This is a genomic window from Brevundimonas nasdae (assembly GCF_016654005.1).
Lineage (GTDB): Bacteria > Pseudomonadota > Alphaproteobacteria > Caulobacterales > Caulobacteraceae > Brevundimonas > Brevundimonas nasdae.
In genome coordinates this window covers 1-56,178 of sequence record NZ_JAEPWN010000001.1, presented here as the reverse complement: position 1 = coordinate 56,178, position 56,178 = coordinate 1, and the positions used below count along the sequence as shown (strand labels likewise).

General features: G+C 62.9%; 56 protein-coding genes, 1 tRNA gene and 2 pseudogenes (1 of these 59 only partly in view). 15 read left to right on the top strand and 44 right to left on the bottom strand.

Annotation, left to right across the window (positions count from 1 at the left end; translation table 11 throughout):
• Positions 1-313: the 3' end of a TonB-dependent receptor plug domain-containing protein gene (locus JKF87_RS00285; RefSeq protein ID WP_201096327.1), read on the top strand. It extends 1,754 nt beyond the left edge of the window; the window shows 313 of its 2,067 coding nt (coding positions 1,755-2,067); its start codon lies beyond the left edge, outside the window; the stop codon is at positions 311-313.
• A gap of 83 nt (positions 314-396) precedes the next feature.
• Here the strand turns inward: JKF87_RS00285 and JKF87_RS00280 are convergent, their stop codons facing one another.
• Positions 397-2,328, bottom strand: coding sequence for a peptide MFS transporter (locus tag JKF87_RS00280; RefSeq protein ID WP_201096326.1), 1,932 nt, complete (start codon positions 2,326-2,328; stop codon positions 397-399).
• A 250-nt stretch (positions 2,329-2,578) separates the two neighbouring features.
• Between JKF87_RS00280 and JKF87_RS00275 the strand changes: the two genes are divergently transcribed.
• A complete protein-coding gene (locus JKF87_RS00275; protein WP_201096325.1) occupies positions 2,579-3,727 on the top strand; it encodes an N-acetyltransferase in 1,149 nt (382 codons plus the stop codon).
• Between the two features lie 31 nt (positions 3,728-3,758).
• Here the strand turns inward: JKF87_RS00275 and mscL are convergent, their stop codons facing one another.
• The 6 genes from mscL to aroA form a co-directional block, all read right to left on the bottom strand.
• A complete protein-coding gene (mscL, locus tag JKF87_RS00270) occupies positions 3,759-4,169 on the bottom strand; it encodes a large-conductance mechanosensitive channel protein MscL (RefSeq protein WP_236260992.1) in 411 nt (136 codons plus the stop codon).
• 45 nt (positions 4,170-4,214) lie between these two features.
• Positions 4,215-4,505 (bottom strand): integration host factor subunit beta, encoded by a 291-nt coding sequence (locus JKF87_RS00265; protein ID WP_201096324.1) that lies wholly within the window; start codon positions 4,503-4,505, stop codon positions 4,215-4,217.
• 219 nt (positions 4,506-4,724) lie between these two features.
• Positions 4,725-6,428 carry a 30S ribosomal protein S1 gene (gene rpsA / locus JKF87_RS00260; protein WP_201096323.1) on the bottom strand — a complete coding sequence of 568 codons (1,704 nt, stop codon included), beginning with the start codon at positions 6,426-6,428 and terminating at the stop codon, positions 4,725-4,727.
• Between the two features lie 199 nt (positions 6,429-6,627).
• Positions 6,628-7,272, bottom strand: a complete 645-nt coding sequence (cmk, locus tag JKF87_RS00255; protein WP_201096322.1) for a (d)CMP kinase — start codon at positions 7,270-7,272, stop codon at positions 6,628-6,630.
• 110 nt (positions 7,273-7,382) lie between these two features.
• Positions 7,383-7,679, bottom strand: a complete 297-nt coding sequence (locus tag JKF87_RS00250) for a hypothetical protein (RefSeq protein WP_201096321.1) — start codon at positions 7,677-7,679, stop codon at positions 7,383-7,385.
• Positions 7,679-8,986: a 3-phosphoshikimate 1-carboxyvinyltransferase gene (gene aroA / locus JKF87_RS00245; protein WP_201096320.1), complete on the bottom strand. Its 1,308-nt coding sequence runs from the start codon at positions 8,984-8,986 to the stop codon at positions 7,679-7,681. Before aroA ends, JKF87_RS00250 begins: the two co-directional genes overlap by 1 nt.
• 125 nt (positions 8,987-9,111) lie before the next feature.
• Here aroA and JKF87_RS00240 point away from each other — a divergent pair, with 125 nt between their 5' ends.
• Both JKF87_RS00240 and JKF87_RS00235 read left to right on the top strand, forming a co-directional pair.
• On the top strand, positions 9,112-9,573 hold the full coding sequence (locus JKF87_RS00240; protein WP_201096319.1) for a TIGR02300 family protein: 462 nt from the start codon (positions 9,112-9,114) through the stop codon (positions 9,571-9,573).
• A 294-nt stretch (positions 9,574-9,867) separates the two neighbouring features.
• Positions 9,868-9,943 (top strand) — tRNA-Ala (locus JKF87_RS00235).
• 268 nt (positions 9,944-10,211) lie between these two features.
• On the opposite strand, the gene JKF87_RS00230 is transcribed toward JKF87_RS00235, so the two are convergent.
• From JKF87_RS00230 to JKF87_RS00210, 5 genes are all read right to left on the bottom strand, one after another.
• Positions 10,212-11,822, bottom strand: a complete 1,611-nt coding sequence (locus tag JKF87_RS00230) for a recombinase family protein (RefSeq protein WP_201096318.1) — start codon at positions 11,820-11,822, stop codon at positions 10,212-10,214.
• Positions 11,819-12,280, bottom strand: a complete 462-nt coding sequence (locus JKF87_RS00225) for a DUF2924 domain-containing protein (protein ID WP_201096317.1) — start codon at positions 12,278-12,280, stop codon at positions 11,819-11,821. The genes JKF87_RS00230 and JKF87_RS00225 overlap by 4 nt, the downstream gene beginning before the upstream one ends.
• The gene (locus tag JKF87_RS00220) at positions 12,247-12,498 is read right to left on the bottom strand and encodes a DUF3489 domain-containing protein (RefSeq protein WP_201096316.1); all 252 of its coding nucleotides are present in this window, start codon (positions 12,496-12,498) and stop codon (positions 12,247-12,249) included. Before JKF87_RS00220 ends, JKF87_RS00225 begins: the two co-directional genes overlap by 34 nt.
• Positions 12,499-12,579: 81 nt before the next feature.
• Entirely contained in the window at positions 12,580-12,798 is a 219-nt protein-coding gene (locus JKF87_RS00215) for a hypothetical protein (RefSeq protein ID WP_201096315.1), read from the bottom strand.
• Between the two features lie 147 nt (positions 12,799-12,945).
• Positions 12,946-14,094, bottom strand: a complete 1,149-nt coding sequence (locus JKF87_RS00210; RefSeq protein ID WP_201096313.1) for a DUF3800 domain-containing protein — start codon at positions 14,092-14,094, stop codon at positions 12,946-12,948.
• A 351-nt stretch (positions 14,095-14,445) separates the two neighbouring features.
• Between JKF87_RS00210 and JKF87_RS18700 the strand changes: the two are divergent.
• Positions 14,446-14,598: pseudogene (locus JKF87_RS18700) on the top strand (transposase); the annotation flags it as partial.
• Positions 14,565-15,632, top strand: coding sequence for an IS3 family transposase (locus JKF87_RS00205; RefSeq protein WP_250132254.1), 1,068 nt, complete (start codon positions 14,565-14,567; stop codon positions 15,630-15,632). The pseudogene JKF87_RS18700 and the gene JKF87_RS00205, both read left to right, overlap by 34 nt.
• On the opposite strand, the gene JKF87_RS00200 is transcribed toward JKF87_RS00205, so the two are convergent.
• Positions 15,578-16,888 (bottom strand): HEPN domain-containing protein, encoded by a 1,311-nt coding sequence (locus JKF87_RS00200; protein WP_201096312.1) that lies wholly within the window; start codon positions 16,886-16,888, stop codon positions 15,578-15,580. The two genes, JKF87_RS00205 and JKF87_RS00200, sit on opposite strands and share 55 nt — an antisense overlap.
• A 175-nt stretch (positions 16,889-17,063) precedes the next feature.
• Between JKF87_RS00200 and JKF87_RS00195 the strand changes: the two genes are divergently transcribed.
• A complete protein-coding gene (locus JKF87_RS00195) occupies positions 17,064-18,095 on the top strand; it encodes a hypothetical protein (protein WP_201096311.1) in 1,032 nt (343 codons plus the stop codon).
• Positions 18,096-18,514: 419 nt separating this feature from the next.
• On the opposite strand, the gene JKF87_RS00190 is transcribed toward JKF87_RS00195, so the two are convergent.
• From JKF87_RS00190 to JKF87_RS00160, 7 genes are all read right to left on the bottom strand, one after another.
• Complete coding sequence (locus tag JKF87_RS00190) at positions 18,515-19,633, bottom strand: restriction endonuclease (protein WP_201096310.1); 1,119 nt, start codon at positions 19,631-19,633, stop codon at positions 18,515-18,517.
• A 4-nt stretch (positions 19,634-19,637) separates the two neighbouring features.
• Positions 19,638-21,119, bottom strand: a complete 1,482-nt coding sequence (locus JKF87_RS00185) for a hypothetical protein (protein ID WP_201096309.1) — start codon at positions 21,117-21,119, stop codon at positions 19,638-19,640.
• Positions 21,109-22,638, bottom strand: a complete 1,530-nt coding sequence (locus JKF87_RS00180; protein ID WP_201096308.1) for a hypothetical protein — start codon at positions 22,636-22,638, stop codon at positions 21,109-21,111. The genes JKF87_RS00185 and JKF87_RS00180 overlap by 11 nt, the downstream gene beginning before the upstream one ends.
• 75 nt (positions 22,639-22,713) lie before the next feature.
• Complete coding sequence (locus JKF87_RS00175) at positions 22,714-23,613, bottom strand: hypothetical protein (RefSeq protein ID WP_201096307.1); 900 nt, start codon at positions 23,611-23,613, stop codon at positions 22,714-22,716.
• A 955-nt stretch (positions 23,614-24,568) separates the two neighbouring features.
• The gene (locus JKF87_RS00170; RefSeq protein ID WP_201096305.1) at positions 24,569-26,362 is read right to left on the bottom strand and encodes an ABC-three component system protein; all 1,794 of its coding nucleotides are present in this window, start codon (positions 26,360-26,362) and stop codon (positions 24,569-24,571) included.
• A complete protein-coding gene (locus JKF87_RS00165; protein ID WP_201096303.1) occupies positions 26,359-26,607 on the bottom strand; it encodes an ABC-three component system middle component 6 in 249 nt (82 codons plus the stop codon). Before JKF87_RS00165 ends, JKF87_RS00170 begins: the two co-directional genes overlap by 4 nt.
• Positions 26,604-27,548, bottom strand: coding sequence for an ABC-three component system protein (locus JKF87_RS00160; protein ID WP_201096302.1), 945 nt, complete (start codon positions 27,546-27,548; stop codon positions 26,604-26,606). Before JKF87_RS00160 ends, JKF87_RS00165 begins: the two co-directional genes overlap by 4 nt.
• Before the next feature lie 576 nt (positions 27,549-28,124).
• Between JKF87_RS00160 and JKF87_RS00155 the strand changes: the two genes are divergently transcribed.
• From JKF87_RS00155 to JKF87_RS00140, 4 genes are all read left to right on the top strand, one after another.
• A complete protein-coding gene (locus JKF87_RS00155) occupies positions 28,125-28,544 on the top strand; it encodes a very short patch repair endonuclease (RefSeq protein ID WP_307417107.1) in 420 nt (139 codons plus the stop codon).
• Positions 28,541-29,752, top strand: a complete 1,212-nt coding sequence (locus JKF87_RS00150; RefSeq protein ID WP_201096301.1) for a DNA cytosine methyltransferase — start codon at positions 28,541-28,543, stop codon at positions 29,750-29,752. Before JKF87_RS00155 ends, JKF87_RS00150 begins: the two co-directional genes overlap by 4 nt.
• Positions 29,721-30,323 carry an Eco29kI family restriction endonuclease gene (locus tag JKF87_RS00145; protein ID WP_201096300.1) on the top strand — a complete coding sequence of 201 codons (603 nt, stop codon included), beginning with the start codon at positions 29,721-29,723 and terminating at the stop codon, positions 30,321-30,323. Before JKF87_RS00150 ends, JKF87_RS00145 begins: the two co-directional genes overlap by 32 nt.
• A gap of 145 nt (positions 30,324-30,468) precedes the next feature.
• Positions 30,469-31,608 (top strand): HNH endonuclease, encoded by a 1,140-nt coding sequence (locus JKF87_RS00140; protein ID WP_201096299.1) that lies wholly within the window; start codon positions 30,469-30,471, stop codon positions 31,606-31,608.
• A gap of 160 nt (positions 31,609-31,768) precedes the next feature.
• Here JKF87_RS00140 and JKF87_RS00135 read toward each other — a convergent pair whose 3' ends face one another.
• The 4 genes from JKF87_RS00135 to JKF87_RS00120 form a co-directional block, all read right to left on the bottom strand.
• Entirely contained in the window at positions 31,769-32,203 is a 435-nt protein-coding gene (locus JKF87_RS00135; RefSeq protein WP_201096298.1) for a hypothetical protein, read from the bottom strand.
• Between the two features lie 72 nt (positions 32,204-32,275).
• Positions 32,276-33,073 (bottom strand): DUF429 domain-containing protein, encoded by a 798-nt coding sequence (locus JKF87_RS00130; protein ID WP_201096296.1) that lies wholly within the window; start codon positions 33,071-33,073, stop codon positions 32,276-32,278.
• The gene (locus JKF87_RS00125) at positions 33,054-33,992 is read right to left on the bottom strand and encodes a hypothetical protein (protein WP_201096293.1); all 939 of its coding nucleotides are present in this window, start codon (positions 33,990-33,992) and stop codon (positions 33,054-33,056) included. The genes JKF87_RS00130 and JKF87_RS00125 overlap by 20 nt, the downstream gene beginning before the upstream one ends.
• Before the next feature lie 104 nt (positions 33,993-34,096).
• Complete coding sequence (locus tag JKF87_RS00120) at positions 34,097-34,351, bottom strand: hypothetical protein (protein ID WP_201096292.1); 255 nt, start codon at positions 34,349-34,351, stop codon at positions 34,097-34,099.
• A 178-nt stretch (positions 34,352-34,529) separates the two neighbouring features.
• Between JKF87_RS00120 and JKF87_RS00115 the strand changes: the two genes are divergently transcribed.
• Positions 34,530-34,757 (top strand): helix-turn-helix domain-containing protein, encoded by a 228-nt coding sequence (locus JKF87_RS00115; protein WP_307417320.1) that lies wholly within the window; start codon positions 34,530-34,532, stop codon positions 34,755-34,757.
• Between the two features lie 9 nt (positions 34,758-34,766).
• On the opposite strand, the gene JKF87_RS00110 is transcribed toward JKF87_RS00115, so the two are convergent.
• The 7 genes from JKF87_RS00110 to JKF87_RS00080 form a co-directional block, all read right to left on the bottom strand.
• Positions 34,767-35,066, bottom strand: coding sequence for a hypothetical protein (locus JKF87_RS00110; protein WP_201096288.1), 300 nt, complete (start codon positions 35,064-35,066; stop codon positions 34,767-34,769).
• A gap of 36 nt (positions 35,067-35,102) precedes the next feature.
• Entirely contained in the window at positions 35,103-36,530 is a 1,428-nt protein-coding gene (terL, locus tag JKF87_RS00105) for a phage terminase large subunit (protein WP_201096286.1), read from the bottom strand.
• Positions 36,530-36,976: a DUF5681 domain-containing protein gene (locus tag JKF87_RS00100; RefSeq protein ID WP_201096283.1), complete on the bottom strand. Its 447-nt coding sequence runs from the start codon at positions 36,974-36,976 to the stop codon at positions 36,530-36,532. Before JKF87_RS00100 ends, terL begins: the two co-directional genes overlap by 1 nt.
• Entirely contained in the window at positions 36,976-38,385 is a 1,410-nt protein-coding gene (locus tag JKF87_RS00095) for a DNA modification methylase (RefSeq protein ID WP_201096282.1), read from the bottom strand. The genes JKF87_RS00100 and JKF87_RS00095 overlap by 1 nt, the downstream gene beginning before the upstream one ends.
• 384 nt (positions 38,386-38,769) lie before the next feature.
• Positions 38,770-39,627 carry a plasmid partitioning protein RepB C-terminal domain-containing protein gene (locus tag JKF87_RS00090; RefSeq protein ID WP_201096280.1) on the bottom strand — a complete coding sequence of 286 codons (858 nt, stop codon included), beginning with the start codon at positions 39,625-39,627 and terminating at the stop codon, positions 38,770-38,772.
• A gap of 56 nt (positions 39,628-39,683) precedes the next feature.
• Positions 39,684-40,592, bottom strand: coding sequence for a plasmid partitioning protein RepB C-terminal domain-containing protein (locus JKF87_RS00085; protein ID WP_201096279.1), 909 nt, complete (start codon positions 40,590-40,592; stop codon positions 39,684-39,686).
• A complete protein-coding gene (locus JKF87_RS00080; protein ID WP_236260988.1) occupies positions 40,592-42,166 on the bottom strand; it encodes a recombinase family protein in 1,575 nt (524 codons plus the stop codon). The genes JKF87_RS00085 and JKF87_RS00080 overlap by 1 nt, the downstream gene beginning before the upstream one ends.
• Before the next feature lie 93 nt (positions 42,167-42,259).
• Here JKF87_RS00080 and JKF87_RS00075 point away from each other — a divergent pair, with 93 nt between their 5' ends.
• A complete protein-coding gene (locus JKF87_RS00075) occupies positions 42,260-42,646 on the top strand; it encodes a hypothetical protein (RefSeq protein ID WP_201096277.1) in 387 nt (128 codons plus the stop codon).
• A gap of 37 nt (positions 42,647-42,683) precedes the next feature.
• On the opposite strand, the gene JKF87_RS00070 is transcribed toward JKF87_RS00075, so the two are convergent.
• The 7 genes from JKF87_RS00070 to JKF87_RS00040 all read right to left on the bottom strand — a co-directional run bounded on the left by JKF87_RS00070 (position 42,684) and on the right by JKF87_RS00040 (position 51,305).
• On the bottom strand, positions 42,684-43,373 hold the full coding sequence (locus JKF87_RS00070; RefSeq protein WP_201096275.1) for a winged helix-turn-helix domain-containing protein: 690 nt from the start codon (positions 43,371-43,373) through the stop codon (positions 42,684-42,686).
• A 9-nt stretch (positions 43,374-43,382) separates the two neighbouring features.
• Complete coding sequence (locus tag JKF87_RS00065) at positions 43,383-45,992, bottom strand: DUF4118 domain-containing protein (protein ID WP_201097155.1); 2,610 nt, start codon at positions 45,990-45,992, stop codon at positions 43,383-43,385.
• A 77-nt stretch (positions 45,993-46,069) separates the two neighbouring features.
• On the bottom strand, positions 46,070-46,654 hold the full coding sequence (gene kdpC, locus JKF87_RS00060; protein ID WP_201096273.1) for a potassium-transporting ATPase subunit KdpC: 585 nt from the start codon (positions 46,652-46,654) through the stop codon (positions 46,070-46,072).
• Positions 46,654-47,376, bottom strand: a complete 723-nt coding sequence (locus JKF87_RS00055) for a TorF family putative porin (RefSeq protein WP_201096270.1) — start codon at positions 47,374-47,376, stop codon at positions 46,654-46,656. The genes kdpC and JKF87_RS00055 overlap by 1 nt, the downstream gene beginning before the upstream one ends.
• Positions 47,377-47,408: 32 nt before the next feature.
• Positions 47,409-49,472 carry a potassium-transporting ATPase subunit KdpB gene (kdpB, locus tag JKF87_RS00050; protein ID WP_201096267.1) on the bottom strand — a complete coding sequence of 688 codons (2,064 nt, stop codon included), beginning with the start codon at positions 49,470-49,472 and terminating at the stop codon, positions 47,409-47,411.
• A gap of 19 nt (positions 49,473-49,491) precedes the next feature.
• Positions 49,492-51,204, bottom strand: coding sequence for a potassium-transporting ATPase subunit KdpA (kdpA, locus tag JKF87_RS00045; RefSeq protein WP_201096266.1), 1,713 nt, complete (start codon positions 51,202-51,204; stop codon positions 49,492-49,494).
• Between the two features lie 14 nt (positions 51,205-51,218).
• Positions 51,219-51,305: a potassium-transporting ATPase subunit F gene (locus tag JKF87_RS00040; protein ID WP_236261045.1), complete on the bottom strand. Its 87-nt coding sequence runs from the start codon at positions 51,303-51,305 to the stop codon at positions 51,219-51,221.
• A 274-nt stretch (positions 51,306-51,579) separates the two neighbouring features.
• Between JKF87_RS00040 and JKF87_RS18455 the strand changes: the two genes are divergently transcribed.
• A complete protein-coding gene (locus JKF87_RS18455) occupies positions 51,580-51,714 on the top strand; it encodes a hypothetical protein (protein WP_275945207.1) in 135 nt (44 codons plus the stop codon).
• Positions 51,711-51,899, top strand: a complete 189-nt coding sequence (locus tag JKF87_RS00035) for a hypothetical protein (RefSeq protein ID WP_201096263.1) — start codon at positions 51,711-51,713, stop codon at positions 51,897-51,899. The genes JKF87_RS18455 and JKF87_RS00035 overlap by 4 nt, the downstream gene beginning before the upstream one ends.
• Positions 51,900-52,745: 846 nt before the next feature.
• Here the strand turns inward: JKF87_RS00035 and JKF87_RS00030 are convergent.
• The 6 genes and pseudogenes from JKF87_RS00030 to JKF87_RS00005 all read right to left on the bottom strand — a co-directional run.
• On the bottom strand, positions 52,746-54,356 hold the full coding sequence (locus tag JKF87_RS00030; RefSeq protein ID WP_201096261.1) for a recombinase family protein: 1,611 nt from the start codon (positions 54,354-54,356) through the stop codon (positions 52,746-52,748).
• A complete protein-coding gene (locus JKF87_RS00025; protein ID WP_275945206.1) occupies positions 54,353-54,766 on the bottom strand; it encodes a DUF2924 domain-containing protein in 414 nt (137 codons plus the stop codon). Before JKF87_RS00025 ends, JKF87_RS00030 begins: the two co-directional genes overlap by 4 nt.
• Positions 54,766-55,017, bottom strand: a complete 252-nt coding sequence (locus tag JKF87_RS00020) for a DUF3489 domain-containing protein (protein ID WP_201096256.1) — start codon at positions 55,015-55,017, stop codon at positions 54,766-54,768. The genes JKF87_RS00025 and JKF87_RS00020 overlap by 1 nt, the downstream gene beginning before the upstream one ends.
• Positions 55,018-55,104: 87 nt before the next feature.
• The gene (locus JKF87_RS00015; RefSeq protein WP_201096254.1) at positions 55,105-55,257 is read right to left on the bottom strand and encodes a hypothetical protein; all 153 of its coding nucleotides are present in this window, start codon (positions 55,255-55,257) and stop codon (positions 55,105-55,107) included.
• Positions 55,258-55,413: 156 nt separating this feature from the next.
• Positions 55,414-55,818, bottom strand: coding sequence for a TrbI/VirB10 family protein (locus tag JKF87_RS00010; RefSeq protein ID WP_201096252.1), 405 nt, complete (start codon positions 55,816-55,818; stop codon positions 55,414-55,416).
• 277 nt (positions 55,819-56,095) lie between these two features.
• Positions 56,096-56,178: pseudogene (locus JKF87_RS00005) on the bottom strand (IS5/IS1182 family transposase); the annotation flags it as partial.

Genomic DNA, 56,178 nt, shown 5'->3' with positions numbered 1-56,178 from the left:
CAATGTCGGCTTCCAGCAGGACATCGCCCGCTACAAGACCCAGTGGGGCGTCAACTGGCTGCCCCGCCTGGGCCAGCCCACCTATGACCCGGATCAGACCAACATCTGGCGGGGTTCAGGCTATGTGGAGGCCTTCGCCGAGTACAAGCCGACCGCAAGCCTGGCCATCCGCGCCCAGATCAATCTGTGGGACGACTTCACCATCCAGCGCACCGTCTATGCGTCGCGCGATCCCCGCACCGTCGACTATGTCGAGGATCGCGACATCGACCCGCGCACCTTCGTGTCGCTGCGCGTGCGCAAGACCTTCTGAAGCCAAGGCCCCACTCCACGGCCACAGAAAAAGGGCGGCGTCCGCGAGGACGCCGCCCTTATCTTTTGCCTGTTCCTTGAGGATCAGCCCGAGGTCGAAGTCCGGGGGGCGGCGATGTTGCCGTCCTCGTGTCCGCCTTCGGTCAGGACGGGACCGGGATGGTTGTCGCCGTTCGCGCCGTTCGCCCAGCCCTTGATGAAGAAGCTGACGATGATGAACAGCACGCCTGCGGCCAGACCGGCCCAGCCCAGCTTCTCGAACACTTCAAGCGAGGTCTGCAGCGCCAGTTGCGGGTTCAGCACCTGACCGCCGACCGTCTCCGTGCCGGCCAGACCGGCGATCCAGCCGCCGACATACTGGGCGATGGAGGAGGCCAGGAACCAGACGGCCATCATGAAGCTGACCACCTGGGGCATCGACAGTTTGGTGATCTGCGACAGGCCCACCGGCGACAGGAACAGCTCACCCGTCGTATGGAACATGTACAGCAGCGCCAGCAGCACGATCGGCATCTGGAAGGCCGAGTTGGTCAGGCCAGCGCCCCACACCACGACCATGAAGCCCAGACCGACCTGCAGCAGGCCCAGACCGAACTTGAAGGTCGGGTCCGGGTCACGCTTGGCGCGGCCCAGCTTGACCCACAGGGCCGCAAAGATCGGCGCGAAGATCAGGATGAAGCCGGCGTTGAACGACTGGGTCTGGGACGCGGTCATCGTGGTGTCGATGAACATGCCCTGGCCCACCAGACCGGCGGCGGCGATCTGCGCCGGGGTGCCGAAGGTGAAGGGTCCGAACTGCACCGCTGCGGACAGCAGGTTCAGGTCGACGTTACGGTCCGCAAACAGGTTCAGCGAGGTGCCGGCCTGTTCGAACAGGGTGAAGAAGATGACCGATCCGAAGATCAGCACCACGGCCAGCATCATGCGCTGACGCTCCGCCCAGGTCTTGCAGACCCTCATCATCACATAGCCGATGAAGGCCAACGACAGGATGGTCGCAATGCCCAGCACCGTGCCGACCAGGGCGTTGCGCTGAACCATGAACCAAACCGGGATCACGCCCAGCAGGCCCAAAAGATAGATCGAATATTCGCGGTTGATCGGTCCCAGCAGCTTGGCCTTCAGCTTGCCCTCGACCGGCGGCTCGCCCTTGCCCTGCAGCAGGGGCTTGCCCAGCACGAAGACGATCAGGCCCGCCAGCATGCCCAGCCCGGCCAGGCCGAAGCCCGCCCACCAGCCGACCGTCTGACCCAGAAGTCCGCACAGCACCGCCGCCCAGAACGAACCCAGGTTGATGCCGTAGTAGTACAGGGTGAAGCCTGCATCGCGCCGCGGGTCGCCCTGCGGGTACAACTGTCCGACCAGGGTCGAGATGTTGGGCTTCAGGAAGCCGACGCCCATGATGATCAGGGAGATGGCCAGGAAGAAGACGTTCTCGCCCAGCGGATCACGCTTGGCTTCCAGCGTGTAGGAATCCTTGGCCAGTTCGGCGGGCAGCGGCGAGGCCGCAGGCAGGCCCTCGATGGCCAGGCCGCCGTTCTCACCGGCGTCGAAGTGGTAGGACTTGCCGTCGACGATGATGCCGCGTGTGCCCGTGTCGCCGCGTCCCTCGGTCACGACCTGATAGGTCTGGCCCGCATATGACAGGTTCTGGGTCGTGTCCTTGCCTTCAAAGGCCATCATGCCGTGGCCCGCGACCAGCAGCACGGCGCCGAAGGCGATGGCCTTGCGCGTGCCGATGAAGCGGTCGGCCAGGATGCCGCCCAACAGGGGCACCAGATAGACCAGAGAGGTGTAGGAGCCGTAGATCGAACCCGCCTCGCCGTCCCCGAACAGGAAGTGCTGGGTCAGATAAAAGATCAGAAGGCCGCGCATGCCGTAGTAGGAGAAACGCTCCCACATTTCGGCGAAGAAGCAGATAATCAGCCCGCGCGGGTGGTTCCTGAGAATCTGCAGAAGCACGGGAATCCCCGTGGCGAGGGTGATGACCACCCCCAGAAGAACGACGATGTTCATGCCTACCCTTTGTAATCGGAGCCTTTTCGGCTCTCGGTCGCATTGAGAGAAGACGGACAGGTCCGTCTTCCCGCCCCCGTGGCGAAACGTGGAAAAAACCACCGCGCCCATTCGTTTACAAGCGCTAACCCTGCGTGACCCGTGGTCGCGGGTTTGCGCGCGGCTGATACAACCTATGCGAGCCGTCATGGCCCAATGTCTGCAATGAAGGAAGGGAGAGCCAGAACGGGTTTCAAAATGGGAGACCGCCATGCCAATCCGACCCATTCGACCATCGGATTTCGACGCGCTGAACCGTCTTCACCGCCAGGTGGGATGGCCAGAGCGCTCGCAGGCCGGCTGGCGTTGGCTGGATGAGAACCCCGCGCGCCTGTTCAGCGGCGCCCCGTCCGGCTGGGTGGTCGCCGATGAAGCGGATGCGCCGGTCGCCATGCTGGGCAATTTCGTGCAGCGTTTCCACCACGGCCCGCGCATCCTGCACGGGGCGACCGGCTTTTCGATCATCGTGCCGCCCGAGCAGAAGGGCGCCAGCCGGGGCCTGATCAACACCTTCGTCAAACAGCAGGGCATGTTCGCCCGCTACACCCTGAACGCCAACGCCCGCTCGGCGCCCCTGTATCCCAAGTTCGGCATGACGCCCTTCCCGGTCGAAACCGCCAGCGTGAAACTGTCCTGGATCGTCGACAAACTGGCCTGCGCCAAGGGGCGGATGCTGCGCAAGCTGTTCGGCGGCCTGTCGGCCTCAGCGGCGACGCGTCTGGGCGAACAGCTGATGAACCGCAGGCTGTTCCGCCCCGAACCGCTGAAACTGGCCGCCGACATCGCCCCTCTGCGCGATCTGTCGGATCGGTCCGAATACGCCGACTTCTGGCGCGATCTGGTCGCGGAAGGCCATCTGCTGGCCGACCGCAGCCCGGCCATGATGCGCTGGCGGATGAGCGACCCCGATCAGACCGTGCGTCCGCTGCTGCTGGGCCTGCGCCGCAACGGCCGCATCGTCGGCGTCGCCATGGCGTCGATGGACAAGAACAATCTGATCGAGCCGCCCTGTCTGGACATTCTGGACCTGGCCGCCCTGAAGTCCGCGCCGGAGGCCATCGAGGTCCTGGCCGCCGCCCTGGTCGCCAACGCCCGCGGCATGGGCGCGGCCAAGGTGCGGCTGCAGGTCGTGACGACGGAGCTTCTGGAAAGCCTGGGCGCTCTGGCGGCGACGGCCCGTCGCGAGGGCGGCTGGGGCCACGGCCATGCCGTGATCGACGAGCCGGAACTGGCCTCGGCCTGGGCGCCGACCCCGTTCGACGGCGACTACGCCATCTGCAACCGCCCGACGCCCCTGTCGGCCCGCAAGCGCCGCGCGCAGGTCCAGGCCACGCCGCAGGGTCGTCTGTCGAAGGCTTGAGCGCCGCTCAGGCTTTCTGACGGCCCAGGACTTAGGCCTTGCGCTTCAGTTCGTCGCGGATTTCGACCAGCAGCTGTTCCGTGGCGGTCGGGGCGGCGGGCTCCGCCGGGGCTTCCGCCGTCTGGCGACGCAGCTTGTTGATCAGCTTGACCATCATGAAGATGACGAAGGCCACGATCACAAACTGGATCAGCACATTGATGAAGGCGCCGTATTCGATGACGGCGGGCGCGCCTTCGGGATTGGTCGGATTGACCGGCAGGGTGATCTTGAGGTCCGAGAAGTTGATCCCGCCGATCAGCCAGCCGATGGGCGGCATCACGACCTGATCGACCAGGCTGGTGACGATCTTGCCGAACGCCCCGCCGATGATCACACCGACCGCCAGGTCGACCACATTGCCCTTTACCGCGAACTCGCGGAATTCAGACACCAGACTCATAGTTTCCCCTCGGGTCAGTCGTATTCAGTGCAAGGCCGCAGGCCTTCAGGCGTCACCCGAAGCGTTCAGCCGCTCACGCAGTTCCTTGCCGCTTTTAAAGAAAGGCACGGCCTTGGCCGGCACCTCGACGGTTTCGCCCGTGCGCGGGTTGCGGCCCGAACGCGCCGGACGCGACCGGACGGAAAAGGCGCCGAAACCGCGCAGCTCGACCCGGCCGCCGTCAGACAGCGCCTCGGTCATTTTTCCCAGAATCACATTCACCAGCCGCTCCACCTCCGCATGGGTCAGGTGGGTGTTTTCAGCCGCCAGCTTCTCGATCAGTTCAGACTTGATCATCAAGGCCCCCTGCCGGGTCGCATCGGACGGACCACCGCCGGACAACGATCCACAAGCTGCACCCTAACCTCGCTCAGCGGCGCGAAAAAGCCCTTATCCGCCAATGACACGCGGCTTTAGCAAGAAAATCGCAAGCTTTGCCGCACGACCAGAGGCTGAAAAACAGAAGGGCGGCGGGATTTCTCCCGCCGCCCTCAGCATCTCCCTTGCGGGAAAAGCTTAGTCCTTGGCGCTCGCGCTCTTCAGAGCAGCGCCCAGGATGTCGCCCAGCGAAGCGCCCGAGTCGGACGAGCCGAACTGTTCGATGGCTTCCTGTTCGTCCTTCATTTCCAGCGCCTTGATCGACACCGAGATGCGGCGCGAGGCCTTGTCCACGGCGGTGATCATGGCGTCGACGCGGTCGCCGACGGCGAAGCGTTCCGGACGTTGTTCATTACGGTCGCGCGACAGGTCCGACTTGCGGACGAAGGCCGTGACCGGCGCATCGTCTTCACCGAACTTGACTTCGATGCCGCCCGACTCGATCGACGAGACGGTGACGGTGATCTGCTGGCCGCGGCGATAGGTGTCGCCTTCGCCGATCGGATCGCCGCCCAGCTGCTTGATGCCCAGCGAGACGCGTTCCTTCTCGACGTCGACGTCCAGGACCTTGGCCTTGACCATTTCGCCCTTGCGGTAACGCTGGATGGCTTCTTCACCCGACACCGACCAGTCGAGGTCGGACAGGTGCACCATGCCGTCGATGTCGTTGTCCAGACCGATGAACAGGCCGAACTCGGTGGCGTTCTTGACTTCGCCCTCGACGGTCGAACCGATCGGGTGGTTGGCGACGAAGGCGTCCCACGGATTGTCCTGAGCCTGCTTCAGGCCCAGCGAGATGCGGCGCTTGGAGGCGTCGACATCCAGAACCACGACGTCGACTTCCTGCGAGGTCGAGACGATCTTGCCGGGGTGGACGTTCTTCTTGGTCCAGGACATTTCCGAGACGTGCACCAGGCCCTCGACACCGGCTTCCAGCTCCACGAAGGCGCCGTAGTCGGTGATGTTGGTGATGCGGCCCGTGTACTTGGCGCCGACCGGATACTTGGCTTCCACGCCGTCCCAGGGGTCCGACTGCAGTTGCTTCATGCCCAGCGAGATGCGTTGGGTGTCCGGGTTGATCTTGACGATCTGGACCTTGACGGTGTCGCCGACGGCCAGAACTTGCGACGGATGCGAGACGCGCTTCCACGACATGTCGGTGACGTGCAGCAGGCCGTCGATGCCGCCCAGGTCAACGAACGCACCGTAGTCGGTGATGTTCTTGACGACGCCTTCGCGGATTTCACCCTCTTGCAGCTGGCCGACCAGCTCGGTGCGCTGTTCGGCGCGGGCTTCTTCCAGGATGGCGCGACGCGAGACGACGATGTTGCCGCGCGGACGGTCCATTTTCAGGATGGCGAAGGGCTGTTCCTTGCCCATCAGCGGACCGACGTCGCGGACCGGACGGATGTCGACTTGCGAGCCGGGCAGGAAGGCCGAGGCGCCGCCCAGATCGACGGTGAAGCCGCCCTTGACGCGGCCAACGATGGCGCCGTTGACCGGCTGGCCTTCTGCGAACACGACTTCCAGGCGGGTCCAGGCTTCTTCGCGGCGAGCCTTGTCGCGGCTGATGACGGCTTCGCCCAGGGCGTTCTCGACGCGCTCCAGGTAAACCTCGACGTTGTCGCCGACCTTGGGCAGGGCGCCGTCTTCGCCTTGACCGAACTCGCGCATGGCGATGCGGCCTTCGGTCTTCAGACCGACGTCGATGATGACGATGTCTTTTTCAATGCCGACGACGCGGCCGTGAACGACCTGGCCTTCGCCGAAGTCGCGGCCCGAGAGTTGTTCGTCGAGCAGCGCGGCGAAATCGTCGCGCGAGGGATTGAGGGTGTCAGTCATGGAGCTGAAAAGCATCCTGGGGGCTAAGGGCGCGCGGCCGGAGAGCCTCACGCGAGTGAACGCTTCTCGAACGGCTGAACGCCGCGCGTGAAACGATGGGAAAAGGATTTAGTCAGGTCGTCAGGATGCGAGGCCGTTCAGAAACGATCAGGACGCCCGCGGAAGCCGAGGTTGGAGCGTTGGATTTGCCAAACCCGCCCTAAAGGCCGTGTTTCGCGCGCGCCGCCTCGACGATACGGCGGGCCGCATCGAAGGCGGCTTCTATACCCATGTCGGTCGTATCCAGCAAGACCGCGTCGTCAGCCTGGACCATAGGCGCCGCGCCCCGCCCGGCGTCGCGTTCGTCTCGGCGCTGAATATCGGCCAGCATGTCCTCGAAACTGATGTCCGATCCGCGTGCGGCCAGCTGTTTCCAGCGGCGCGCAGCGCGCACCTCGGGCGTGGCGGTGACGAACAGCTTGGCCGGGGCGTCAGGGGCGATCACCGTGCCGATGTCGCGCCCGTCCAGAACCGCCCCGCCCACCTGGGCGGCAAACGCCTGCTGCAGGTCCAGCAGGGCCGAGCGCACGCCGGTGAAGCTGGCGACCCGACTTGCCGCCTCGCCCGCCTCGCCCGTGGTCAGGCCGGGATCATCGGACAGGCCGGACGCATCCAGCCCCCGCGCCGCCTCGGTCGCAGCGGCCTCGTCGTCCAGCGACAGCCCTTGGGCCAACAGGCGCGCGCCCACGGCCCGGTACAGCAATCCGGTGTCCAGGTGCGGCAGGCCATAGGTCAGGGCCAGACGGGCGGCGATGGTGCCCTTGCCCGAGGCGGCCGGGCCGTCGACGGCGATGATCAGGGTCACACAGGTCTCCGCAGCGCGTGGCGCAGTCAAACTTCATCCCGAACGCACGAGAGGGCGAACCAGATAGCGAGGATTATCACGGCAATCCAGCCGCCCGGACTAAACCCGGGTCAGGCGCGCCGCCCGAACAGGCCGTGCAGGGCGATGGCCGCCAGCAGAACCGCCATGCCCGCACTGACCACGATGGCCGTCGCATAGAAAACGATCAGGGCCCAGAAGATCACCGGCCGCTCGACCAGATGGACGTCCGGCCCCTTGCGGTTGTTCAGCACGCCGATGTCCAGGCCGTGCAGAACCTCGCGCGCGCCGATCACGCAGCCCCAGCCGATCAGCACCGCGATCACCAGGGTCACGAGCGGACTGAGCCAGGCGACGCGCCTGCGCCCGCCCAGGCCGGGGTCCGGCATCAGTCGATCTGTCCGCCCAGGCCGTTGATCATGTCGACGAAGCCGGGGAAGCTGGTGGCGATCATTTCAGGATCCAGCACCGACACCGGCTGTTCGGCGGCCAGACCCAGGATCAGGTGGCTCATGGCGATGCGGTGGTCATGGGCGGTGGCGACGGTGGCGCCGCCCTGCACAGGTCCACCCGTGACCAGGAAGCCTTCCGGCTCTTCCTCGACCTGAACGCCGCAGGCGCGCAAGCCCTCGACCATCAGCGAGATTCGGTCGCTTTCCTTGACCCGCATCTCGCCCACGCCGCGCATGACGGTGACGCCGTCCGCAAAGGCCGCCGTCGCCGCCAGGATCGGATATTCGTCGATCATCGACGCCGCGCGCTCTTCCGGCACAACGACGCCCTTCAGCTGGGAATAGCGGGCGGTGATGTCGCCGACATCCTCGCCACCAGCTTCACGCCGGTTGTTGATGGTCAGGTCGGCGCCCATTTCGACCCAGGTGTCGAACAGGCCGGTGCGCAGGCCATTCAGCATCACGCCCTCGACCGTCACTTCCGAACCCGGAACAATCAGACCGGCCGCCAGCGGGAAGGCCGCAGACGACGGATCGCCCGGCACCGCCACATGGGTCGCCTTCAACGGCTGGCCGCCCTTCAGCGTGATCTTCCAGCCCTCGCCCTGCTCCTCGACCACGACTTCGGCGCCGAAGGCCCGCAGCATCCGCTCGGTGTGGTCGCGGCTCTTTTCCGGCTCGGTCACCGTCGTAACGCCCTCGGCGTTCAGGCCCGCCAGCAGGATGGCCGACTTGATCTGGGCCGAGGCCACGGTCTGCACATAGTCGATGCCCGTCAGGGTTCCGCCGGTCAGTGCCACCGGCACGCGGTCTTCCGCCGCCAGCCAGCCGAAACGCGCGCCCATGTCGGCCAGGGGTCCGGTCACCCGCTTCATCGGCCGTTTGCGCAAGGAGGCGTCGCCGTCAAAGGTCGCCGTCAGCGGATAGCCCGCCGCCGCCCCCATCAGCAGCCGCACCCCGGTTCCGGCGTTGCCGCAGTCGATCACGGACAGGGGCGTCTTGAAGCCGCCCGCCCCCTCGATCCGCCATTCGCCCTCGCCGGTGCGCTCGACCTTGGCGCCGAAAGCCTCGACGGCGCGGGCGCTCGCCAAAACGTCATCGCCCTCCAGCAGGCCCTCGACCGTGGTCACCCCGACGGCCATGCCGCCAAAGATCATCGAACGGTGCGACATGGACTTATCGCCGGGCGCACGGACCTTTCCGGCCAGTGCGGACGAACGGTGGGCGGTCAGTTGGGAAGGCATTTTCACCCGCTTGAGGCTGCAATGTCGGAAGGGCCGCGCGGGCGGCGCGAAAGATGGCTTTTGACAGCGGGTCCGTGGAGTGGCAAGGGACCGCCCCGAATTCAACCCGTTGAAAGTGTCCGCACGTGGCCAATCCCGAACTGGGCGCCAAGCAGGTCTGCCCCAACTGTCAGGCGAAGTTCTACGACCTGAACCGCCGTCCCGCCCACTGCCCCAAGTGCGGCACGGACTTTGATCCCGAAGAAGCGCTGAAGCTGCGCAGCCGTCGCGTCCGTCCGGGCTATCCGGCCGACGACGAGGACACGGAAGATCAGGTCAAGGACAAGGCCGCCGAATCCGATGAGGACGAGGAGGAAGAAGTCCGGGCGCCGGAAATCGACGAGGAAGGCCACGAGCCGATTCTGACCCCGGACGACGACGATGATTCCCCCGCCGATGCTTCGGAAGAAGCCGGCATGGGCGCCACCGACGGCGACGACGACGATCTGCTGGCCGACGACGATGACGACTCCGTCCCCTTCATCGAGGACGAAGACGACGACTCGCTGGAAGACGAAATCACCAAGCCGACCCGCGACGACGACTGATCCCGAGATTCGGGCCTGACGCGCTTCGCGCGTCTTTGAGGCCGGTTTCCACCGGCTCTTTGAGAATGGCCCGGATTTCTTGTTGCACCCGCCGCATTTTTCGCTAGAGAAACGCGGCGGGACAGCAGGGCTTTCGGACCTTTCGGTTTGAAAAACCTGCGTATTTTCACCTCCGGGAACGATGTGAAAATAAATCTCGAAACGGGCTTGATCCTAGAAAAAGCCTGACATAGTTTCCGCCGCCTCGCCGGGGGCCATCGCAAGATGAACCGGGCGATCCAGACCGCAAGGTCCGGGGCTTTAGCTCAGTTGGTAGAGCGCTTGCATGGCATGCAAGAGGTCAGCGGTTCGACTCCGCTAAGCTCCACCAATCAGTCTCCCCCTTTCACCGGCCAGCCGGGGAAGGGGGAGACTGGCCACTCTTTTCAGACAGTTAGACGGTTAACTCGCGCGGCAATCTCTCCGTGGAGAGGATTTCCGCGCTGTTTGGTCGGCTGTGCCCCGCCCCATTCTCCAGGCCCACATTTCCACTTCCGGGTTTGGCCGTGCGTGTTCGCGGAGAAGGGTTAGCCCGAACTGAGCCGCCGCCGGAGGACCGGCGGCGGGCTTGTGTTTCTGGTGGTGCGTAAGGGTCGAGTCTAGCCGACCGCACCGATGGCCATGAACAGCCTGCGCTGCTCGTTCCAATCCATCGGGAAGGGACGGGCGATCAAGGCGCCGAGCGACAGGGCCTGGGGCTGACGCCCCGAGACGATCTGCTCCACCAGATCCGGAGCCATGTAGGCCAGAGGCAGTATCTGGCCGAGATACCGAACACAGAGATTCTCGGCCTTGGCCAGTTGGGTGGTCGATCCATGACGACCCGTCCTGAGGTCGGCCGTCCATCGCCTGGCTATGGCGACGGCCCTGACCAGGGCGCGATCAATCCGATTGGCCGCAGTTGGGGATTGTCCCTCGGCCTCTATCAAGACCGCGTTGTGTCGGTGCTTCAACCGCACCGGCAGGATCCACTCGATCTCGCCGTCGGCTCGCTCCTGTCGTTCGGCGCCCTGGATCGTTCGGTCCCTAGGAATCGCTCCCTTGGCCGTGAGGATACGAACCTGGGTCTCACCGAGCTTGACCTTGGCCACGGCGGTTCTCAACCGCTGGTCGGGGTCGGCGTCCATTTTCCAGGCTTGATCAAGCGCCGGAAGGATCCTGTTGGCGACGAAGGCCTCGATCACCCCGGCGGAGATTCGCGCCACGCTACCGGCCTCGTCCTTCCTTCCATTTTCCAGGGCGACCGAGGAGTAAAAGCGGTAACGCTGGCCAGCCTTCCCTTTGGTATGCACCGGCCGCATCGTATGTCCCCGGTCATCCTTCAGAATGCCGACCAGAAGGCCGCTGGTTCCCTTGGCGCGATCCTCGGTGAGCGATTGGCTGCGCCGTGTCAGGGCCGCGTTGACGGCCTCCCAGGTCTCGGGAGGCACTATCGCCTCGTGTGCCCCCTCGACCAGCTTCTCCTTGTGCCTGAGCGCGCCCTTGTAGACGGGGTTCATCAGGATCAGCCGCAAGGCGCCGGGACTGATCACCGCCCCGCCCCGAACCTTTCCAGCCTTGGTGGTCCTGAGCTTGGATCGGACGCCCTGTCGCTTCAGTTCGGCCTGTAGCTCCAGGACCGAGCGCAGTTCGAGGTATCGCTCGAACATCATCCTGACCGTGGGCGCTTCATCGGTGTTCGGGAGCAGCCTGTGGTCCACGCCATCGTACCCGAGTGGCGGCGGCCCGCCCATCCACATCCCCTTGGCCTTGGACGCGGCGATCTTGTCGCGGATACGCTCCGCCGTGACCTCCCGCTCGAACTGGGCGAAGGACAGCAGGACGTTCAGGGTCAGCCGTCCCATGCTGTTGGTAGTGTTGAAAGCCTGGGTCACCGAGACGAAGCTGACGCCCCTGGCGTCGAAGGCATCCACCATCTTGGCGAAGTCCGGTAGCGATCGGGTCAGCCGATCCACCTTGTAGACCACCACGATGTCGATCTCGCCCTTGGCGATGTCCGCCATGAGCTGCTTCAGCCCCGGCCGCTCCATGCTACCGCCGGAATAGCCACCGTCATCATATTCCCGGGGCAGGGCCTGCCAACCCTCGCCGGCCTGGGACAAGACATAGGCCTCGCAGGCCTCTCGCTGGGCATGCAGGCTGTTGAAGCCCTGCTCCAGCCCTTCCTCGGTGGATTTGCGGGTGTAGATGGCGCAGCGCAGGACCTTCATGGTCGCCCGACCTTTCCATGACCGGCCTTCCTCTGACCGAAGAAGGCCGGTCCGTTCCACTTCGTGCCTGTGATGGCGAAGGCGACCTGGCTGAGGGAGACGAAGTCCCGACCCCGGTAGTTGAAGCCTTCCTCCTTCACCCAGACCTCATGGCGTTCACCTCGCCAGTCCTTCACGAAGCAACTGCCGGCCTTGATCCTCGGAGCCTGGGACGGCTGGTAGGCCTCGTCCTCGGCGAACCGCTCGGCCAGCTTGGCCAGGCGCTGTTCCATGGTCCGGGAAAGGCCGCCCTCACGGGCGACCTGTTCGCGATAGGCGATCTCCCGCGCCATCAGGTCGCGGGATCGGAGCTTGGGCGGGGCGGTCATGAACTTGTCCCGCCATTCCGCCCGCAGGCCCTCCAGGGTCACCATGTCTTCCGCCATCAGGCAGCCGTGATGCGATAGACGGTCAGGCACTCGACCTTCTCGGTCGCCACCGCCAGGCCCAGCTTCTTGCGGATCTGCCCAGCGATAGCGCCGCGCACGCTATGGGCCTGCCAACCGGTCGCCGCCATGATCTGGGCCGCCGTGGCGCCTTCGGGACGGCGCAGCAGTGCGATCACCTGGCTGATCTTGCTGATGTGCTCTGGCTTCAATGCACATTCCCCAGTCGCCTTCACATTGTTCTCGTTCATGATTTCTCTCCATCCGCACCCTTGCGGTGGAGCGACCAACGCTTCCTTCCGCCGCCAAGTCCAATGGAAGAAGGAGAAATCTCAGCTTTCGGATTCTATCCGCCGGAGGAGTTCCAGGGCACGGGTCAGGACGCCCACCTCATCCGCGAACGCCGAAACGCGTGACAGGGCGTCCATCACGTCGGAGGCCGTGGCCAAGTCACCCGCCTGCTCCAGCCGCGTCCAGATCGCCGACAACATGATGTCTTCCAAATGCCGGGGTCGGAGGTTCTCGTCTTCACTCTCAGTCATGGCCTCCATACGGGCTTCCTTCGACCCGGAAGTCGAGGGAGAGCCGTATGGAAGAAGGTACGCGACATCTACATTCCCGACCTGTCTCTCGACGCCATCAAGGTGCGGACGCAGGATTTTCGATGAGGGTTGAGCCCGCGCGCCTCGAGCCTGCTGTCAACGTGGCGCAGACGGTCGCACCGCCGGGTCTCGACTGGGAAGGAGACCGCACCGTAGAACGTCGCGGTTCGACAGCATGAGGTTCATGCCGAACCCGGGCGTTCCATCGCGCGTGTTTGCCAGACGACGGAACACCTTCAGGCTTTCAGGGCTGGGCAGGGTCCCGGCGAGAGCGTCGCGGGTGTACCGCATCGCGAAGCCGGCGATCAGGTCGGCGGCCTGCACGCCCGGCGAGCCGGTCGAAGCCGTGAAGGTCAACTCGCATGTTTCGACGAACCGATAGTCGGCCCTCGCGAGCGCCACCCTCCTGTCGTCTGCGGCCAGGCCTTCGACCGCCTGTTTCGACGACCGGAGGATCTCCGCCACATAGGGCTGGTCGTCATGGACGATCTGCACCTCCGCCAAGCTCCCGCCCCGAAGCTTGTTGATCCGGGCATAGAGATTGGTGAAGGCCGACAGGTGCGGGAGGACCCAGACCTCCTTGCCCGTGTGACCCGAATCGGGAAGCGGCAGGAACTGGCGCTGCACCTCCGGCTTCGACACACCGGCTTTGCGATAGTCTTTCAGACTGTCGAGAGTGAAGAAGCGGATGGCGCCGGCAGGACTGTCGCGTGGCGTCTCGGGCGGCGCCCATTGAAGGACGGCGCGGAAGGCGGCCTTCAGGCTCGCCTCTCCCGGGTTGCGACACGCCTGAATGAAGGCGTCATAGACCTCCACCGGCGCGGTATCATGGAGTTGCTCGGCGAGTTGCGCGCGGAACCAGAGCGCGCTCGGATTGTGATCGTCCGGCGACAGGGGACGCATGACCAGGGTGTTGATCATGGTCGCCCCCAGGGTGAACCGCTTGTCCATCACCTCGAGAAGGATGCCGCCACCTAAGGCGTCTATCGCGTCCAGAAGCTCCGAGACGACGGCCGACGTCGCATGACCTTTGCTCGATTTCAGTTCGGCGGCCTGCGAAAACCGGCACCTACGAATTTGGGCCAACCGGTCGGCGAGGCCCTGCTCGTCATCAACGCCGACGGCCGCCAGAGCGAAGACCGGCTGCTGTTTGAAATCAAGACCGGCCCCAGCCTTGGACAGGTCCCCGGTCGTGCCGCTCTCATCCAGAAAGTAGCGCGACGGCGCATGGTCGGATTGGGTCATTGTGCTCTTCCACCTCTCTCGAGGGCGGCGCCTTCGCATCTTGCGGGATCATAGCGACCGGTTTGCGCCACGACTCCGAGCTCAGTTCTGTTTGAACGCACGCCATGCCCGGCGAACTCGCTCGTCGAGCTTGGGGCGGACAGAGCGCACGTCTCCAAGGAGATCGCCAACGGCGGTCGTGGGCGTCTCGTCGATCTGCGCCAGACGCTCCAAAATGTGCATCAGACAATAGGCATAGGCCTTCCGCGCCAAGGGCAGGTCGAGCTTCGACTTTGTCGAACCCGCATTGACGTGCCCCTGAGAATTTCCTCCACGCGGAGCTAGAGTCCGGCCCTTGAAAGGACGGACGGAATGAAACGAGCGAGATTCACGGAAGAGCAGATCATCGGGATCCTGCGGGAGAACGAGGCCGGCGCCAAAGCGGGCGAGCTGGCGCGCAAGCACGGCGTGTCGGAGGGCACGATCTACGCCTGGAAGGCCAAGTTCGGCGGGATGAGCGTGTCGGACGCCCAGCGCCTCCGGGCCCTGGAAGACGAGAACGGAAAGCTGAAGCGCCTGCTGGCCGACGCCATGCTCGACAAAGCCGCGTTGAACGATCTGCTGTCAAAAAAGTGGTAGGGCCCGCGGCGCTGCGCCAGGCCGTCGCCCATCTGAAGGCGGCGTTCGGCGTCAGCGAGCGACGGGCCTGCTCCATCATCAAGGCGGACCGTAAGTCGGTGCGCTATCGCTCCTGCCGACAGCCGGACACGGCGCTGCGGGAGCGGCTGCGCGCCCTGGCTGTCGAGCGGCGACGGTTCGGCTATCGGCGGCTGTTCGTGCTGCTGCGGCGTGAGGGAGAACCCTCGGGCAAGAACCGGATCTACCGGCTCTATCGCGAGGAAGGCCTGACGGTGCGCAAGCGCCGCTCACGTCGTCGCGCCATGGGCACGCGCGCGCCGATCCTGGTCGAGGCCAGGCCGAACGCCCGCTGGTCGCTGGACTTTGTGCACGACCAGTTCGCCACGGGCCGCCGCTTCCGCATTCTCAACGTGGTCGACGACGTCACCCGCGAGTGCCTGGCGGCGATCCCCGACACCTCGATCTCGGGACGCCGCGTCGCGCGAGAGCTGACAGCGCTGATCGCTCGGCGGGGCCGTCCCGCCATGATCGTCAGCGACAACGGCACGGAGTTCACGTCCACCGCCATCCTGGCCTGGGCGCAGGATCATGGCGTCGACTGGCACTACATCGCGCCGGGCAAGCCGACCCAGAACGGGTTTGTGGAATCCTTCAACGGCCGGATGCGCGACGAACTGCTCAACGAGAGCCTGTTCTTCAGCCTGGATCACGCCCGCCAGAAGGTCGCCGCCTGGGCGCTGGACTACAACACCCGCCGGCCGCACTCGTCGATCGGCTACCTCACCCCGGAGGCTTTTGCCGCCAGTCTGACCGCAACAGGCCGACCCGCTGCGCAGGATGAAAGCTGCGCGGCCCGGCCTGTTGCTCACCCCACGCTGCGAGGCGTAACTAACCCAAGGACTCTGGTCGCCGCTGGATGAAAACTCAGGGGCACGTCAGCATGCACCACGTCGCCCCGCGCACTGAACAGCTTGCGCACGAGATCGATGACGGCTTTAGGCTGGCTTTCCGCCTTCAGGATGTGGGTCGCACGGTCAACGATGCGCGCGGTGACGCCGCCTGAATAGGAGTCGATGAGCAAGGCTTCGAAGGCGACCGCCAGGCTGACGATCGCTTCGTGATCCATCGCACTCCCCGTAAACGATCGGCGGAACCAATAGATGGAGTCGAGAAGCTTCAGGGCGAAACGGGTTCGAGCCGTATCCTGCTGACCGGGGACGACATTGGCCCGATGAAAGGCGCCCAGGCCGTTGATCGTGGCCTCTGATCGGGCGGCCAACTGGGCGCCGGTTGAGGCTTTCAGGGTCTCGAGATGAAGATCGACGTTGAGATCGGAAAGCTGCGCGAGAGCCGTGGAGGAAAGGTTCATTGGGACGCGACGATAGGAGAGCTCGCGTCCGGCGCCCGCATTCTCAAACACAAGATAGTGGCGGATGTCCAAGGTCTCATCACTGGACCGCGAACTGCTGAATCGTTTGGGGTCTGTCGGATCGACCAGTACGGAAAGCAGCATCACCTGCGCCGCTCCTAGACCGAGCTTCCGCATATACTCCGACTGATTTTCATAGGCGCCGACCGCATAGGATCGAACGCGGATCATCATCAGCGGGTTTTCCGATAACCACCGGAATCTACGGTTCGCATGCTCCTGCGACAGAACATGGTTCGGGATCGACGAGTTGATCCCCAAGGCCAAGGCCGCCTCTTTGACGAATTTGATGGTTTGCTGGATCGACTTGGTGGGCGGCACGACCGCCACCCCGAGATCCGAGAAGACGACTTCATCCAGCGAAGGCCTGCCCAAACTGAACGGCTTCATCACACCGTAGCCATGGAGCGGATAGAGGACGAAACCGGGCTCGTGAAACGCCTGCTGGTTCAGCTCCGCCACCGCTTCCGCGAGAGGGTCTTCTGATCCGTCGCGGATGAGCCGGAATAGGAGAGGATCGAGAATCTCAATCCCGACATGGATATCCTCGCCGGCGAGCAGCCGTCGGAGCTCCAGACGCTGAGGCTTGATCACAGCCTCGACCTGTTTGAACGCCTTGGTGTCGCCAGGGAAATGGTGCGCGAACAGATCGAGCGTCTCGGCTCCACGCAACCCCTTGATGAGTTCAGAGGCTGCAGCGACCTGGCGTTTGCGTGCAGCTGAGATCGGGCGTGGGGTCGGTATCATTCGTCACTCGGAAGGCAGGCCATCGGGAAGCTGCGACAGCCGCCCTCCTCAGAGAACCATCAATATCGAGAGAGCTTACTTCCGATCTCGCTTCGCGTAACCAATCATTGTTACTTCGGGCAGCGATGCACGTCGGTCAGCTCACACGGGGTGTCCATGGGAAGGAAGAAAAGCCATGAGCGATGATCAGGTCCCGGAGCTGGATCCGGCCGAAGCGGAGATGTTCACGCGCATGTGGCATCTCGGGTCGGCTTGCCGCGCTGGTGAGAGAATTGACGTCGATGGCGTTCTCTTCGATCTCGCTCACCCAGATCTCGATCGGGCGCAATGGTCGCCCACCTCCATACTTGGGTCCGTCCGCTTCGATCGAAACGCGCCTCGGCTGCTGTTCCCGTGGAGTAGTGAGGATGATCGCCTGATTCAAAATGCTCGAGGAAGCGCCCAGGAGGTCAAGGCGGGAGACACCGTCGTCATCCTCGGCGTGAAGGTTATCTCCGTGCGCGCCGGCCAGGGGCAACTGGACCATCCGCATCATCAAGAAAGCCGGTGGGCGGAATTGGGTCTCAAGTCACCGACGGGTCGCATCACCCCCATCGCGCAGGCCTGGGAGTTCCGTGGCGCCGCCGACGTCATGACGCCCGTGTCGAGGGGCGACTACTTCCAAGCCCAACAGGCTCTGTACGCGAGATTGCAAACCGCATTGGGGTTCGAGGAAGACGTGGAAAGTCTGATGCTGTCCGACGATCGCAGCGACTGGCCGACATTCTCCAGCCTCGCCGATCCGCTCTACCATCAAGCGATCGTCGCACTTTGGTCCGCCGAGAACAGCGCTGACGAAGAGGGCCGCGCCGTGTTCGGCTATCTGATGGCCCGGGCGGAGGCGAACGAACGCCTTCTTCCCCTCGCAGCCCGTCATGCGGATGTAAGAGCCGGCAACCGTCGCAATGCTCAAAAGCCCCGCAAGGGCGGCGAGGAAACAAGAGAGGCGGCTCTGGCGATCATCGTGCAGTCCCCCGACATCTCCCGCAAGCGGTGCGCGGAGCGCGTCGCGGAGATCAGGGAACTGTCCGACCTGAAGTCCATCTACCAGCGCATCGACCAGTATTTCGAGAAGGGCGCCAACGGACGGTTCAGGCCGACTGCCGCAGCGATCCTGAAAGCCCGGTCTAGAAGGGGGGCTAACGGCGTTAAGCTCGGAAATCTTTAGGGGGTTAGCGATGCTCCCCTGCTCCTTCGAGGCGGCAAAGACCCCGGATGATGCTCGAAACTGGAGCCCATCCCATGAAGCCTCGTCTCACGCCCTCTCTGTCGTTCATCATCGAAGTGATCCGCCTCGCCGCTGCCGTACTGACCGTCATCGCCGCAGTTCTACGAACCTAGGGCACGGCGTCTATGCTTTCGACCGTTCAGACATTTTGGATTCTTGCACGAGCGCTGACGCTTTCGGAGAGATGGCCCGTCAACGGTCACACCCTGCAGGTCACCGTCGAGATATCCCAGCACCGCGCGATCGACGTCACCTTTGACACTCGTCGAGCAGTCACCGTCAATTGAAGTTCGTCACCGACTGCACATCGCCCGCCAGAAAAGGGGCGCCTCTGACGACGCCGCGGTTGGGGCTGCAGATCATGTAGAGCGGCCCCGGATTGTAGGTTTCAAGGATCGCGATGACCGGTTCGTCCTCCGGTCCCTTTTCACCAGCGGCAGATCACTCTTGAGCGAGAGAGACCGTCCCGCACCGTCGGCTTTAGGCATCGACGCAAACTCGGTGAACGGGGCGAACCCCTCCAACCACATCACAGCAATCGTGCCGTTCTGGAAGACATCTTCGCGATCAGCCGGCCGAGGCGAATGTTCATGAATGACGGTGCGATCTTCATCCGTCCCCCGCGAGGCGGTCTGCACGACCTTTTTCACGCAGTCCTCCACCGCGAGGACGAAGGCGTAGCGCTCAGCCCGATCGATCTGTATCCTGCTCTGATCGATCCTCAGCCCAACGTCGAACTCGATCCTTGGGAACAGCAGCTTTCCCCCTTCGTGAGGCCGCTCCACAGGGGTGGCCGGTGCGAAGCTGACGTGGAAGCGCGCCCGATGGACGCCCTTGAATTCACCATCGCCGAAATCGATGCGCTGGGCCGCGTAGGCGTTACGGGCGCTCTCCCTCGCCAATCGTTCAAGTAGCTCCTCGACCGTCTTCACATCCAACCCGTCGACGACAACGGGAATCCCTGGCCCTTCAAATCCGAGCCTGATGTCCAGATTGTTGTTCGCCGGCAGGGCGCCAGCCGCCAGGGCGCCGGGAAAGGTCAGTTCCCCGATAGCGATCGAGATGGTCTGAAGCCACAGATCGAGATGGCGACCGGGCAGCCCCCATTCGAGATCCGTCGGCTCCCTGATCTGGTAGAGCGATATATTATCGTGCGCGGCTTGGGTGATGGCGCCGCTCTGAAACCCTCGCGTCGAGAAGATCACGCCGCGGGACGCTCCGACTTCACGGACTGTCGTGGTCAGCGCATCGACGTGAATGCGTTCGACGGGTGAGTTCCGATATTTGCACTCGACGACAATCAGATGCTCGTAGAAGCCCTCCCGATGACGAACCAGGACGTCAATCTGCCGGGGCGCGCCGGAGCGGCCGGTCAGGATCACGTCATGCTCGACGGTGACCGTTCCCGTGTCATGAAGCTCGGCGACGAGGCGTTCGAAACCGCCCCAGTCCTGGACCATGTCTTCAAGCGTCTTCACGCCGTCATCCCCGAGCAAGATCGATTGCCGCGTCCAGTGCCTCCTCGAAATCCTTGAGCCGTCCACGTAAGATGTGATCCTCGCGTTCGAAGATCCCGCGAAGTTCACCGAGATGATCGGATTGCATCATCGGACCACCAGCCAGGACGCTGGCCACGAGGCTCTCCCGGAAACCTCGCTTGTCCCCGTCCCGGGGCAGCTTGGCGATGCACCTGAAGACAATCTCGGAGAGATTCCGCTTGAACCGATCCGAGACCGCATCGGCCAACAGCACCTGCCGCAAGCAGTCGCCCAAGGCGATGATCGCCGACTTGGGGATGTTTCCATTCTGAGTAACGGCTCTGTTTGACTGCAGCACGAGGTGCGGCGAGTCTGCAGGCAAGCGGTCGATGGCCTCGATCCAGTCCGTCAACGCGCCGAAGATGGACGAAAGGAGATAGGCGTTCCGGGTCGGCCACTCGTCGAAGACCTCTTCATCCTTGCGGGGATCGACATAGAGTTCGAGGAGGCTCTTGGTCAGATGGGTCGTGTAGAACAGCCACATGTGCCAATGAACGCCTTGCCGCATCGCCGCGCCCACCATCAGATCAAGATAGCGAATGGCGACGAAGGTGCGGTCACGCCAACGCTCCTCGTTCTGGAACCGGTCAGCCGTACCACTCAGATAGGTCTGGTAAGCACCGTCTTTCGCCTCGGCGAGATACACGAGCGCGGCCTCCATGACCGGCTCCCATGCCCCCAATCGCTCCGCCTGCCGCGCGTCTCCGAAAAGGAAGCTCAGGTAGGTGTTGTGGTCGGGGAAATCGTAACCGACATTGACGGTGTTCTGGTTTTCGTACACCTCGGTGAACAGCGGGCTATCGGTGTTTTCGGCTAAGGTTCGCAGGATCTGTTCAGCGAACTCAAAGACAATTTGGCCCTCAACCGCCATCATCTCCACAGCAGTCTTCGGACGCTCCATCGCAATGAACTGCACAAACCCACGCTGGCGGTAGAGTAGGCGTTCCAGGGCCGTCGCCGCCTGCTTCTGAGCATCCGACGCGGTCAATGCACCAGAGGACACCCCGGCGATCAGGCCCAAGTGCGGCTGGATGACCCGGTTAAGCTCGGAGAATCGCTTCTCCTCCGCAAGCGCTGTCGCCAGGGCGAGAAGGCGCGGTAAATGCCGGGTGCCCAGCGCCTTTCCCTGCAAATTGAGCAGCACGAGCCCCAGCCAGACTAGGACGAGGACGAAGGCGGCCTGTTGCGGGGTGATCCAGGGCTTGTCGCCATCGAGAACCAGAACGCGGCAGACCTCCGCCTCCCACCCGCACTCCGGGGCCCAAACACTGAACAGTTCGAGATAGAGAACTGCTGCGCCGAACACGACGGTCAGCGTCAACGTCACGCCGCGCCGCAGCAGCAGCGCCTTTCGGCGCGAGTCCGTGGCCAGGGCGAAAAGCGCGACGACCAGACCGACGAAGGTCACCAGACCATCAATACTCATTGCATCCCTCCCGCAAGGCAGCCCGATGAGCGGACCGTGAGGCCTCGTCCTCGGCAGAGAACCGCGCGCCCTCGGCCAGCATGAAATCAAGCATTCGCGGGAGTTCCGCGTCCTCGAGATCGTAGCGTTCGACTTTTTCCAGAACGATCCACATCGCGGTCTCGCGGTCGGCGCCGCGATACGTCGTCAGCTCAACGTACCGGTTGAGGATCGCCTGCGCCGTGCCGCGATGGCGCCAGTAGATTTCGGCAGCCTCGGCGTGTTCGAAATTATCATCCGCAAGCGCCAGCGCGGTCTCGAGATCGACCTCGGGCCGCACATGCGGCGCGGCTTCTCCGACCAATGCGCGAAGGTCTTCGATCTTCAAGCAGTCCTCCGAGGGAGCCGTGAGGAGCTTGTTGGTGTCCGTGATGATCAGACGACAGTCCTGGCAGAGATAGACATCTGCGTGCGTTCTGTAGGTCAGGCCGCCTTGGTCCCAGCCGTTACGCCACCGTAAAGCCGCGTCATCCTCTTCATCCTGATAGATGTGCAGCCGGTGAAGACGGCCGGTCATCTTGCCCTTGCCGGAGAGGCGCAGGCACTCGAACCGAGAGCGATCGCAGGTCGGGCATGCCCAGTCCGCATCATGCCAGACCCACGGCGAACGCGGATCTTGGGTCGCAGTGAACGCCTCGAATTCGGCTTTCGAAGGGACACGAACCGGTCGGGCCTTGAGTTTCACCGACGAACGGAAGCCGTCTTTCTGAAGCGAGCGCGCGGATAGCTCGTAGGGCAGTTGGAACAGCTTGTGCGCGGGATAGGCGGGGTTGCGAGACATGTCGCTCAGCAGGGGGCCCAGCGGCGGCTCGGACACCTGTTTGCGACCTTGGCGCTGATGCCGGCCTTCAGCCACCCGCGCGGCGAGCAGGGCGGCAAATGAAATCCGGTCGAGCACGTCGTCCTCCACCGATTTCCAGATCGCTTCGGCCTTCTCCACGTCCACATGGTGCGGGCGGCCTGGCTGGATGGTGATGAAGGTCGAGATCTCGGCGGGAGAGAAGCTGAAGTCGGGGTGGACGATGCCCTTGAGCCTCCGCTTCGCATCGCCGTCCGCCGCATTGCAGTCAACGCAGACGATAGACGGATGAAAGCGCTCGATGAGCTCCTTACAGACCGACACGGCGCCAAACCAGCGGCTGAAGGCCTCGGGCTCGGACGGACGGTTTCCGTCGCGCCGCAAGACCCGCTTGCCATAATCCCGAAGGTGATCGTGATGCCGGTCCAACCGACAGATCAGCACTCCGGCGTCCGACAGCCGAGCGAGCTCAGCCTTGTAGCGACCGCATGGCATGCAGCGCCAAATCGGCGGCACATTCGCCCAGTTGTCGTCCAGGTCGAGCTTTTTGACGCCGTGCTGCGCCAGTAATGCCTTGGTCTGCGCGCTCCATCGGCCATCGAAGGAGCGAAAGAGACTTTCGATTTCCTGATCGCTGGCGCGCGCAAGATCAGGAATGGGGAGTGTCGCGGAGACCTTCATCGGCTCCACACGTCAGCGGCCGAAATCGAGATGGCCACGCGCTCGGCGAGATCTCCGACAAACCAGTCCCATTCCTCACGCCCGACCCTCGCCGCGCAATAGGCGGCAGCCATGCCGCTGAAAGCCGCCAGCACCACCCGCAGATCGGCGACGAACCCGTCCAGCGTCTTGGCCATAAGCGAGATAGATGGCGTCCCGGTAGTTGGCCTTTCCTCGATAGCGGAACGCCTCGTGCAGAAAACACAGGCTGCGGCGATTGAAGGCCTCGTCGCGCAAAGCCCTTGCGGCCTTCGTCTTGAAATCTTTCACCCCGAGGGCGCGGAAGGCGGGGCTGTCCCTGACGGAGATCTGAACGTTCCACTGCTCCCACCCTGCGCTGCCGGACAGATACTCCGCCATACAGCCCCAGGCGTCGTCTACCGTCTCTGGGCGCGTGGTCAGCGAGTGCTTCCCCCGGGCGCGAGGCACCCGCAGCGCCGCTTCCACCTCCGCCTTGCCGAGGCGATCGATGCGGTCGGCAAAAGGTGCCATGACGAGTCCGGGGACTGCGAACTGACGGTCCCATTGCCGCGCGGTTGCCGCATGGGTTTCGGGGAAAGATCCGTCTGCGGCCGCAATCATCGCCGAGGCCGCGCCATAGACGCCATAGTACCACGCCACGATGCCGGTTCGCGCGACGTCGGCTTTGTTGGCGGCCGTCGCCAGCACGTCGAGCGTCGCGAGCTGGTTCAAAGCGAAGAGCAGTTGTTCGTAAATGGAATTCAACTGCCGCTCGGGCAGGGTCTTGCGCTGGACCCGTTGGTAAAAATCGCGCCCGGTCACGAAGCCGACGTCCAACGACGTCACGAGGATCGCCATCGCCCTCATCCAGTGGACGGTTGAAGGCAGGGCGAACACGGCGTCAGGAATATCCTCCTTTGGCTCCGAGAGGGTCCCGTGGGTCCGCATGCGCGCGTAGAGCGAATTGATCGTCATTTCCGCTGTCCTCGCAATGGCAGAGGTGCCAATCCTAACTGCGTTCGTCACAAGAACAATGCGCGAACAGACCATTTTGACGTGACAAGCTCAGGACAACCCTGACTTATCCCCGGCCGAGGCGTGTAGTGCGCTAATTCCTTCCCGGCGAAAGCGATGGGGTGCAGGGAGTTACCGATGCATCCGGGAACGACGATGACCGATTAGCCGCTCGATGCGAGCGCCGCGCCTTTCCGATGGCGCAACTGTTACGCGGATGTGACGACGTGGCGTCACGCACAGACGGCGAGGCTGTTTCCGCCCGATGTCGTCCTCCCGAGCGTGGCGAACCTTCAGCCCAAATCGCTGAACTTGGAAAGGGTGACGATCCTGGCGATGTCTTCTTCAGGCCGATATCGAAGAAGTTCTGAGGGAGACGAAGCTCGCCTACGTCAGGATCTCGATGGTCGGCCTACACGATGATGCCGTGCGCAGGCTGATGACCGTCGCGGTGGAAGGTCGGCGCTTCATCGCGCGGTATGGCGATGACCTCCGTCGATTGCCGCTCGGGAGATCCGAAATAGGTCGCTGCGGCGAGTGCGACCGAGACCAACGCAAGGGGCGCGCGATCATCGCATGCGCCGCCGTTGCGACGTGGCCTGCGTTGTTCATCACGGCGTCGGGCTGTCGGCGCCGGCTACCCTGTGCCAGTTGGACGGGCTCGGTGCCCGCCTTCGCCTGACCGGCGCCGATGCCTCCATCACCGGCAACATCAGGATCGCGACCAAGACGGGAACAGAAACTTACAGCGTCGTAGCCTGGCATCGAGGCACCCCATCGGCGTGCGCCGCCACGCGCGCACATCCGCGCGGCTAGAAGCCTTGCGGCGCACGTAGGGCCAGGCCTCGAGATGGGCACCGTTCTGACACGCTGAATACGAACACCGTCAGGGCGCCCTGCCCAGGCCGACCGTCTCTCAGCTCATATCAAAGCGGAAGCCGAACAGGCCGCCGGTCTCATCGTCGGTCAGCCTCACCGCATTGATCGCGTCTTCCAGAGGGTCGTCGAGGGCGAGTGCGGCCTTCTCGAACTCATCGCTGTTCAGGGCGACGATGTATTGCCCCCCAGCCTTGCGGGAGACCTTGTCGCCATAAGCCAAGGCAAGACCCACCTGCCGGGAATCCACGCCATCAAACATGTGGCTGTCATGAACCACCATGCGGGGGCCCGGTTCGAAGCGTTCGAAAGCGATTTCGAGAAGCGCCATGTCGAAGCAGAACAGCTTCATCATGTCGATCCCGCCCTTGTTGCCGCCGCCTTGAATATCGATCCGGAACTTCGGTCCGGAGCGTGACGCTTCGACGATCAGGTTGCCCGTCCGGTCGTCGTAGAGGGTGTCGATCGCGCGATCCACGAGGACGGTGGCGCGCTTGATCTGGTCTTCGGCTTCGTCGTGATCCTGCTGTAGTTCAAGCTGCAATTCGGCCGCCTCGGCTTTCAGCTGCGTCTTGTCGTTTTCGAGACTCGCGGCGTGCTGCAGTTTCCCCTTCAGCACCTCGACCCGGCCGACGATCTCGCCGAGGGCCTCGCGCAAGCGGATCAGGTCCTCGAATGCCCCCGTCCCGTCCAGAGACCGCAGGATCTTCGTTCGCTCGTCCGAGGCGTCCCGAAGCGCGCGTTCGAGTGCGGTGCGGTGATCGCGCACCTCCTTTATCTGAGCCTCGAGATAGCGACGACGGTTCGACGCAACGGAGGCCTGGAAGGCCTTCACATCCTCGAACCGACGAAGGGCCACCGCCGGAAGTTCAACATTGGCGGCGGCGTAGAGGCGCTCGACGTCGGTGTAGGCGGGCGGTGCCTCTTCTTGGAGGGACCGCGACATGTAGTCGACGGCCGCGTCTGCCTCAGCCAGGCCGAACGTCACGTCGGAGACTTTCTCCTTCAGCTCGGCGGCCCTTGCCGCCAGCTCCCGAAAGCTATCGTGGACGAGGAAGGCGTCGATCTGAGCCCGCAGGCTATCGCGGCGTGCTTCCGCCCGGGCGAGTTCGGGCCGGATTTCGGCCGTTGTCCCAAAGATGGCACCGAGTTCGCCCTCCTTGATCGCCTTGGTCAGGGTTTCGATGGCCCGGCGTCGATCCCGCATGTCCTGGAAGGAGCGCGCAACCTCCCAGTCCAGGCCGATTAGGTACGACAAGGCGACCTGCCAACTGCCCGGTTTCTGATCCGAGGCGGTCTTTTCAATCACGTCCAGGCCGCCGGACGCCCGGCGGCGGGCGAAGTAGCCGACAAGGGAGCGGAAGGTCGGAGCCCATTTGCGTTCGAACGGCGTGTCCTTCCGATCGCGGGGTAGATCGAACCACAGATCGCCAAGCACCGCCCGCCATGTATTCAGATCGACGGAGACCTCGTCCTCGTCGCTCGCGAAGATGTCGATCGGGATGTGCAACCCCAGACCGTTGGCATCACCCGCGATCAGATGAACCATCTGGTCGCTTGAACCTGACCGCCGAACCGTGACCCAGCGGTCGCCCAGCAGCACCTCCATGGAGAAGCTGTGATCGATCAGCTCGGGGTGCTTGAACAACGATTTTTTGGGCGCGTCGGCGCCCAGCAGGAAGTGGATGACCTCGACGAGGCTCGTCTTTCCCGCCGAGTTCCGAGTGTGGCGCCCCGTCGATTCTGCAGCGACATCCGCCAGGAGAATGTTCAATCCCTCGCCGAAGACGACGGTCTTGAACGTGGAAAGCGTGCTGTCGATCGTGCGGATCATCGCGCGGTCGTTTTGATCACGGCGCCGTCGACCTGATCGATCGCGCCCACGGCGTAGAGCAGGGACAGGGCCAGAACGAACCAGTCGAACGGCAGGGGTGACTCACCGTTCTGGTCTGAACGACGCGCGCGGACCTTATCCCAAATTTCGGACACCGTCGCGGCGTCTCCCATGACCGACAGGATCTCGCCGCCGACAGACAGGAGCGCCCGGTCCGGCTTCAGATATTTGCTGGGCAGGATCACGCCGCCGTCACCTCGACCGGCTCATCTTCGAAGATCGTGCAGGTTTCGAAGAAATGCGCCAACAGGCTCCATACGGCCACGTCGAGCGCAGCGGTCATCCGTTCGACGCCAGCGACGAACTCATAGAGCTGAAACAGGATGTCGTCCGGCTCTATGTCCTGGGCCCCCAGGTCCAGATACTTCGCCTTCAATACGGCGGCAATTTCGGCGCCGAGCATGGGATCCTGGTGGTTGTCGAGCATTTGCCCGACCCTGTTCGAGTTCTGCATGCCGTTGATGATACGGCTCTGCGAATGGTCGCTAAGGCCGTTGAAGTGAAGTTTGCGCTCGGGCACCGCCCGAGGCGGGTCTAGGTTAGCGGCATCATGTTGAACAGCCATGAGATCGCTCACGACCTTTAGCAGGACTTCGGGCTGAATCGCACGGAAGTCTTCATCAGACGCCGCCTGGCCGACCAGATCGTCGATCGCATCGACATCCAGACCGAACAGCGCAGCCTCGAACTGCTCCCTGCCGAAGATATCGATCTTCACTCCGGGGTGGGCAGCTCGCAGCTCAAGAATCTTCGCCACGATCTGGGCCGGTGGCTGTTCGACGTAGTTATGAACGAACTTCCAGCCTTTCAGGCCGGGCCAATGCTTCAGCGCCCCAAGAAAGTCCGAGTTGACCTTGGCCACAGCCGTGCTCATCGCGGCCTTTGTCGCATTTGCCCCGGCGTTGACCGGACCGTAGCAGGCAAACACGGTGAGGGGGTCCATGAGAAGGCCGTCGCATTTGAGATCGCCCCGCGAATAGTCCGTGCCGACGCCTTGGAAGGCGTCGCTGTATACGCGGGTCATGAGCTCGGACAGGAACTCCTGGAGCTTCACCCCCTTGGCCCGGCGAAGTTTCAGCTCAAGCGCGGCCTTGATGGCGTTCCGTCGTGAAGGTGAGAAAGACACGCAGCGATTCCGTCGCCGGCCCCTGGTCCCGCCGGTTCGCCCAACATCGGTCGATCCGACCCGCAATGCAATCGCAAGCCATCCGTGCCCCTCGGGCGCTCGCGTAGAGCGAGGGCCATGCCGAAATGTCGAAGGGGTCTGGAATGCCGGTCAGTATCGCCTGCCCACCCGACCGTTCCCGGATCTATGGCTTCAAGCCGCCGTGGTTTCAGCGTTCGGGATAGACGTACTCGAGAAGTCCATCGGTCGAAATTGGTCGGGCGGTGACGGCGTCCGGGCAAGACCCCAGCGTTTGGCAGCAGCGGTCTCTGATGGCTTCGATGGGCGTATCGACGACGATGCGGTCGATCGCCCTCACCTAGATGGCGGACGCTCCCGAGGTCCACTTTGAGGCACGTTGGTCCCGCGCTGGCGGCGATGTCATCCACGCCCGACAGCGGAATTTCCGAGAGGTCTGAGGAGAGCACGTACCAGACTCCCCATCACTGCCCAGGATCGGCGACCTGCGTCACAGTCGGACGCACCGCCAGGCACGCATCCCGGATCCCGCTGGACTTCCACCGCGAATGACGGTCAGTGGCGGGCGTGGACACCCTTTCACCAGCCCAGCGCTCGGAGCGTATGTCGCGAGTGCGATCGCGCGACACCAAGCCGGAACTGCTGGTGCGCAAGCTGGTCCACGGCATGGGCTATCGATATCGACTTCATCGCAATGACCTGCCAGGCAAGCCGGACTTGGTGTTCGGTCCGCGCCGCAAGGTGATCCTGGTGCACGGCTGCTTCTGGCATGGCCACGACGATCCCAACTGCAAGCTGGCGCGAGCGCCCAAGTCCCGTGTGGAATTCTGGGGACCAAAGCTCGCCCGGAACCAGGAACGTGATCGCGAGGTGGAACTGCGGTTGAACGAATCGGGCTGGGAGGCTCTGATTCTCTGGGAGTGCGAACTGGGTGACCGTCCCGGACTGGAGCGTCGCGTGAGGGCTTTCCTCGGATGAGATCGATCGAACTGTTCGCCGGAGCGGGAGGACTTGGCCTGGGCGTGGCCGAGGCCGGGTTCGATCACGCGGCGGTGGTCGAATGGGACCGCTGGGCCTGCGACACCCTGAAGGACAACAAGCCCTGGCCCGTGACGCAGGGCGATGTGCGCGTGATGTCCTACGACGGCCTAGGGACTATCGACCTCGTCTCGGGCGGTCCGCCGTGCCAGCCCTTCTCGCTGGGCGGCAAGCACAACGCCCACCTCGACCATCGTGACATGTTCCCCGAGGCCATTCGCGCCGTGAGGGAGCTCCAGCCCAGGGCCTTTGTGTTCGAGAACGTGAAGGGCCTGACGCGCGCGACCTTCCAGAATTATCTGAGCTACATCCGGCTGCAGCTCGCTCATCCTGAGGTGACGGCGCGCGCCGGCGAGCCTTGGATCGATCATCTGGGCCGGCTCGAACGCCACGAAACCAGCGGCTCCAACTCGGGGCTGCGCTACAATGTCGTCCTGCGCCTACTCAACGCCGCCAATCATGGCGTGCCGCAACGTCGCGAGCGTATCTTCCTGGTCGGGTTCCGCTCCGACCTTGGCGTCGAATGGCGTTTCCCCGACGAGACTCATTCATCCGCCGCCCTAGCGTGGTCCCTGACCCACGAGGAGGAGTATTTCGACCGGCACCGTATTGGACGGGTCGAACGCCGACTGCTGCGGGAGGTCGCACCGAAGATCAAGGGTGACAAGCCGACCTCCCTGCCGTGGTTGACCGTGCGCGACGCCTTTCTCGGCCTGCCGGACCCCGAGCTCGAACCCAAGGCGGCCAAGGGCTTCCCCGATCATAGGTTCATTCCCGGCGCCCGCTCCTACCCGGGACATACGGGCAGTCCGCTGGACGCGCCGGCTAAGACCTTGAAGGCTGGGGTCCATGGCGTGCCTGGCGGCGAGAACATGCTGCGTCGGCCCAATGGCTCGATCCGCTATTTCTCGGTGCGCGAGGCCGCTCGATTGCAGACCTTCCCCGACGACTTTCTCTTCCATGGCTCCTGGACGGAAACCATGCGTCAGCTCGGCAACGCCGTGCCGGTGCGCCTGGCGGGAATCGTTGCTCGTTCAGTGGCGGATCAGCTACATCGTTCCGATGAGCGCCCTGGTCCCATACAATCCGCTGGAGAAGCGGCACCTGGCCGAAAGCGTGGCCAACGCCCTGCTGCACAGACCCATTGAGCCGCTCGCGCCGGCCCAGCCTTTCGAGGGCGCCGGCATCTACGCCATCTATTACACAGGCGATTTCCCGGCCTACGCCAAGGTCGCCGACAAGAATCGTGACGGTGCCTTCGCGTTGCCGATCTACATTGGCAAGGCCGATCCCATGGGCGGCCGGCGCGGCGGAGATTTCGACGCCCCGCATGGACGGGCGCTGTGGAATCGACTGGCCGACCACGCGAAGTCCGTGGCCCAGGCCGATAATCTACGATCGGAGGACTTCGCCTGCCGCTTCCTGGCCGTCGACGATGTCTGGATCCGGATGGCCGAACGCATGCTAATCAGTTGGCATTTCCCGGTGTGGAACCTGGTGGTCGACGGGTTCGGCAACCATGACCCGGGCGGTCGGCGCGCCACGCAGTATCGCTCGCCCTGGGACGTGCTGCACCCCGGACGCACCTGGGCGGTCAAGCTGGCGGACAGCGGCGTCACGCCAGAGGATATCGCGACCAAGGTCGCGGGACATCTGGAGGCCCGAGAACGCGCGGAGCAAGAGCAAGCGGCGGTGAACGAGGCGTCGGCCCACGCCTAGGAAACGCCTCAAGCGTATCGACTGGCGGGGTTCAGACGCGACCATCTGGAGCCGAAGGCCATGCGGTAGCCCGGCGTTCACGGGACTTTCGCAACTCGGCGGTCGCCTTGTATGTCGGGGATGACCAGCGGGTCGGGAAGAGAAAATGGCGACAGACGGCAAGCTCGAGAATCTGACCCAGCCAGCCGCTGTCGAGAGGGCGATGGAGGAATTCCGCGCCCTGGGACGTGACGCCTTCATCGAGAAGTACGGCTTCAAACGTTCGCGCGATTTCTTTGTGATCCATGAGGGACGTGCCTACGACAGCAAGCCCCTAGCGGCTGCCGCGCATGGTCACCAGCGTGGATTCGAACCGCTCGAACCAGACGATTTCTCCGGTGGTGCCCCCGTGATCCGGGCCTTCGAGCGCTTGGGTTTCCACGTCGGGAAGGCTACGTCGGCCCAACTGACTGAAGGCGAAATCTACGCCCGCCAGGACCTTCGCTCGCTCTTCGGCGTAACCGACGCCACGATCAACAACGGCTTCTATCGACCGCAAGATACACAGTCGATTTGGCTGTTTGTCACCGGTGAGAAGACGGCCCCCGAGCTTGGCTTGGTCAACACCTTCGACGGCGACCTGTTCATCTGGCTGGGCCAGAACGCCGGCCGGACGGATGCGCAGATCATCAATCACGAGACTGATGGCAGGGAAATCCTGCTGTTTCACCGGGCCACCAAGTCCGATCATACTGGCGGCGGTTTCGTGTTCGAGGGGGCGTTTCGTTACCTCAGCCATATCCCCGGCCCACCATCGCGTTTCACGCTACAGCGCATCAACTCTGACCTAGAAATCGATCGGCCCGATCCTGCCCCCTTCGACCCAACATCCATCAAGGATGGACGCGAGAAAGTGCTGGCTGAGGTAAAGCGTCGCCTGGGCCAGCCAGCTTTCCGCAAAAGCCTGCTTCGAGCTTACGATGGACGCTGCGCCGTGACCGGATGCACGACCGCCATGGTTCTGGAGGCAGCGCATATTCGCCCCTACTTCGGCGTTGAAACAAACGATGTGAGGAACGGCCTGCTCCTCCGAGCGGACATCCACACGCTGTTTGATCTTGGATTAATCTCGGTGACACCGGACTATAGACTGACGATCGCAACACGCCTGGCCGGCAGTGAGTACGCCGCCTTGAATGGACGAAAGCTCACCATTCCCAAGGAGGCCTCGGCGCGTCCGAGCCCTCAAGCCTTGGCTTGGCATCTGGAGAATGGCGCGCAACATGATCGTCTGCCCTGCGAATAGAGCAGCTTGTGACCTCGTGCCAACGAGCGTGACATGGGCGACGAACGTTCAGCACCGCCCCCTATAATGCGGCGGTGACTCGGCGATTTCGACGAAGTGCCACAAGTGTTGCAGTAGGACGCAGCCCACAGATCGCCGAAGGCCTGGCGACAGGGCCGAATTAGGCCGCGACACACAGGGCGAAATTATCCCTGAATCTGGCAAACATTCCATCGATCTGATCGACGCGGAAATACCTCAAGTCAGCGGTCTTGCTGGTCGGTTTATCCTGGCGCGCATGCACGTCGGCGACCACGCGAGGCACCAGATAGAATGATCTGTCACACGAGCTCTCACTGGCCAAAAGCACCATGGCGAGCCAGTCGAACTCATCAGTTCGCTTGTATTCCAGATAAACCGCTCCGGCGCGAAGCGTCCGCGCCTTGACGGAAACACGTTGCGCCGGCCCGGATGAAGGTTGCGCGATTACGTCATAGTGCGGCCAGTTGTCCGGAACCTTTAACGCTGGGACGCCCGCCAGCGTCATCTCGGCGGCGACCAGCATTTCGCAGGCATCCCCCATCTGCTTGGAGGTGAATTTGCGGCTGGTGTTCATTTAATCTCCCCTTTGGGCCACACCCTACCGGGTGGAGGACTGCTCGCCCTTTCGCAAACAAGCCGGAAAAGCTCATCGCCGGAAAGGCGTCGGAATCCAGATCGCGGCGTCTTCATCGCCATGTGCGATGCAGTTTCCCTCGATAGCCGCGGCTCCGATCCAGGTGCACACGACGGCATCCAGCATATCTTCGTAGGCCTTGAGGCGCCATGTGGGGGCCGAGATATCCAGTGGTGGGAGCATCCTCTCCACTCCCTCAATCTCAACTTCAAGCGCATTGACGATTCCGCCCCAAACCACCAACAGCTTGGCGCGACGATCCGATGGCGAGAGACTCGGCCAATAATTCCTAATCTTGGAGAGCTTGTAGGGCAGCCGTTCCGGCGCGGAATACAGTTCCACTAGTGCGGGATGGGGGTAGACTTCGAGCAGCGATCGGCGCGCTACTTGCTGTGTGCTGAGCAAATAGCCCGCCCCCTCAAAGCCCTTTCGCAAACGATCGCTGATCGGCCCAGGTCGGACCACGCTCGGCGTGTGGGTTCCGCATTTGCGAGCCCCATACACTCGGGATACGGCGTTGTCCGCCTCCCTCCGGCCGGTGATTGGCAGACGAGATAGAGGCATGTCCACCGCGATCAGATCGACCTCGACATCGGCGATTCGAGCTACCGCCGACAATAGTTCGGATGGATCAGGCTCGCTCCCTCGTGGTCGATCGTTAGACGGGTTGGCGCTGCCTGCCAGCGCGATGAAAGTTTCATACGAGGGAGCCGCCCCCAAAAGACGCCATCGCGATCCGCTTTTGGAAATGAGGGCGACACCGCTCGGTTCGCGCACCGTCCAGGCGGCATCAATTCCAAGCACCACCATGATGCAACGATCCTTTCGCCGCTACACGCCATTGCCCCGCGTCGAGCCATTTGATCTCGATCACACGCGTATCGCCAGCGTCTAGTAGACATTCCCATTGTGAGTGGATTGATTGCCCCAATCCATTGCTGGTGATGAAGCTGCGCGTGATCGTGACCCTACCCCGTTGAGGGTGGCGCTGGGTGCGAGCCGCGCCAACGGGACGATAGGCGTCCGGCTGTTGAAGTCGGCTCCTCAAAGAGGCCTCGCATATGCGCAATCCCGCCAGCTCATCGAACCCTATGACTTTGGCATTCTCCGCACGCGGCAGATCCTCCGGCAACAGGTCGATCACGGCGGTGTCCGGGACGTCCGCGAATTTGACACGAGTGGCTTTGGCGTCGGCTTCGTTTACATAGAAGCGCTGGCGATTGAGACAATCCACGAACCAGCGCAGTTCCGCCTGACTCGCATCCTGGGAAATCTCGACCATGTCGACACGGTCGCAGCTTGAGGCGAAGGAGACACGCAGGGCGACCCAAGGTGCCAGGGTGTTGGCATCACGCACTCGCGTCGGGCCCAATCTCCTGTGCACGGAGATATAGTAGTCGCTACGGTCAATCCGGCTGAAGGCGTGGCCAGGAATTTTCGAGCGATATGCTCCAAGGGTCGATGGCGGCGGCGATAGCTTCGACATCACATCGGATCGAGACATTTCCGGCTCCACCGCAATCTCATCATCGCCAGCACCAAGACTGACCAGGACGATGAAGACCACCAACGTCACCCCAGCGCAGACGAGACGAACCCACGCAACTCCCAGTCTGGCCGCGAAGTCACCGACTTCGGGCCAGACGAGCACGGCATGAGCCAATAGAGCCAGGCTGCCGATCCAGGCGCCTTGTAGCAAGCCACCGACGGCGACGACGAAAACGAACACAGCCCAGATCCGAACAAGGACGCGTATCCAACGAGACGGTCTGGATACGCTAACCCCTGCGACGGGTAACGAGGGCGGAACAATGCGACGCCGTCCAAACACGGTCATCGCGCCTGTGCTCGGCAATGCGCAAGCACAGCCTCCGACGACACGGATGAACCGTAGGTTTTAACGGAGCGCTCGATGCATGTGTCCATTGCGCGCTTCGCAGGGTCGCTGGGACTGCACATGCTGACAAGGACGGGAATGCCGATGAACAGGCCCAAGGCGAATAGAATCGCCTGACCGTTCTGGGCGTTCTTCCTCCGCTCACGCTCATTCTCGACCGCCACTGCATATTCCTGAGGTGTGAAGTTCATAGTCGCGCCTCTTCTCGCCAGTTTGATTAAGGATCTGGGATGCGTACTGGTCCCCACCCTCAGATCGGTCAGACCTTAACTCCAACTTCCAAAATGCTACGTAAACGCTGTCGCCGTATATGCGTCATCCGGTCAGCTTTCAGCGATGGCGTCGAAGGCGGACAAACCCTTGCGGAAGGTGTTGGCGGAGAATCTCCGCCGCTATCGCGCCAACCATGGGCTGAGCCAGGAAAGACTCGCCGACGAGGCCGGGCTGCACAGAACCTTCGTCGGCGCCGTGGAACGCTCAGAGCGCAACATCTCACTCGACAACATCGAGAAGCTGGCGACGGCGTTGAAGCTCGCGCCCTATGAACTGCTCCGTCCGCAGGACGATCCGCTCGTCGTTGGTCAGGCGAGTGGTTGATCGGCGCGCTCAGCGACCCAACCGACAACCAATCGCGAACCCGGCCAGATTCCGCAGGGCTCCCACACCCATGGCACCCAACCGGCGTCTGGCGATGGCGCTTTCAGCCTCCACGATGGAAGCTCTGAGCTTGGCCATGTTCTCTTCCCACCTGACCTCCAGGTAGGCATCCATTCTTGCCCTCCGCGCCTGCAGTTCCGCTTCGCGCGCCTGAGTGATCAGCGCCGTTTTCTGCTCACCCGTAAGCGGCGGGACACGGCGTTTTCCAAAGGTCGGCGCGACGTGACGGAGTGTCGATTCAAAGCTCATGAACGGAGCAACGCTTCCTTCCACGGCGAAGTCCAGTCACACGAAGCGTTGGACGACCGTCAGATCAGGCTTCGTCGTGATCCACCCCAGAAACTGGCTCGTGGAATCGACCTGGTCATCATGCTTGGCGCGAGGGAAGGAGATAAGTTCTTTCACATACTCATCTAACCAATCGGCACGGTCGGGAAGATGGACGGCGCCGCGCTGGAATATCGGCGCCGTGGCCCAGACGCGGGATACCTTGCTCTGAACAGGCGGCATGAGCTCGAGATCGACGTCGGGACAGGCCTGCCGGACCTGTTCGGCGACCAGTTCCATCCCATTGACCTTCTCCAGCAGGATGACCCGGCGGGTGGTGGGGTATTTGTCCCAGAGATTCACCATGGCCTTAACGAGATCACCGCCAGAGAAGCGGCCCCTGACCACGTCTCCCAAGAAGTAGTTTTTGCCGCGCACGACCCAGACCGTGCCGACCGACCAATCGTTGCTGACGCCCGTGCCAAAGGCTGTATCCCAGCTGAAAACCACCTCATCATTCAGCGTGGCCCTGAACGGCGCCTGATAGCGTTGCAGCCATTCGAGCTTGATGATGTTCCCGCCGGGCATGACCGGCGATTGCTGGTATTGCGACTGGAAGAAATCATCCCCCATGCTTTCGCGGAGCGCCTCCAGCGTTTCAACAGACTCGAACTTGGAATTCAGCGGCTCGCCAATCTCCCGCGTCCAGGTCAGCCCTTGACCGACATCAAGCACCTGACGCTCGGTAGCGATTGCAGGCAGATTGAGGTGGGTCCACCCGCCGGCTTCGAGCAGCCTACCTGAAAGATCATCGACATGCAGGCGCTGCATGATGACGATGATGCAGCCGGTTTCCTTACGGTCGAGGCGCGACAGAGCGGTGCTTTCGAACCATTCATTGACCCGCGTGCGAACCGTGTCGGACCGCGTGTCCTCAGGCTTGATTGGATCATCGATGATCAGGAAATCGCCGCCGAAGCCGGTGACCGAACCAAACACCGTGGTTCCGAACCGCTTGCCACGGTGCTTCATCAGGGTGAAGTCGGTGTCCGCATTAGCCCTGGGATTGATCCGCGTTGCCGGGAATATCCGTTTATAGTCAGCCGTCTCCATCAGGCCCTTGGAGCCCCGGGCGAACTCCTTCGTCAGGGCCTCCGAATAGGTGATGTTGATGATCTTGCGGCTGGGATCTCGACCGAGGAGCCAAGTCGGAAAGACGATCGAGGCAAACTCTGATTTCAGGTTCCGCGGCGGCAGATTGATGATCAGCCGCTTGGTCTCGCCCGTGGCGCATTTGGTGAGGGCCGCCGCTAGAGCATGCAGATGCCAACCCGAAATTAGTTTTTGGCCAGGGTGAAGCTGCGACCATGCCCAGAAGAAGTACCCGGTCAGATCAGATCGAAGGGCCCCTTCATACTCGGCGCGCGTGAAGGTTGGAACGGCCATCACACGTCCTCCGCACGCTCTCCGCGCGCCATCAGCATCTTGGTGGCAATGGCTTCGAGAAGCTTGGCCTCATCGGTCGATAGCGCGTCATCCGCCTCCTCGGCGAACTGTTCCGGCAGGGTGGTCTTGATCAGGCTTACAAAGAGAGCCGCGTCCTGGGTCTTGCCGGTGAGCGCCTGCGACATGAGCCGGGTCAGGACCGCCTGCTTGGCGGGGACCTGGCGCGGCACGCCCTTGATGGAGATGGTGACCGGCTGATCCAGAATCTCCTGCAACAGGGTGCGCATGGAACGTGCGCCTTTAGGGCGCCCGGCGGGGTTGCCGGACTTGCCCTTCGCAAACTGAGATGACGTCGGTGGTTTGCCGAAGCCGGTCACGTAGTCAGCCTCTTCGGCTCGGGCTTTCTGCTCATCAGTCATCGGACGGGGCTTTTGAGGCTTCGCCATCAGAGGATCTCCCACGCGCTGTCGGAACCCGATTCCGAAACTGACTTCACGGTTTCGCTTTGGCGTCGAAACCGAACTTCCGAAAAGGCTTCGTCGGTTTCTGCCAGCACCGGCTCTTCGCCAGTCTCGGCGATGAAGCGGCGCAGCGCCACATCGACGTACTTCGGATCGATCTCGATCAGTCGCGCCACACGGCCGGTGCGCTCAGCCGCGATCAGGGTTGTGCCGGAACCACCGAACGGATCGAGCACGACCTCGCCCTGATGGGTGACGTCCAGGATCGCATCGACGATCATGGGCAGAGGCTTGACGGTCGGGTGGAAGGACAACGCCTCGTCACGGCCGGCGCCGAGGCTGGCGTATCCCGGATAGTTCCAGACATTCGACCGGTAGCGACCATTGCTCCCCAGACCGAAGGTGTTGACGTTCGGCGCCTCGCCGACCTTCCAGATCGTCAGGAGTTCGTGCTGCGACCTATAAAAGGTCCCCATCCCCGCGTTGTCCTTGGCCCAGACAACAAGCTGTTTGAGCTCTCCGAAGACCGTTTCACCGGCGGCGATCTGATCGGCGACATGCCGTCCGTCGATGAAGGCGTAGAGCAGGGCGCCATCTACGCTGAACCGCTTGCAGTGATCGAACACCTGGCGCTGGAATTCGACAAATTCCGCCCGGTTCATCTCGCCCGACGCCATGGCGAACTCGCCGTGCCGCACCTTGCCGAGGCCCGAGACGTTGCCGGAGATTCTGACGTTGTACGGCGGGTCGGTCAGGGTCAACCGGACCCGATCCTGGTCCAACAGCATGATGAAGATAGCGCCATCCCGGCTGTCGCCACAGATGATGCGATGGCGCCCACAGCACCAGGTGTCGCCCACGCGCGTGACCGGAGCCTCCTCGCCGTGCTCGGGAACCTCATCCTGCTGGGAGCCGACATCGCCGGCCAAGGTAACCCGATCGACGAACACCTGGTCAAACCCGGTGAAGTCGAGGGAGAAGTCGAACTCCGGATCCGCCTGCAGCATCAGGAAGTCCGCGCGCAGCACATCCAAATCCCAGTCGGCATGGTCGCCGATGCGGTTGAGCGCCATCTGTAGGGAGCGGAGTTCAGCCGACGAATAGCCGCTGATACGGATGACCGGGACCGTGTCTCGGCCTTCCCGGCGGAGAACTTCCAGCACCGCGTTGCCATCCAGGACCACATTGTCCTCGGTGACGAGTAGCGGTCGGACGATGTCGAACCTGGCGATGGCCCCCGCCAGATTGTCGAGTTGTCGCTGGCTGTGCTTGCGCTGCGGTCGAGGGTCCGACTGGAGGCCTGAAACCTGGATGTATTCAACGTCCAGGGGGCGATTGTTGCGGCGAGGCGGCTTGGCACCGCCCCGAGTCAGGGGAAGGGCCTGCTTAGCCATGACGGCCACCCGCCGCCTTGGCCTGTCCCGACAACACGATCTTGGCGGGCCGAAGCCCCGGGCTACTCATCACGCACTCTCCTCTTTCCGCGAGCGGGTGCTCCGGTTCCAAAACTTCAATTGTTTCGTGAGGGGGGATCGGCGATCCCCAACGTGAACACTGAGGCGACGCCCCAGCAATCGAAGCCTAAATGACGGCTTCAGCGGTTTTCAAGTCTGGCTGATAAATTTCCGCCGGCTACGGGCCGACCCGATGGCGATCGGCCTGGTGGGCTTCATGCGGGTTCGCCGCCATTCCCACCACCGCGCTCGATCCGCCCCACCGTGCGGTAGCTCCTGCGGTCCCCGCGCTTATCGGGTCCGGGTCCCCATCGTCGCAATCGTTCAGGCTGCCTCGGGCGGCAGCGTGGATGTCATCTCGGTGATTGTCTGGAACTCGGTCAGGAATTCGGGACGATGCTGCATGAGGTAGCGAACCACTCGGGCGTTCCCGAGTAACTTGACCAGGTAGCCCTTGATGACAGTCAGATGCAGATGGTCTTGGCCGTAAGTCTCCTGAATCGACGTGATCGCCTCCTGGAGACGCGCCAACTCACTTTCCATTCGAGCCACGGCCTCGGCGGTGATGCCCTTGATGTTTTTCGGTTTCGATCCAGCCGCAAGCTGCGCCTGCGGCGTCCCGGCCAGGATCGCCGAGGCGTAGGCGACCGAATAATTATTGGCGTTCACGAGGAGTTCCGCAGCCTCGATCTGCCGCAGAGGATTCATTTTTCGGAGAATTTCGAACACCGCCATCGGACAAGGTTTGTCTTTGAGAATAGCGACCGTTTCGTCACAGATCCCGTTCAGCATCCGGACCTTGCGACGAATGGACTCTGGATTGACGTCTAATGCCTTGGCGATCTTTTCCTCCGGCACGCCGCGCTCGATGGCTCGGCGGATCATCTTGTGCTCCTGAACCGACGACAATCGGCTAATCCGCTTGTTGTAGGTGAAGGCTTCGTCGTCAGTGGAAACCAGGCATTCGACCTGTTCGATGCCCAAATCCTTCAAAATCTCGATACGAACATGACCGTCCAGCAAGAGATAGGTGTCTGGATTTGCGAGATCTCGGGCCACCACAGGCGGCTCGACGAGACCGACTTCGCGGATTGAGGCGGCGATCTGCTGATACTTCTTGCTGGATTTCGTGGACGTCCGAAGCACCCGCACAGGGAGAAGGGCGCTCACTGACAGGATCACGCAGTTGTCCTCAAAAGCGTGCCTGACGATTTGCGAGGGGCCACGCTCTTTCCTCGTCATGGATCCGTCCTCGAACGTTCCTCAAGGTAGCCAGGCATTGCCTTGAGGTCTTCGGCGCGCAGCAACGTCAGGAAATTCTCGTCGGTCCGAAGTGCGCGGAACGCCTCCGTGACGAAGAGGAGTCTCCCCTGGGTCAGTTCCGCCTTCTTGACGAGCAGCTTCTGGCGATCCGCTTCTTGGCGGTAGGCACGCACAAGGGCATCGCTAGTTAGCGGGCGCGCGGCGCGGTTCACCTTGCGGCCGAAAGGCGTTTCGTCCACGCGCCGTCCGCGGCGCAGTCGCCGATCTAGCAGACGACGCACGGCCGCGAATTTCTTTCCGCGCAGCTTCTTCTCCGTATAGGCTTCCGTTAGCGCGCGTTGAGCGCCCTCATCATCCGTTCTGGATATCTCAATCGCGAGGTTCAGCGGCATGAGGCCGGTTTCAACGGCGGAGACCAGCCGCTCCTCACCTCGCTCAAGCAATCCGGCGATCATGTTGACGTATTCGGGCGTGACGCCGATTTTACCGGCGATCTCGCGGTCGTTGTATCCACGTTCTCGAAGGGTGCCGACTTCCTGCATCAGGTCGATCGCCCGGTGTTGGCGCCTGGCGCAGTTCTCAACGAGGCTCATGACTAGGCAATCGCTTTCGTCCGCATCAATCACGATGGCGGGGATGCCCTCCTGCTTCAGCTGGATGAAAGCTTCAAGTCGCCCCTGACCGCAGACGAGATCATACTCCGCTGGCTCCGTGTTCGCGCGCTGGGTCACGGTGATGGGGCGCTTGAGGCCTATCCGCGCGATGCTTTCGACCATTTCTTCGAATGTTTTGGGGTTCCGCACGCGTGGATTAAGGATCCGGACTCTGTCGGTCGGGACCAACGTCACGTGCTTATGGGCATTGAAGACGACATCGTCAGGCATCAAGCCACCTCCAAGAACTTGGCTCTGCCAGCCAGCGCGAAAAAGAAATCAAGGGTGTCGAAGCGATAAGCATCGAGAGACAGACCGTTCTGCTCGGCCAGCCGAAGCCGATCCGCGGTCATATCGATGCTCGGGAGAACGTAGTAGTCGCGAGGCGCGGCGTTCAGTTCGTCCATGCGTATGGCGATGGTGATGTCCGGCAAGAACCCCGTGTCCAGACGGATGCGCCAGCGCAGCGATCCTGCTGCTGTTTCAAAGCATCGTGACAGTACAACCGACACTGTGAACTCGCCATTGACGGTTAGCAGTTCGGTTCGGGGATCCTGAACGGCGCCGCCCCCAACGCTTTCGATTCCGGCAATGACATCTGCAACGATATGCGGATGTGCCTCGCGGAGCTTGCGATTGATTTCAATGTATCGGTAGTCGCGATCGGGTTGATAGCCGACCATCTCGTAAGCGCGCAGCAAACTGCCGAAGCGAGAGCGAAACGCGCTCGATGACGGTGTAGCGTCGTGCTCGTCGATGATCAGCCCGGAAAGGAAGCCGTTGCTAACGAGCAGGGCTCGAAGCGCGTCCAGTAGGTCCTGGTCGGAAAGATGCTGGCTGCGCGCATCGACGATTTGCCGCGCCCGCAAGAACATCGCCTCGTCGATAATGGCCGCATAAGCCCCCTCGGCGCGGATCCAAATGTCGCGAGCATTCACCACGCGCTGCTTTTTCAGCTTGAAGGAAACTTTATTGAAGACGTTGTTGCCGATGTATTTCTCATTGGTCAGAACCTGATGGACCGTCGCGCGCGTCCACGGCCGTTCGAGATCAGTGCGCAGTCCATCGGCGTTCAGTATGTCCGCAATCTCCCGTTCCGATCGGCGTTCCTCTACAAACATGCCATACATGCGCCGGACGACAACCTGTTCGTCCTCGGGACCTGGAACGAGGATAACCCTGTCGGTCTGGAGGCTTTTTTGCTCTCCGCGAGATAGTTCGCCCTTGGGATTGCCTTGCTCGTCGATCAGCACCCGGCGTAACCCATATCCAGGGGCGCCGCCCTGGCGGAAGCCGAGTTCAACCAAACGGCACTGGCCAGCGAACACCTTCACCGAGAGTTCGCGGCTGTACTCGCCCGCCATGACCCGCTTCACGGTTTTCAGCAGGTTGGAGCCAATGCTGCCGTCATTCTCGAACTGTTCGCCGCAGTAATGGACGCGGATCCCGGCGCGCGAGCAGACATGCTCGTGGTAGGCGCCTTCGTCGGCATCCTGAAACCGGCCCCATCGGCTGACATCATAGACGAGGATCGCCTTGAAGTCGGCCTTCCCAGACTGAACTTCGCCCATGAGGTTCTGCAGTGCTTCGCGGCCATCGAGGCGTAGCCCACTTCGACCTGAATCTTCGAAGACGCGTAGAATCTTCAGACCGCGTGCATCGGCGTAGCTGCGGATGACATCCAGTTGGTTCTCGGTCGAGTACTTCTGGTGATCAGTGGACATCCGGACATAGGCGACGGCCGGCACATCCACCTCGGGCGGCACATCATCCCCGTTCGAATTGCTCGTCCAGCGACCACCCAAGCACGCACCTCTTCATCATCGCGGGTCAATTCGTCCAACCCACGAGAAGCTGAGGCTGAATCCCTGCGTCCATTTAGAGCGAGGGAGTCCGGAATGTCGTTTCCGAAAAAGGGCAAGTTGTTTCCGAAACAGGCTGACTATGGCTTGAACGAGCAGCCTATTCCAGAGAACTGGTTCGCTACCGAGATCGCATCCGCTTTGAAGAAATCGCTCGGAGGCAGCCGATCAGGAACGAAGGTAGTCGCCTCCTGGACCGGTGCCAACGAGAAGACAGTGAAAAACTGGTTTGCTGGTCGATATGGACCAAGCGGCGAACATCTGGTCGCGTTGATCCGGCATTCCGACGAAGTCTTGGCCGTGTTTCTCGCAATGGCTGGCCGAGAAGTGCTTCTAGCGGCGTTGAAGCTCGCTGCTGCAGAGCACGCTGTCGAGGAATTGTTGGAGGCAGTACGCCGACTGACGCATCACGATGAGACGTGACAGACGCAGTAGTCAACCAGCTGCCGAGACTGAACCATTAGTACGAAAATCGATAGCCCACACCCGGCTCCGTAAGGATCAAGTGCGGCTGCGCTGGATCGGCTTCCAGTTTCTGGCGCAACTGGCCGATGACCACACGCAGATACTGCGTATCGTCAGCATGCGCCTTGCCCCAGACTGCGGTCAGCAGGTCGCGGTGGCCGATCACCTTGCCGACATTGCGCACAAGATGGGCCAGGACATCATATTCCTTGGGCGTCACGCGCACGGGTTCGCCTGCGCGGGTGATCATGCGGCGCTCCAGGTCAATGACAACATCCCCGGCTGTTAGCGGCCCAGTGTTTATCACATGCGGCGCAGCCTGCCGCAGGTTGGCGCGCAGACGGGCCAGAAGTTCGCCGACGCCGAAGGGCTTTTCGACATAGTCGTTGGCCCCCAGATCAAGCGCCGCAATCTTCTCTGCCTCTTTATCGCGGGCTGACAGGATGATGATCGGTCCTGCATAGAATTCCCGCGCCCTTACCAGCACGTCCTTGCCGTCCATGTCCGGCAGGCCGAGGTCCAGCACGACGGCGTCCGGGCTCCACAGGGCGATGCCGCGCAGTCCCTCCTGTCCGCTGTCCGCTCGACGCGGCTCATAGCCCGCCGCGTCCAGCGCAGGCGACAGGAAGCGGTGGATCTGAGGCTCGTCGTCGATGACGAGTATCTGCGGACGGACGGCGGACATGGCGAGAGCCTAGAGCAGGTTCGGATGGGTGACGACGGTCTTGGGCAGACTGATGAGGATGCGTGTCCCCAATCTGACGCCGTCAGGGCCGTCCATGATCGGGCTGGCGGCGGCGATCCGACCGTTCATGGCCTCGACGAACCCCTTGGCGATGGCCAGACCCAATCCCGCCCCCTTGGTGCGGTCTGATGGTTCCTCCATGCGACGGAACTTGTCGAAGACCCGTTCCAGTTCGTCGGTGGGGATGCCCTTGCCCTCATCCTCGATCGAGATGACGACCCCCCCCCGATCTTCGTAAGCGGCCAGTTCGATGGTCGATCCATCGGGGCTGTAGCTGATCGCGTTCTCCAGAATATTGACCAGCGCCTGCTCCAACAGACCCTGATCCACCATGACCAGACTGAGTTGGGCGGAAAAGTCGCGGCTCATCCGTCGCTGACCCATCCGCCGCGCCACACGCCTGCTTGCCGCGTTCAGCACATCGCGCACATCAACCCAGTCAGCACGAATGTTCAGGCCGCCCCCCTCCAGCCGCGTCATGTCCAGCAGGTCGCCGACATAGTGGCTGAGACGCTCGGCCTCCTCGCGGATCGACAACAAGAGATCGTCACGAACCTCCGGTCTCAGCTTGGAGCCCAGATCAATCAGGGTGGTCGAGGCGCCCAGCACCGTCGACAGGGGCGTGCGCAGGTCATGGCTGACCGAGTTCATCAGCGCCCCACGGAACCGGTCAGTGCGGCGCAGGGTCTCGGTCTCTACCGCCTGACCCGCCAGATCGGCGCGTTCCACCGCCACGGCGCCCTGATCCAGCAGGGCGAGGGCCAGTTTCTCCTCGTCAGATCCAGGGGTCAGGGCGCTGGCTTCAATGCCGGCGACACCCGCCCGGCCTCGCACGCCCTGCAGGGGACGAAAACTCCAGGCCGCCTGAGGCAATGTGCCGGTCCCATGCCCCGCCGGTTCGCCCCTCTCCCAGGCCCACCGCGCGGCGGCCATGGCCTCTGCACCCAGTTCAGGCTTGCCCGGCGCACCCGCGACAAGGGTCAGTTCATGATCGATGGGCAGAAGGACTACGGCCCCCGCCCCTGCTGCAGCCGCCGTCTGTTCGGCCAGAATTCGGGCCGCCGCCTTGCGATCCCCCACGCTGCCCAGACGCTGGCTGGCCGCCAGCAGGGCCGACACAGCCGAAGCGCGTCTTTGCGCCGCCCGCGCCTGCTCGCGCACCCGTCCGGCCAACACCCCTGTCACCAGCGCCACGGCCCAGAAGACGATCAGGGTCAGGATGTCTGTAGGCGAGCCGATACTGAAGCTGAAACGCGGCTGCAAAAACAGAAAATTATAGGTCAGGAACGCCGCCGTCGCCGCCGCTAGTGCAGGCCGCAGCCCATACAGAACCCCGGCCGCCAGCACCGCCGCCAGATAGATGACGCCCAGATCGACTCGTTCAAACGCCTGATCCAGCAGCAGGGCGATGCCTGTCGCCATGGCGACGCAAGTCGCACCGACCATATACCCCCGCCAACTGCCCTTTGGCTTGACCAGAAGGTCGTGCGAAGCGGGTTTTCCATCAGCCTCATGGCCGTCGGTGATCACATGGATGGCGACGCCACGCGCTTGTCGCAACAGTTCCGCTGCTAGAGAACGGCCTAGCCATTCCGACAGACGGCTGTCGCGTCCCTTGGCCAGCACAATCTGGGTGATGTTGTTGTGATGGGCATGGTCCATGACGGCCCGCACCACGTCATCCCCACTGAGAACGACCGTGCGTCCGCCCAGTTGTTCCGCCAGTTTCAGCGCATCGGACAGCTTGCCTGCCGAGCCCACACCGTGCTGCGCGCCCGAAGGACGGTCCACGTGGGCCACAGTCCAGGGCGCATCCATCATCATGTCTGACAGCCGCCGCCCCGCCCGCACCAAGGGGGCCGCCATCATATCCCCAGCGACCAGAACCAGTATCCGCGCGCCTGCCGCCCACGGCCCCTGAACCCCCTGTTCACGCAGGCGCGCCACAAGTTGATCGTCCACCGTCTGGGCCGCACGACGTAAAGCCAGTTCGCGCAGAGCCGTCAGGTTCTCGATCTTGAAGAAGTTGTCCGCCGCCAACCGCGCCGTCTCTGGCACATAGACCTTGCCTTCGGTCAGACGCTTGCGCAGTTCCTCGGGCGTGATGTCCACCACCTCGATGTCGTCTGCACGCGAAAGGGCGCTGTCGGGCACGCTTTCGCGCTGGCGCACGCCGGTGATGCGCAACACCACGTCCGACAGACTTTCCAGATGCTGGACATTCAGGGTGGTCCAGACGTCAAGCCCCGCATCCAGCAACTCCTCCACATCCTGCCAGCGTTTCGGATGGCGCGAACCGGGGACGTTGGAATGGGCGTATTCATCGACCAGCAGCAGCTCGGGACGACGCGCCAGGGCGGCGTCGATGTCGAACTCCAACAAGGTCCGGTCACGATAGGCGATGGGGCTGCGCGCCAGAACCTCCAGCCCGCGCAGCAGGCTCATGGTCTCCTTGCGGCCGTGGGTCTCGACCACGCCGACCACCACATCGCGGCCCTCGGCCTTCAGGCGGCGGGCCGCGCGCAGCATCTCATAGGTTTTGCCCACCCCCGGCGACATGCCCAGAAACACCTTCAACCGCCCACGCTTTCGCGGGGCGGCCGGGGTTTTGTCTGACAGGATGTCAGGCGGGATTGTCAATGGGCGCCAGCCCCTGCGAACCGGGCATCCAGCGCCCTATTGGTCAGCAGCACATTGACGCGCGGCTGGCCTAAAACGCCGAAGGTGCGGCCTTTGATATGTTGCTGGATCACCTGACGCACCTCATCCGCCGGGACGCCGCGCGCCGTTGCGATGCGGTCGATCTGGAACTCAGCGTAGGCCGGAGAAATATCCGGGTCGAGACCCGAAGCCGAGGCCGTTACCGCATCCGCTGGAATGGCGCGGCCCGCCGCTTCTGAACGCAGGGCGTCGGCGTCACGCTGCACGCGCGCGATCAGGTCCGGGCTCAACGGTCCCAGGTTGGAACCTGACGATGACGAAGCGTCATACCCCTCGCCTGCCGCCGACGGGCGTGGATGCAAATAAACTGGCTCACTGAACCTTTGACCGATCAGTGCCGAGCCAACGACAGCACCGGCCTTGTTATGGACGAGGCTTCCGCCAGCCTGTGTCGGGAAGGCGACCTGAGCCACCCCCGTCACCGCAAGCGGATAGGCCACGCCGAGCAGAGCCGTGAAAAGAGCGATCATAACGACCGCCGGACGGATGGAGGTCAACATCAGAAGGTCGCCTTCAGACTGGCTACGGCGCGCGCGCCGTAAGGGCTGCCGAAATCATGCTGGTCAGTGTCATAGTAGCGAACGTCCAGCGTCAGATGTGGCGTCAGGGCATATCCGACCCCCAGATTCCAGGTGGTGTAGTCCAGCTCCGACGACAGCCACTGACGCCCCAACGCCGCCGAAACTGTCCATTTGTCGGCTGGACTGACTGCGCCGTTGACCTCAGCATAGGTCGCCTGATCCTCGGTCGATCCAAAGAAATCCGGCGACCAGTAAACCGCTGCCCCCAGGGTCGCGGGGCCGACAGCACGCGATGCCGCCGCCTTCAGCTCAACGTAGTTGTAATCGGCCCCGTCCGGCTGGTCGGCATAGAGATAGTTGACGACGCCCAGATCCAGGGTGAAGCCTCTGAACTCGGGCCGCACACCGGCGTACAGGTCGATCTCGGCATCGGTGTTCTTGTCGCCTGCGAAGCCCACATTGGTCGCCGAAGCCCCGGCATAGAAGCGCCCCTGCGTCGCATCGATTCCGATGGAGATCGCCGGATCGCCCTTGGTCTGGCTGACGCCGCGAAACACATAGTCGCTGCTTACGCCAGCATTGAAGCTGATGCTCGGGCCGGATCTGGTACGCGTTGTGTCTGAGGCCGCATCCTGGGCATTGGCCGCACCGCCCATGCCGACAGCGGCGACACAGACGATTGAGGAAAGAGTTCTACGCATGAATGAGTGTTCCTTGATCGCTCAGGCCGGCCTCAGGCCAGACCCAGAGCGGAAATGACGATGTCGATCAGTTTGATGCCGATGAAGGGGGCGATCAGGCCGCCCAATCCGTAGATCAGCAGGTTGCGACCCAGCAGTTTGCCTGCCCCGACAGCCCGATATTTGACGCCTCGCAGCGCCAGAGGGATCAAGGCCACAATGACCAGGGCGTTGAAGATCACGGCTGACAGAATGGCGCTCTCCGGGCTGGACAGCTTCATCAGATTCAGCGCCGCCAAAGAGGGCAGTCCGACCACGAACATGGCGGGGATGATGGCGAAATACTTGGCCACGTCGTTGGCGATGGAGAAGGTGGTCAGGGCGCCGCGGGTGATCAGCAGTTGTTTGCCGACCTCGACGATCTCGATGACCTTGGTGGGGTCGCTATCCAGATCGACCATGTTGCCCGCCTCACGTGCGGCTTGAGCGCCCGTCTGCATGGCAACGCCAACGTCAGCCTGTGCGAGAGCGGGCGCGTCATTGGCGCCGTCGCCACACATGGCGACCAGACGCCCCTTGGCCTGTTCCGCCTTGATCAGGCGCATCTTGTCCTCGGGCGTCGCCTCGGCCAGGAAGTCGTCAACTCCTGCTTCCGAAGCGATCGCCGCCGCCGTCACCGGATTATCGCCAGTGACCATGACAGTTCTCAGGCCCATGCGGCGAAGGTCGGCGAAACGCGCCTTGACCCCCGGCTTGACCACGTCCTTCAGGTGAATGACGCCGACCAGCACATCGTTCTCGGTTACAGCCAGGGGCGTTCCGCCCGAACGGGCTATACGGTCCACGGCGGCGCGGAACTCGGCGGGCGCGTCGCCATCGACCATGCCCAGCGACTTGAGCACGGCGTCCACCGCCCCCTTGCGCCACGACCGGCCGCCTGTTTCCAGACCCGATTGACGGGTCACCGCGCTGAACGGAATGATGCGGGCGTCGGCGGGGGTTTCGCAGACCACGCCTTCGTTGCGGCCCAGTTCGACGATCGAACGACCCTCGGGCGTTTCATCGGCCAGGGAGGCCATGACCGCAGCCCGCAGCGCCGCTTCGGGACGCACGCCGGGAACATGGACGACTTCGGTCGCCATGCGGTTGCCGAAGGTGATGGTGCCGGTCTTGTCCAGCAGCAGTGTGTCGACATCACCCGCGGCCTCGACCGCCCGACCCGAGGTGGCCAGGACATTGACCTTCAGCAGCCGGTCCATCCCGGCGATTCCGACGGCGGACAGCAACCCGCCGATGGTTGTTGGGATCAGGGTGATGAACAGGGCGCCCAGCACCAACGGGTCCAGCTTGATCCCCGAATAGGCGCCCAGCCCCAGCAGAGCTGCAACAGCGATCAGAAAGATCAGGGTCAGGCCCGCCAACAGCACAGACAGCGCCAGTTCGTTTGGCGTCTTCCTGCGGTCCGCGCCCTCGACCATAGCGATCATCCGGTCAAGGAAAGTCGAGCCGGGCGCCGAGGTGATGCGCACCTTGATCCAGTCCGAGACGACCGTGGTGCCGCCAGTGACGGCGGAACGATCGCCGCCGCTTTCGCGGATCACCGGCGCGCTTTCACCGGTAATGGCGGCCTCATTGACCGAGGCGACGCCTTCGATGATCTCGCCGTCTGAGGGCACCACGTCCCCGGCCTCGACCAGAACGATAGAACCGATCTCCAACTCATGGGCCGGGGTCGGCACGACTGTTCCCGTGACCGGATCGACAATCAGCTTGGCCTTGGTGGTGACGCGGGCGGCCCGCAGGCTGTCAGCCGCCGCCTTTCCACGGCCTTCAGCGATGCTTTCAGCCACGTTGGCGAACAGGACAGTCGCCCACAGCCATAGGGCCAACTGGACAGCGAAACCCGCAGCCTGCCCCGTCACCACCGCGACGACCGCCGATATGCTGGCCAGTGCGGCGACGATCCAGGTGGCGAAAATGACCGGGTTTTTGAGAAGCTTGGTCGGATTTAGCTTTGCGACAGCGTCGCCCAGCGCCCGGCCAAGCATGGCCCCGTTCACCCCCCCGGCAATCGAGAGGGAACGAGAGCTCGACGGATCGAGCGTGACTTGTGACATGACAAATATCCGATGCGGATCAGAACCGGGCCATGAACTGGAGCATGTCGAAATGCTCCACGATCGGACCCAGTGAGAGAGCGGGGAAGAACTGCAAGCCGCCAAGGATCAGGATCACCCCAATCAGCAGGCCGATGAACAGCGGGCCATGCGTGGGCAATGTCCCGGCAGAAGGCGCCAGACGTGGCTTGGCGACCAAGGCGCCCGCGACGGCCAACACTGCGACGGCAGGCACAAACCGGCCCAGCAGCATGGCCAAACCCAAAGTGGTGTCCCACCAGGGCGCATTGGCGCTCAGGCCCGCAAAGGCCGACCCATTGTTGCCAGTCGCCGACGTGTAGGCATAGAGAATCTCGGACAGACCATGAGGGCCTTTGTTCAGCAAACCGGCCAGGGCCTCAGGCAGAACCGCAGCCACAGCTGAGAAGCCCAGCACCGACAACGGCACAACCAAAACCACAAACATGGCGAACTGAATCTCTCGGGCTTCGATCTTCTTGCCCAGATATTCAGGTGTCCGTCCGACCATCAGGCCTGCAACAAAGACCGCCAGCATGGCCATCAGCACCATGACGGCGACGCCCGAACCGATCCCGCCTGGCAAGATCTCGCCAAGCTGCATCAAGAACATGGTCACCGCGCCACCCAGCGGCATGTAGCTGGCATGCATGGAGTTGACCGACCCGTTTGAGGCGCCCGTCGTCTGGGTCGCCCAAGCGACTGAAGCAGGCACGCCGAAGCGAACCTCCTTGCCTTCCATATTGCCCGCCGTTGTACTGACATCAGCGGCAACCAGGGCTGGAGCAGGCTGGCTTTCAATGACGTAGAGAGCAGCCCCAGCAGCACCCAGCATCAGGAACGCCGCAACGACAAGCGCGCGCACTTCTTTCTTGGCCATGACACTGCGGCCAAAGGCGAAGAAGGCCGCCCAGCCCATGACGTTGATGCTGATCGCCGTGATCAGATTGGTCAGCGGCGTCGGGTTTTCCAGCGGATGGGCCGAGTTGACGTTGAACACGCCGCCGCCGTTGATGCCCAGTTGCTTGATCGCCAGCTGGCTGGCGGTCGGGAACAGGCTGATCGTCTGTGATCCACCTTCCAGCGTCGTCGCATGGGCCGAGGCCGCCAGCGACTGAACCACGCCCAGCCCGGCCAGAACCACGGCAACGATGAAGGCGATGGGCAGCAGGACATAGAGGCTGGTGCGCGTCAGGTCGGCCCAGAAGTTGCCGACGCCTTCGCCTCGATTGGCGATAAAGGCGCGCGCCAGAGCCGCCGCGATCGTCGCGCCGGTGGCCGCCGAGACGAAGTTCTGCACCGTCAGGCCGACCATCTGGGTGAAGGTCGACATGGTGGTCTCGCCGCCATAGCTCTGCCAGTTGGTGTTGGTGACAAAGCTGACGGCGGTGTTGAAGGCCAGGTGCGGACTGACGCCCGCGAACCCCTGCGGGTTCATCGGCAGGACGCCCTGCAGACGCAGCATGGCGTACAGCAGCAGGAAGCCCGCCAGGTTGAAGGCCAGCAGGGCGCCGGCGTAACCCAGCCAACCCTGGCTGCGGCTCGGGTCGACCCCGGCGGCGCGATAAAACAGGCCCTCGACCGGCTTCAGCACCGGGTCCAGCCAGGTGCGCTCGCCGTTCCAGACACGCGACATATAGACCCCGATCGGCCAGGCCAGCAGAACCGACAGACCGAGGGTCAGGGCGATTTCCGCCCATCCTTGAATATTCATGATGGCGGCTCCGCTCAGAACCGCTCGGGCCGCAGCAGGGCCGCGACCATGTAGCCGGCGATGACGAGGGCGCCCGCACCCCAGAGGATGTTCAGCAACATTGTCACATCCTGTTCATTGCAGCAGCGAAGGCGGCGAACGCCAGAAAGGCCCCGCCGCCAATCGCCAGAAAGATCACATCGGCCATGCCGAAAGCCTCCAGCTTAGTTGGTGCCGGAAGAGACGCCTGAACGGCGTAAGCGGGCGATGTGGAATCTGCGCCCGAACATAAGGCGCGCGTAAAGAGCCCCTTATGTCCGCCTTACGGCCAGACCGCTGAATGGCATCGCCTGCTTACGGGCGATCAGGCTTTCATGGCGGCGAAAGGAATTCTTCATGAGCCGATCCAGCCTGTTGCAGCACTCCCTGACCGCCAAACCCTTCGCACAGGACGTCTGGCGGATGACCATGGTTCTGGTCAGCTTCGCCTTTGGCGTTCGCCTCCCAAATAAAAAGGAGCGCGGACAATGATGAGCGGTTTCGTCGACGGCCGCCCTGCAACCCCGGTCAAACCCCGCAAATATCGCGTCGTCGCTTCAATCGATGGCTGGCGCGTTACATTGGGCGAGGCGCGGACATTCCCCTTCAAACACCGACATCAAGCCGAACGTGTCGCCCGTACCCTTCAAAAACAGGCGGATGCCTTGCGAGTATAGAAGTTGAACATGAAACGAATGATAGTTGCTCATTCGTTCATAGCGAACGCATAACCGACCTTCCCGTAGGCGCGCAGCCAACTGTCAAAGCGAGAGCCAAACGCGCTCGATGACGGTGTAGCGTCGTGTTCGTCGATGATCAGCCCGGAAAGGAAGCCGTTGCTAGCGAGCAGCGCTCTGAGCGCGTGGCCGAGAAGCGCTTCTGGCGGCGCTGAAGCTCACTGCTGCAGAGCACGCCGTCGAGGATTTTTTGCGGCAGTACGACGACTGACGGATCATGATGAGACGTGACAGACGCAATAGTCACCCGCCACCGCGAGATTTATTTAGATTTGGCTCGAGTCGCTCCACGCTCCACCCTGAAACGACAAGAAATTCCCTGAATGTGGAACCCGCTTTTGATGTACGATCGTGAAAGTCTACAAAAACACCAACTTGATGACTTGGGCGGTAAAGAGACTTCGGCCAACTTTGAAACTTTCCCTGTTTAGGCGGCTCGATCAGGGAATTAGCCGGCACATTTTGAATGTGCCGGGTCGCGAAGAGAATGACATCCGCTCCTGCGCACACCACCAATCAGTCTCCCCCTTTCACCGGCCAGCCGGGGAAGGGGGAGACTGGCCACTCTTTTCAGACAGTTAGACGGTTAACACGGTCGCCAATCTCTCCGTGGAGAGGATTCCCGCGCGGTTTGGTCGGCTGTTCCCGGCCCCATTCTCCAGGCCCATGTTTCCACTTCCGGGTTTGGCCGAGCGCGTTCGCGGAGAAGGGTTAGCCCGAACTGAGCCGCCGCCGGAGGACCGGCGGCGGGATTGGGTCTCTGATCGAGAAGTCTGGTGTCGGGGTCTAGCTGACCGCGCCAATGGCCATGAACAGCCTGCGCTGCTCGTTCCAGTCCATCGGGAAGGGATGGGCGATCAAGGCACCGAGCGACAGGGCCTGAGGCTGACGCCCCGAGATGATCTGCTCCACTAGATCCGGAGCCATGTAGGCCAGGGGCAGGATCTGGCCGAGGTAACGCACACAGAGATTCTCGGTCCTGGCCAGTTGGGTGGTCGATCCATGACGACCGGTCCTGAGGTCGGCCGTCCATCGCCTGGCCATGGCGACGGCCCTGACCAGGGCGCGATCGATCCGATTGGCCGCCGCCGGGGATGATCCCTCGGCCTCGATCAAGACCGCGTTGTGCCGATGCTTCAGCCGCACCGGCAGGATGCACTCGATCTCGCCATCGGCTCGCTCCTCTCGTTCGGCGCCCTGGATCGTCCGGTCGCCGGGAATCGCTCCCTTGGCCGTCAGGATACGAACCTGGGTCTCGCCCAGGGTGACCTTGGTCATGGCGGCTCGCAGCCGCTGGTCGGGATCGGCGTCCATCCTCCAGGCTGGATCGAGCGCCGGAAGGACCCTGTTGGCCACGAAGGCTTCGATCACCCCGGCGGAGATTCGTGTCACGCTACCGGCCTCTTCCTTCCTTCCATTTTCCAGCGCAACCGAGGAGTAAAAGCGGTAACGCTGGCCAGCCTTCCCTTTGGTATGCACCGGCCGCATCGTATGTCCCCGGTCATCCTTCAGGATGCCGACCAGAAGGCCGCTGGTCCCCCTGGCGCGATCCTCGGCGAGCGATTGGCTGCGCCGTGTCAGGGCCGCGTTGACGGCCTCCCAGGTCTCGGGAGGCACGATCGCCTCGTGTGCGCCTTCGACCAGCTTCTCCTTGTGCCTGAGCGCGCCCTTGTAGACGGGGTTCATCAGGATCAGCCGCAAGGCGCCCGGACTGATCACCGCCCCGCCCCGAACCTTTCCAGCCTTGGTGGTCCTGAGCTTGGATCGGACGCCCTGTCGCTTCAGTTCGGCCTGTAGCTCCAGGACCGAGCGCAGTTCGAGGTATCGCTCGAACATCATCCTGACCGTGGGCGCCTCATCGGCGTTCGTGATCAGCCTGTGGTCCACGCCATCGTATCCCAACGGCGGCGGCCCTCCCATCCACATCCCCTTGGCCTTGGACGCGGCGATCTTGTCGCGGATACGCTCCGCCGTGACCTCCCGCTCGAACTGGGCGAAGGACAGAAGGACGTTCAGGGTCAGCCGTCCCATGCTGTTGGTAGTGTTGAAAGCCTGGGTCACCGAGACGAAGCTGACGCCCCTGGCGTCGAAGGCATCCACCATCTTGGCGAAGTCCGGTAGCGATCGGGTCAGCCGATCCACCTTGTAGACCACCACGATGTCGATCTCGCCCTTGGCGATGTCCGCCATGAGCTGCTTCAGCCCCGGCCGCTCCATGCTGCCGCCGGAATAGCCACCGTCGTCATATTCCCGGGGCAGGGTCGTCCACCCCTCGCCGGCCTGGGACAGGACATAGGCCTCGCAGGCCTCTCGCTGAGCATGCAGGCTGTTGAAGCCCTGCTCCAACCCTTCCTCGGTGGATTTACGGGTGTAGATGGCGCAGCGCAGGGTCTTCATGGCCGCCCAGCTTTCCTCTGACCGAAGAAGGCCGGTCCGTTCCACTTGGTGCCGGTGATGGCGAAGGCGACCTGGCTGAGGGAGGCGAAGTCCCGGCCCCTATAGTTGAAGCCTTCCTCCTTCACCCAGACCTCATGGCGTTCGCCTCGCCAGTCCTTCACGAAGCAACTGCCGGTCTTGATCCTCGGAGCCTGGGAGGGCTGGTAGGCCTCGTCCTCGGCGAATCGCTCCGCCAACTTGGCCAGGCGCTGTTCCATCGTCCGGGACAGGCCGCCCTCGCGGGCGACCTGTTCGCGATAGGCGATCTCCCGCGCCATCAGGTCGCGGGATCGGAGCTTGGGCGGGGCGGTCATGAACTTATCCCGCCATTCCGCCCGCAGACTCTCCAAGGTCACCGTTCCTTCCGTCATCAGGCGGCCGTGATGCGATAGACGGTCAGACCCTCGACCTTCTCGGTCGCGACCACCAGGCCCAGCTTCTTGCGGATCTGCCCGGCGATGGCGCCGCGCACGCTGTGGGCCTGCCAACCGGTCGCCGCCATGATCTGGACCGCCGTGGCGCCTTCGGGGCGGCGCAGCAGGGCGAGCACCTGGCTGATCTTGCTGACGCGCGCTAGCTGCGATGCGCCTTCCCCAGCCGGCTTCACATTGTTCTGGTTCATCTTTTCTCTCCATCCGCACCCTCGCGGTGGAGCGACCAACGCTTCCTTTCGCCGCCAAGTCCAATGGAAGAAGGAGAAATCTCAGCGCTAGGATTCCGGCCGCCGCAGGAGTTCCAGGGCGCGGGCCAATAGGGCTGCCTCATCCGCGAGCGCCGCCACGTCTGGCAGGGCGTCCATCACATCAGAGGCCGTGGCCAAGTCCCCCGCCCGCTCAAGTCGCGTCCAGATCGCTGACAGCATGAAATCCTCCATATGCCGGGTTCGGGGGTTTTCGTCTTCACTCTCGGTCATGGCCGCCACACGGGCTTCCTTCGACGAGGAAGTCGAGGGCGAGCCGCATGGAAAGACGGGTTGGCGCCATGAGCGGTCATTGGATCTGGCACCGAAAGCGGACATTTACGACGCGCCCTGCCGAACATCGCCGTATCGGCTTTCCCCCTCTGACGTCCCGATCAGCCGGGAGCCTTGCGGGATCAGTAGATGGCGCCCGCTGACGCTGTCTTGGACATTCTGAGTCATTGTGGCGATGACCGGTCCCGAGCGCGCCGTATCGACCGCTGTCAGCAAGGCGGCAAGCACCATGGCTCCGGCCTTCAACTCAAATGGCGACAGGGGCGCGGTCAGAACATGGCCGTTGTACATCGCGCCGCCTGCGCGTCCGCACCGCCTTGGCCGGCCGCCGGGTTGGAGCGTCGAGGCCATGGTGCTGGCCGCGCCGGCCGTCGAGGCGTTGACTTGGAAGGCGGTGCCACTCCAGCCCCGAGCCCGGCGCACCTCGCCCAGTTCGGCCGCCACCGCCATGACCCACGGGGTGCAGTTCTAGATCAGCCGGGCAGACCGGGCGAACGCTCCGCCCCCATCTTCGCCAGACTCCGTAAAATCGTCATCACGTCGACCCGCCAGCTTCGATCGGCTGGTGGTGAATGGCCCTCAACCAGTCTACGCCCCAGAGGCTTCCTGATCCTTATCCCCCTCGGCGAGAAATTTTTTGAGAGCTATGGAATTGGCCGGTCCGGATGTCGACCACGCGTTCGCGGTGTCCAAAAGATTTCAGAACCCGACTTCCTAGGCTCAGGACTCATAGCCAGAAGAGGACGGTTGCAGCGAGAGCTATGGCGGAGAGGAAGACGGTCGGGCATCGATCATAGCGCGTGGCGACAC

Coding starts and splice junctions, on each gene's coding strand:
- JKF87_RS00120 (WP_201096292.1), bottom strand. CDS start 34,351: ATGAACTTCACACCTCAGGAATATGCAGTGGCGGTCGAGAATGAGCGT.
- JKF87_RS00280 (WP_201096326.1), bottom strand. CDS start 2,328: ATGAACATCGTCGTTCTTCTGGGGGTGGTCATCACCCTCGCCACGGGG.
- JKF87_RS00130 (WP_201096296.1), bottom strand. CDS start 33,073: ATGGTGGTGCTTGGAATTGATGCCGCCTGGACGGTGCGCGAACCGAGC.
- JKF87_RS00210 (WP_201096313.1), bottom strand. CDS start 14,094: ATGACCCAATCCGACCATGCGCCGTCGCGCTACTTTCTGGATGAGAGC.
- JKF87_RS00135 (WP_201096298.1), bottom strand. CDS start 32,203: ATGAACACCAGCCGCAAATTCACCTCCAAGCAGATGGGGGATGCCTGC.
- JKF87_RS00150 (WP_201096301.1), top strand. CDS start 28,541: ATGAGATCGATCGAACTGTTCGCCGGAGCGGGAGGACTTGGCCTGGGC.
- JKF87_RS00230 (WP_201096318.1), bottom strand. CDS start 11,822: ATGAAGGTCCTGCGCTGCGCCATCTACACCCGCAAATCCACCGAGGAA.
- aroA (WP_201096320.1), bottom strand. CDS start 8,986: ATGCCTTCCCAACTGACCGCCCACCGTTCGTCCGCACTGGCCGGAAAG.
- JKF87_RS00170 (WP_201096305.1), bottom strand. CDS start 26,362: ATGATCCGCACGATCGACAGCACGCTTTCCACGTTCAAGACCGTCGTC.
- JKF87_RS00250 (WP_201096321.1), bottom strand. CDS start 7,679: ATGCCGGACCCCGGCCTGGGCGGGCGCAGGCGCGTCGCCTGGCTCAGT.
- JKF87_RS00015 (WP_201096254.1), bottom strand. CDS start 55,257: ATGCTGTCAGCGATCTGGACGCGACTTGAGCGGGCGGGGGACTTGGCC.
- JKF87_RS00025 (WP_275945206.1), bottom strand. CDS start 54,766: ATGACGGAAGGAACGGTGACCTTGGAGAGTCTGCGGGCGGAATGGCGG.
- JKF87_RS00220 (WP_201096316.1), bottom strand. CDS start 12,498: ATGAACGAGAACAATGTGAAGGCGACTGGGGAATGTGCATTGAAGCCA.
- JKF87_RS00070 (WP_201096275.1), bottom strand. CDS start 43,373: ATGTCCGCCGTCCGTCCGCAGATACTCGTCATCGACGACGAGCCTCAG.
- JKF87_RS00175 (WP_201096307.1), bottom strand. CDS start 23,613: ATGACGATCAATTCGCTCTACGCGCGCATGCGGACCCACGGGACCCTC.
- JKF87_RS00075 (WP_201096277.1), top strand. CDS start 42,260: ATGTCGTTTCCGAAAAAGGGCAAGTTGTTTCCGAAACAGGCTGACTAT.
- kdpA (WP_201096266.1), bottom strand. CDS start 51,204: ATGAATATTCAAGGATGGGCGGAAATCGCCCTGACCCTCGGTCTGTCG.
- JKF87_RS00040 (WP_236261045.1), bottom strand. CDS start 51,305: ATGTTGCTGAACATCCTCTGGGGTGCGGGCGCCCTCGTCATCGCCGGC.
- JKF87_RS00100 (WP_201096283.1), bottom strand. CDS start 36,976: ATGGCGAAGCCTCAAAAGCCCCGTCCGATGACTGATGAGCAGAAAGCC.
- kdpB (WP_201096267.1), bottom strand. CDS start 49,472: ATGTCACAAGTCACGCTCGATCCGTCGAGCTCTCGTTCCCTCTCGATT.
- JKF87_RS00035 (WP_201096263.1), top strand. CDS start 51,711: ATGATGAGCGGTTTCGTCGACGGCCGCCCTGCAACCCCGGTCAAACCC.
- JKF87_RS00095 (WP_201096282.1), bottom strand. CDS start 38,385: ATGGCTAAGCAGGCCCTTCCCCTGACTCGGGGCGGTGCCAAGCCGCCT.
- JKF87_RS18455 (WP_275945207.1), top strand. CDS start 51,580: ATGAGCCGATCCAGCCTGTTGCAGCACTCCCTGACCGCCAAACCCTTC.
- JKF87_RS00185 (WP_201096309.1), bottom strand. CDS start 21,119: ATGAGTATTGATGGTCTGGTGACCTTCGTCGGTCTGGTCGTCGCGCTT.
- JKF87_RS00055 (WP_201096270.1), bottom strand. CDS start 47,376: ATGCGTAGAACTCTTTCCTCAATCGTCTGTGTCGCCGCTGTCGGCATG.
- JKF87_RS00200 (WP_201096312.1), bottom strand. CDS start 16,888: ATGATACCGACCCCACGCCCGATCTCAGCTGCACGCAAACGCCAGGTC.
- kdpC (WP_201096273.1), bottom strand. CDS start 46,654: ATGTTGACCTCCATCCGTCCGGCGGTCGTTATGATCGCTCTTTTCACG.
- mscL (WP_236260992.1), bottom strand. CDS start 4,169: ATGAGTCTGGTGTCTGAATTCCGCGAGTTCGCGGTAAAGGGCAATGTG.
- JKF87_RS00085 (WP_201096279.1), bottom strand. CDS start 40,592: ATGCCTGACGATGTCGTCTTCAATGCCCATAAGCACGTGACGTTGGTC.
- JKF87_RS00275 (WP_201096325.1), top strand. CDS start 2,579: ATGCCAATCCGACCCATTCGACCATCGGATTTCGACGCGCTGAACCGT.
- terL (WP_201096286.1), bottom strand. CDS start 36,530: ATGGCCGTTCCAACCTTCACGCGCGCCGAGTATGAAGGGGCCCTTCGA.
- rpsA (WP_201096323.1), bottom strand. CDS start 6,428: ATGACTGACACCCTCAATCCCTCGCGCGACGATTTCGCCGCGCTGCTC.
- JKF87_RS00265 (WP_201096324.1), bottom strand. CDS start 4,505: ATGATCAAGTCTGAACTGATCGAGAAGCTGGCGGCTGAAAACACCCAC.
- JKF87_RS00140 (WP_201096299.1), top strand. CDS start 30,469: ATGGCGACAGACGGCAAGCTCGAGAATCTGACCCAGCCAGCCGCTGTC.
- JKF87_RS00030 (WP_201096261.1), bottom strand. CDS start 54,356: ATGAAGACCCTGCGCTGCGCCATCTACACCCGTAAATCCACCGAGGAA.
- JKF87_RS00110 (WP_201096288.1), bottom strand. CDS start 35,066: ATGAGCTTTGAATCGACACTCCGTCACGTCGCGCCGACCTTTGGAAAA.
- JKF87_RS00010 (WP_201096252.1), bottom strand. CDS start 55,818: ATGGCGGTGGCGGCCGAACTGGGCGAGGTGCGCCGGGCTCGGGGCTGG.
- JKF87_RS00195 (WP_201096311.1), top strand. CDS start 17,064: ATGAGCGATGATCAGGTCCCGGAGCTGGATCCGGCCGAAGCGGAGATG.
- JKF87_RS00020 (WP_201096256.1), bottom strand. CDS start 55,017: ATGAACCAGAACAATGTGAAGCCGGCTGGGGAAGGCGCATCGCAGCTA.
- JKF87_RS00215 (WP_201096315.1), bottom strand. CDS start 12,798: ATGGAGGCCATGACTGAGAGTGAAGACGAGAACCTCCGACCCCGGCAT.
- JKF87_RS00180 (WP_201096308.1), bottom strand. CDS start 22,638: ATGAAGGTCTCCGCGACACTCCCCATTCCTGATCTTGCGCGCGCCAGC.
- JKF87_RS00065 (WP_201097155.1), bottom strand. CDS start 45,992: ATGTCGCCGGGGGTGGGCAAAACCTATGAGATGCTGCGCGCGGCCCGC.